Annotated in this window: 49 protein-coding genes and 2 tRNA genes (1 of these 51 running past the window's edge); 5 read left to right on the top strand and 46 right to left on the bottom strand. The window is 43.1% G+C overall.

What is annotated here, in order from left to right; all coding sequences use genetic code 11:
- From RSK81_RS02125 to RSK81_RS02105, 5 genes are all read right to left on the bottom strand, one after another.
- A protein-coding gene (locus RSK81_RS02125) for a DAK2 domain-containing protein (protein WP_125338084.1) crosses the window boundary here: on the bottom strand, positions 1–1067 show its 5' portion. Its footprint begins 598 nt before the window's first position; only the first 1067 of its 1665 coding nucleotides appear in the window; its start codon is at positions 1065–1067; its stop codon lies beyond the left edge, outside the window.
- A 2-nt stretch (positions 1068–1069) separates the two neighbouring features.
- Positions 1070–1435, bottom strand: coding sequence for an Asp23/Gls24 family envelope stress response protein (locus RSK81_RS02120; protein WP_002893676.1), 366 nt, complete (start codon positions 1433–1435; stop codon positions 1070–1072).
- Positions 1436–1578: 143 nt separating this feature from the next.
- Positions 1579–1767, bottom strand: coding sequence for a 50S ribosomal protein L28 (gene rpmB / locus RSK81_RS02115; protein WP_001140948.1), 189 nt, complete (start codon positions 1765–1767; stop codon positions 1579–1581).
- Between the two features lie 126 nt (positions 1768–1893).
- A complete protein-coding gene (locus RSK81_RS02110; protein ID WP_002905297.1) occupies positions 1894–2556 on the bottom strand; it encodes a LiaF transmembrane domain-containing protein in 663 nt (220 codons plus the stop codon).
- A 5-nt stretch (positions 2557–2561) separates the two neighbouring features.
- Positions 2562–3008 carry a LytTR family DNA-binding domain-containing protein gene (locus RSK81_RS02105; protein WP_023917202.1) on the bottom strand — a complete coding sequence of 149 codons (447 nt, stop codon included), beginning with the start codon at positions 3006–3008 and terminating at the stop codon, positions 2562–2564.
- A gap of 272 nt (positions 3009–3280) precedes the next feature.
- Between RSK81_RS02105 and RSK81_RS02100 the strand changes: the two genes are divergently transcribed.
- Entirely contained in the window at positions 3281–3544 is a 264-nt protein-coding gene (locus tag RSK81_RS02100) for a SemiSWEET family transporter (protein ID WP_002902394.1), read from the top strand.
- Positions 3545–3596: 52 nt separating this feature from the next.
- On the opposite strand, the gene RSK81_RS02095 is transcribed toward RSK81_RS02100, so the two are convergent.
- From RSK81_RS02095 to RSK81_RS01920, 36 genes are all read right to left on the bottom strand, one after another.
- Positions 3597–3669 (bottom strand) — tRNA-Thr (locus RSK81_RS02095).
- Positions 3670–3720: 51 nt separating this feature from the next.
- Positions 3721–4179, bottom strand: a complete 459-nt coding sequence (locus RSK81_RS02090; protein ID WP_002902392.1) for a GNAT family N-acetyltransferase — start codon at positions 4177–4179, stop codon at positions 3721–3723.
- 50 nt (positions 4180–4229) lie between these two features.
- Positions 4230–5015: an ABC transporter permease gene (locus RSK81_RS02085; protein WP_002905302.1), complete on the bottom strand. Its 786-nt coding sequence runs from the start codon at positions 5013–5015 to the stop codon at positions 4230–4232.
- Between the two features lies 1 nt (position 5016).
- Positions 5017–5835, bottom strand: a complete 819-nt coding sequence (locus RSK81_RS02080) for an ABC transporter permease (RefSeq protein WP_002905303.1) — start codon at positions 5833–5835, stop codon at positions 5017–5019.
- A gap of 1 nt (position 5836) precedes the next feature.
- Positions 5837–6829, bottom strand: a complete 993-nt coding sequence (locus RSK81_RS02075; RefSeq protein WP_002905304.1) for an ATP-binding cassette domain-containing protein — start codon at positions 6827–6829, stop codon at positions 5837–5839.
- A 220-nt stretch (positions 6830–7049) separates the two neighbouring features.
- Positions 7050–7967: a metal ABC transporter solute-binding protein, Zn/Mn family gene (locus RSK81_RS02070; protein ID WP_315687273.1), complete on the bottom strand. Its 918-nt coding sequence runs from the start codon at positions 7965–7967 to the stop codon at positions 7050–7052.
- A 70-nt stretch (positions 7968–8037) separates the two neighbouring features.
- Entirely contained in the window at positions 8038–10470 is a 2433-nt protein-coding gene (locus RSK81_RS02065) for a pneumococcal-type histidine triad protein (RefSeq protein ID WP_002908775.1), read from the bottom strand.
- A 319-nt stretch (positions 10471–10789) separates the two neighbouring features.
- Positions 10790–11671, bottom strand: a complete 882-nt coding sequence (locus RSK81_RS02060) for a class II fructose-bisphosphate aldolase (protein ID WP_002893690.1) — start codon at positions 11669–11671, stop codon at positions 10790–10792.
- Between the two features lie 177 nt (positions 11672–11848).
- Positions 11849–11934, bottom strand: a tRNA-Leu gene (locus RSK81_RS02055).
- A gap of 144 nt (positions 11935–12078) precedes the next feature.
- A complete protein-coding gene (locus tag RSK81_RS02050; RefSeq protein ID WP_315687271.1) occupies positions 12079–12489 on the bottom strand; it encodes a GyrI-like domain-containing protein in 411 nt (136 codons plus the stop codon).
- 69 nt (positions 12490–12558) lie between these two features.
- Complete coding sequence (locus tag RSK81_RS02045) at positions 12559–14172, bottom strand: CTP synthase (RefSeq protein ID WP_315687269.1); 1614 nt, start codon at positions 14170–14172, stop codon at positions 12559–12561.
- A gap of 324 nt (positions 14173–14496) precedes the next feature.
- A complete protein-coding gene (locus RSK81_RS02040) occupies positions 14497–16203 on the bottom strand; it encodes an FtsX-like permease family protein (RefSeq protein WP_315687266.1) in 1707 nt (568 codons plus the stop codon).
- A gap of 1 nt (position 16204) precedes the next feature.
- On the bottom strand, positions 16205–16906 hold the full coding sequence (locus RSK81_RS02035; RefSeq protein ID WP_315687264.1) for an ABC transporter ATP-binding protein: 702 nt from the start codon (positions 16904–16906) through the stop codon (positions 16205–16207).
- Positions 16907–17094: 188 nt separating this feature from the next.
- The gene (locus RSK81_RS02030; protein WP_315687261.1) at positions 17095–17778 is read right to left on the bottom strand and encodes a B3/4 domain-containing protein; all 684 of its coding nucleotides are present in this window, start codon (positions 17776–17778) and stop codon (positions 17095–17097) included.
- A gap of 120 nt (positions 17779–17898) precedes the next feature.
- Positions 17899–18489: a DNA-directed RNA polymerase subunit delta gene (rpoE, locus tag RSK81_RS02025; RefSeq protein WP_002898937.1), complete on the bottom strand. Its 591-nt coding sequence runs from the start codon at positions 18487–18489 to the stop codon at positions 17899–17901.
- 185 nt (positions 18490–18674) lie between these two features.
- Positions 18675–19958 carry a trigger factor gene (gene tig, locus RSK81_RS02020; protein WP_315687260.1) on the bottom strand — a complete coding sequence of 428 codons (1284 nt, stop codon included), beginning with the start codon at positions 19956–19958 and terminating at the stop codon, positions 18675–18677.
- A gap of 79 nt (positions 19959–20037) precedes the next feature.
- Entirely contained in the window at positions 20038–20601 is a 564-nt protein-coding gene (locus RSK81_RS02015) for a TIGR01440 family protein (RefSeq protein WP_315687258.1), read from the bottom strand.
- A gap of 12 nt (positions 20602–20613) precedes the next feature.
- The gene (locus RSK81_RS02010) at positions 20614–21096 is read right to left on the bottom strand and encodes an ECF transporter S component (protein WP_315687256.1); all 483 of its coding nucleotides are present in this window, start codon (positions 21094–21096) and stop codon (positions 20614–20616) included.
- Complete coding sequence (locus RSK81_RS02005) at positions 21086–21847, bottom strand: bifunctional hydroxymethylpyrimidine kinase/phosphomethylpyrimidine kinase (RefSeq protein WP_315687253.1); 762 nt, start codon at positions 21845–21847, stop codon at positions 21086–21088. Before RSK81_RS02005 ends, RSK81_RS02010 begins: the two co-directional genes overlap by 11 nt.
- The gene (gene truA / locus RSK81_RS02000) at positions 21837–22586 is read right to left on the bottom strand and encodes a tRNA pseudouridine(38-40) synthase TruA (RefSeq protein WP_002920191.1); all 750 of its coding nucleotides are present in this window, start codon (positions 22584–22586) and stop codon (positions 21837–21839) included. The genes RSK81_RS02005 and truA overlap by 11 nt, the downstream gene beginning before the upstream one ends.
- Before the next feature lie 256 nt (positions 22587–22842).
- Positions 22843–28545, bottom strand: coding sequence for a ZmpA/ZmpB/ZmpC family metallo-endopeptidase (locus tag RSK81_RS01995; RefSeq protein ID WP_315687251.1), 5703 nt, complete (start codon positions 28543–28545; stop codon positions 22843–22845).
- A gap of 319 nt (positions 28546–28864) precedes the next feature.
- The gene (gene dnaJ / locus RSK81_RS01990; protein ID WP_125340358.1) at positions 28865–29998 is read right to left on the bottom strand and encodes a molecular chaperone DnaJ; all 1134 of its coding nucleotides are present in this window, start codon (positions 29996–29998) and stop codon (positions 28865–28867) included.
- 137 nt (positions 29999–30135) lie between these two features.
- Complete coding sequence (locus RSK81_RS01985; protein ID WP_002925973.1) at positions 30136–30768, bottom strand: DJ-1/PfpI family protein; 633 nt, start codon at positions 30766–30768, stop codon at positions 30136–30138.
- Positions 30769–30995: 227 nt separating this feature from the next.
- Positions 30996–32825: a molecular chaperone DnaK gene (dnaK, locus tag RSK81_RS01980; protein WP_002905346.1), complete on the bottom strand. Its 1830-nt coding sequence runs from the start codon at positions 32823–32825 to the stop codon at positions 30996–30998.
- Between the two features lie 254 nt (positions 32826–33079).
- Positions 33080–33616: a nucleotide exchange factor GrpE gene (gene grpE / locus RSK81_RS01975; RefSeq protein WP_002905347.1), complete on the bottom strand. Its 537-nt coding sequence runs from the start codon at positions 33614–33616 to the stop codon at positions 33080–33082.
- A 35-nt stretch (positions 33617–33651) separates the two neighbouring features.
- Positions 33652–34686, bottom strand: a complete 1035-nt coding sequence (gene hrcA / locus RSK81_RS01970; RefSeq protein WP_011837494.1) for a heat-inducible transcriptional repressor HrcA — start codon at positions 34684–34686, stop codon at positions 33652–33654.
- A 163-nt stretch (positions 34687–34849) separates the two neighbouring features.
- Positions 34850–35578, bottom strand: a complete 729-nt coding sequence (locus RSK81_RS01965) for an ABC transporter permease (RefSeq protein ID WP_002925979.1) — start codon at positions 35576–35578, stop codon at positions 34850–34852.
- A complete protein-coding gene (locus RSK81_RS01960) occupies positions 35571–36428 on the bottom strand; it encodes an ABC transporter ATP-binding protein (protein ID WP_002925980.1) in 858 nt (285 codons plus the stop codon). The genes RSK81_RS01965 and RSK81_RS01960 overlap by 8 nt, the downstream gene beginning before the upstream one ends.
- A 23-nt stretch (positions 36429–36451) precedes the next feature.
- Positions 36452–37024, bottom strand: coding sequence for a DUF2812 domain-containing protein (locus RSK81_RS01955; protein ID WP_002925981.1), 573 nt, complete (start codon positions 37022–37024; stop codon positions 36452–36454).
- A complete protein-coding gene (locus RSK81_RS01950) occupies positions 37024–37347 on the bottom strand; it encodes a PadR family transcriptional regulator (RefSeq protein WP_002898966.1) in 324 nt (107 codons plus the stop codon). The genes RSK81_RS01955 and RSK81_RS01950 overlap by 1 nt, the downstream gene beginning before the upstream one ends.
- Positions 37348–37566: 219 nt before the next feature.
- Entirely contained in the window at positions 37567–38355 is a 789-nt protein-coding gene (locus RSK81_RS01945; protein WP_002925987.1) for a D-alanyl-D-alanine carboxypeptidase family protein, read from the bottom strand.
- Positions 38342–39040, bottom strand: coding sequence for a histidine phosphatase family protein (locus RSK81_RS01940; protein WP_002925988.1), 699 nt, complete (start codon positions 39038–39040; stop codon positions 38342–38344). Before RSK81_RS01940 ends, RSK81_RS01945 begins: the two co-directional genes overlap by 14 nt.
- A gap of 99 nt (positions 39041–39139) precedes the next feature.
- Positions 39140–39841, bottom strand: a complete 702-nt coding sequence (locus tag RSK81_RS01935) for a histidine phosphatase family protein (RefSeq protein ID WP_002925991.1) — start codon at positions 39839–39841, stop codon at positions 39140–39142.
- A 141-nt stretch (positions 39842–39982) separates the two neighbouring features.
- Positions 39983–40879 carry a hypothetical protein gene (locus tag RSK81_RS01930; RefSeq protein ID WP_002925993.1) on the bottom strand — a complete coding sequence of 299 codons (897 nt, stop codon included), beginning with the start codon at positions 40877–40879 and terminating at the stop codon, positions 39983–39985.
- Between the two features lie 132 nt (positions 40880–41011).
- A complete protein-coding gene (locus tag RSK81_RS01925; RefSeq protein WP_315687243.1) occupies positions 41012–42349 on the bottom strand; it encodes a PFL family protein in 1338 nt (445 codons plus the stop codon).
- Positions 42350–42359: 10 nt separating this feature from the next.
- The gene (locus tag RSK81_RS01920) at positions 42360–42626 is read right to left on the bottom strand and encodes an ACT domain-containing protein (RefSeq protein WP_002911697.1); all 267 of its coding nucleotides are present in this window, start codon (positions 42624–42626) and stop codon (positions 42360–42362) included.
- A gap of 255 nt (positions 42627–42881) precedes the next feature.
- Here RSK81_RS01920 and RSK81_RS01915 point away from each other — a divergent pair, with 255 nt between their 5' ends.
- Complete coding sequence (locus tag RSK81_RS01915; protein WP_002911696.1) at positions 42882–45980, top strand: LPXTG-anchored zinc carboxypeptidase; 3099 nt, start codon at positions 42882–42884, stop codon at positions 45978–45980.
- A gap of 57 nt (positions 45981–46037) precedes the next feature.
- Here the strand turns inward: RSK81_RS01915 and RSK81_RS01910 are convergent, their stop codons facing one another.
- Entirely contained in the window at positions 46038–47072 is a 1035-nt protein-coding gene (locus RSK81_RS01910; protein ID WP_032913358.1) for a dihydrodipicolinate reductase, read from the bottom strand.
- Between the two features lie 86 nt (positions 47073–47158).
- On the opposite strand from RSK81_RS01910, the gene RSK81_RS01905 reads away from it, so the two are divergent.
- Positions 47159–47995, top strand: coding sequence for a MerR family transcriptional regulator (locus RSK81_RS01905; protein ID WP_002911695.1), 837 nt, complete (start codon positions 47159–47161; stop codon positions 47993–47995).
- Positions 47996–48143: 148 nt separating this feature from the next.
- Here RSK81_RS01905 and RSK81_RS01900 read toward each other — a convergent pair whose 3' ends face one another.
- The 4 genes from RSK81_RS01900 to RSK81_RS01885 form a co-directional block, all read right to left on the bottom strand.
- Positions 48144–52370, bottom strand: coding sequence for a GH32 C-terminal domain-containing protein (locus tag RSK81_RS01900; protein ID WP_315687240.1), 4227 nt, complete (start codon positions 52368–52370; stop codon positions 48144–48146).
- A gap of 277 nt (positions 52371–52647) precedes the next feature.
- The gene (locus RSK81_RS01895) at positions 52648–53586 is read right to left on the bottom strand and encodes a RimK family alpha-L-glutamate ligase (protein WP_004192329.1); all 939 of its coding nucleotides are present in this window, start codon (positions 53584–53586) and stop codon (positions 52648–52650) included.
- 14 nt (positions 53587–53600) lie between these two features.
- The gene (locus RSK81_RS01890; RefSeq protein WP_002911691.1) at positions 53601–54851 is read right to left on the bottom strand and encodes a dicarboxylate/amino acid:cation symporter; all 1251 of its coding nucleotides are present in this window, start codon (positions 54849–54851) and stop codon (positions 53601–53603) included.
- A 216-nt stretch (positions 54852–55067) separates the two neighbouring features.
- The gene (locus RSK81_RS01885; RefSeq protein ID WP_002911690.1) at positions 55068–55511 is read right to left on the bottom strand and encodes a hypothetical protein; all 444 of its coding nucleotides are present in this window, start codon (positions 55509–55511) and stop codon (positions 55068–55070) included.
- Between the two features lie 462 nt (positions 55512–55973).
- Here RSK81_RS01885 and RSK81_RS01880 point away from each other — a divergent pair, with 462 nt between their 5' ends.
- Both RSK81_RS01880 and RSK81_RS01875 read left to right on the top strand, forming a co-directional pair.
- On the top strand, positions 55974–56210 hold the full coding sequence (locus RSK81_RS01880; RefSeq protein ID WP_002911689.1) for a hypothetical protein: 237 nt from the start codon (positions 55974–55976) through the stop codon (positions 56208–56210).
- A complete protein-coding gene (locus RSK81_RS01875; protein WP_002911688.1) occupies positions 56200–57336 on the top strand; it encodes a YcjF family protein in 1137 nt (378 codons plus the stop codon). Before RSK81_RS01880 ends, RSK81_RS01875 begins: the two co-directional genes overlap by 11 nt.
- The last annotated feature ends 335 nt before the right edge of the window (positions 57337–57671 follow it).

Genomic DNA, 57671 nt, shown 5'->3' with positions numbered 1-57671 from the left:
GCCTTAAAGATTTCAGCCAGACCATCACCAGCCACTACAGCAATAATCGCAAATTCTTTTTCTTGAGCCGGCTTAGCTGAGCGCTCTTCCTTTTCAACCTGTGCTTCGTGCTGGTTGCGCATATTGTCAACCTTGACCTTGACCAAACTACCATACTTGAGACCTTCCTGCATAACCAGTCCTGGATCTTCGGTATGGACATGGACTTTGACGATTTCATCATCGTTGACTACCAACAGGGAATCTCCCAAATCATTGAGGTAGTTGCGAAATTCATCATAATCAAAGTCTTTTACATAGGTTGGACCTGTCTTGAGAGCCACCATGATTTCTGTACAGTAGCCGTAAGTGATGTCCTCTGTTGCCACATGGCCAGCTACAGACTTATGATGCTCAGCATTGATCATCTCAGACATGGTCGCAGGTGTCGCCACAAAGTCCTCAGATGCGATATATTCGCCTGTAAGTGCAGACAAGAAGCCTTCGTAGATAAAGACCAACCCTTGACCGCCAGAGTCCACAACGCCGACTTCTTTCAGAACCGGCAGCATATCCGGTGTCTTAGCCAAAGCAGCCTTTGCTCCTTCAAGAGCTGCTTTCATAACTTCTACAGCATCATTAGTGACTTCAGCTTTCTTCTTGGCTCCGATAGCCGCACCGCGGGAAACAGTCAAAATCGTTCCCTCAACCGGCTTCATAACTGCCTTGTAAGCCACTTCTACACCAGACTGAAAGGCCAGAGCTAGATCTTCACCAGTCAGCTCTTCATGCTCTTTCACACTTTGAGAAAAACCGCGGAAAAGCTGGGAAGTGATAACTCCTGAGTTACCACGCGCGCCCATCAAAAGGCCTTTCGCAAAGATACCCGCCGCTTCGCCAACTGTTGAAGCAGACTTATCTGACACTTCCTTGGCACCATTTTCAATGGTCATGCCCATGTTGGTCCCTGTATCGCCATCTGGAACCGGGAAGACATTCAAAGAGTTTACATATTCAGCCTGTTTATTTAAGCGAGTAGATGCCGCCTGCACCATTTCTTGAAATAAACTAGTAGTAATATTTGCCACGATTATTCTCCTACGACTTTAATATTTTGGATATAAACATTCACTGCATGGGCAGTAATTCCGAGCTTGTTTTCCAAACTGAATTTAACACGCTCTTGGATGTTTTTGGAAACTTCGCTGATTTTGACTCCATAGCTTAACACAGTGTAGACATCAACTGCGATATCACCTTCATCAGTCGCTTTCACAACCACGCCCTTAGCATAGTTTTCTTTTCCTAAAAGGGCTTGAAAATTATCCTTGATTGCATTTTTGCTGGCCATGCCAACTACACCAAAAATTTCAGTCGCTGCACCGCCGACGATTGTCGCAATCACATCATCAGTCAGCTCAATTTGACCATCTTTTGTATTAATTTTCACAGTCATAATTTGTACCTCAAAAGTATTTTATAGTTTATTCTACCATATTTTATACAGGGTGTAAAAGAGGAAGGGTCTAAATCAACTGTCTAGGCGGAAATTCCCAAGCAAAAAAAGGACGGAAATTTTCCATCCTTTTTAAATAGAGATTAAACGCGTTCAACTTTACCTGATTTAAGGGCACGAGCTGAAGCCCAAACTTTTTTAGGTTTACCGTCAATCAAAACAGTAACTTTTTGAAGATTTGGTTTAACAGCGCGTTTTGTTTGGTTCATCGCGTGAGAGCGGTTGTTTCCTGATACAGTCTTACGACCAGTAAAGTAACATACTTTAGCCATTATCGTGTTTCCTCCTATTAGATCTAATATTACGGATGTGCTAGCACCACATACCTTCCTATATTACCAAAAAACTTGACGTTTGACAAGTACATTTGTCCAAAGTTTCGAAATTAATCCGTTTTCCTAAACATAGCTAATCTTCAAAGAACCGAAAGCTACGTTGCCTTTGACATAGAGAGTTTTTCTCTTTTCATTGACATTGCGGGGATTGTAGACAGAGCCAAAGGCATTATCTACATCCAGCTCTACACGCCAGTCGCTGGGCACATAAAGCATCACACTGCCAAAAGACAGATCCACTTCAAAAGTTGCTGAGTCCCCTTCGATAGTCGCATTATCAAAATAAACCGATGCACTGCCAAAAGCACAGTCTAACTTTTCATAGGTGAAGTTATCTGAGTTGATATAGCGCGTGCCGCTGCCAAAAGCAATATCATCTTTTGAGGAAGAAGAGGCAGTTGAGAAGATACGCCCCTTAAAAATGCGCCGGGGCTTGAAAATCATATTGAGACCGATGCAAGCCAGAATACCACCCAAAACCAAGGTTCCTGTTGAAATAGCTAAAAAGTGGTAAACGGCATTGGCAATAATCAGCGCAATAACTGCCATGATCAGCCCAGTGCCAAAGTCTCTTTCTAAGAAATTTTCCAAGGCGAAATAGGCAAACATTGCAACTACTAGCATGGGCCAAATATTAAAATTGAAGGCAGGAATCCCAAAATTCCCCTGCAGCAGAACCCAAGCTGCCAAGACTAAAAAGCCGATTCCAAAAATTGTTTTTTTCATGAAAATTACCTCGTTTCGTTTAACTTTTCTTTTAAAATTTGATAGTAGTGTCGGGAAACGTGCACTTGTTTATGTGTGTCATAAAATTGGATAGTACTGGTTCCCGAAAATGATTTATCCAAAGCGTAAATAGCCTTGGCATTGGCAATAGTAGACTTTGAAATGCGACAGAAATATGCCGGAAGTCTCTCTTCTAATTCGTATAGCTTCAATTTGACTTCATAAGCATCATCCCTGCTATGAGCATAAATTTTGGTAGCATCCGTTTCAAAAAATAAAATATTCTTCAAATCGACAAAATATTCACTTGTATCCTTATAGAAAGCTATCGGTTGACGGTTGGCTTGTTCAAGAGCTGCTTGAATCCGAGCCACCTCTTCACCATATTGAGCCGTTCGGATAACGACTTCAGTTTCTGCCATATCTGTATCAAGCTCAATCCTAATCTTCATAGCCACTCCTTTCCTTGCTTCTGACTTCATTATAACAATTTTCAAAAAAGAAACAAGGCATTTTCAGTAAGTGGTTATTTTTGATAACTAAGTGGTAGCTTACCCTTCTCAAAAAATGTTAAGCAAATTTGATTTCTCATCCTAGACTCTCCAATAGATTCGTTTAGTATAAAAGCACGACTTACACATATTGAATATCTGTCTTATTTTATGATCAAACAAATTTGAAAACTTTTTTCCTTCTGATATAATAGTACCTCAGGAGGTACTATATGTCTAAACAAAAAATTAATCGCTTTGTCGGATCTATTGGAGCTTTTATTGGGATTCTTGTCTTTATTGCATATATTCCACAAATTATCGCTAACTTGCAAGGAGAAAAAGCTCAACCATTCCAACCACTATTCGCAGCAGTTTCTTGTTTAATTTGGGTAATCTATGGTTGGACCAAAGAACCTAAAAAAGACTGGATCCTTATCATTCCCAATGCGGCAGGAGTGATATTAGGCGGTCTAACTTTTCTTACTTCTTTATAAGAATTAGATAAACAAAACCAGCAACCCATGAAAAAGTTGCTGGTTTTCTTTCTGCCGATTGCAGGGATCGAACCTGTGACCTACGCGTTACGAGTGCGTTGCTCTACCAACTGAGCTAAATCGGCGTCTTTTCCCCTTTATTTTAGCATCTTGAGTTTTTTTGTCAAGTTAGAATTTCACAATTTCTTAACCCAAATCAAACAAGGGTTGCTTTTATCCCAAAGTTCAGGAAAAATTTCTAACTTTTTAAAGCCCTGAGCCTGATAAAAAGCGTTAGTTCTGTCATAGGTAGGATAATAACCTGGTGCTACCGTTTTTACTTGCAGATAGGATGCTTTTTGACGAGCAGATTTTTCTAAAACTTCTAGAAGTTGACTACCAATTCCCGCTCTATGATAGAATTTCTTAACAGCTAAGCAGTCAATCTCTGCACAATCTTCACTAGAATAAGATAAGCTTACAAAGCCAGCCAATTTACTCTCCTGATAAGCAACCCAAACTTGTAAATCCCTAGCTCCTTCAATGTAAGCTTGTGTACTTTCAGGTATTCCAAACCATTCTGGTAGATCCTTTAAAACTTCACTGACTGCTATCATCTTTTGTTTTTCTTCCTTCACTTCTTCAATCGCTACCATCTTTAAATCCTTTCATGTTTTAAGCTTTAGGACTAAACATATTTTCCATCTTACGAACCCGCACTTTCGTAGGCATCCAATCCCCTATCCCAGAGTTTGAGCGAAATGAAAAAGAAAACAAGGGAAATCAGAATCAAACCACCAATGTTAAAGAGCCCATTTTTGTCCTGCAAGAAATAGCTAGCAGGATAGTAGGCTGTAAAAGCAAAAGGAACGATAAAACTAATCAACCAACGAAGGAGCGAATTGTAAATGGAAATCGGGTACTTGGCAAAATCATTAAACATATAGAAAATGTAAATCATAGCACCTGACTGCTTGGTCCAAAAAGCGATACTGGCTGTCGCGATTTTCAAAGAAGTATAAATCAGGGTCGCAAAAGGAATGCAGACTAGGAAAAGCAAGAACTTGGGAATAGTCCAAGTAATGCTAGAGAACGTTGTCGCTAGTAAAATTCCACCGACCAAGAGCTCACCCAAGGCATCAATCTGAAAAGTCTCGACTAGGATGTGAAAGAGAGGATTGATAGGACGAGTCAGATACTTGTCAAACTCTCCCTTTCTCACCAATCGTTGCCCCAGTGCCCAGAGATTGTCAAAAAAGAGATGGTCCAGTCCCTTGGGAATCAAGGAAAAACCATAGATAAAGGCAATCTCTTGAAAGGTCCAGCCTTCTAGCGAGGGGATGTGTTGAAAGATGACATTGAGAAACAAGAGGTTCAAGCCTTGGGTCAGGAAGACACCTAAAACACCAACCACAAAATCAACCTTGTATTCCATGATTTGCTTGATGTACTGTCTGATAAAAATCAGATGCATGCGCTGATATTTTTTCATACTAACCTCCTTGAATGGTGATAAATGACTGGACTCTTTTCCAAATCAACTGAGACAAGCCCACCATCACTAAGAGCCAGAAAAACTGTAGCAAAAGCGCTTGATGAATCTGACTGGCATCGTATTTCCCAACGATAATCATAACCGGAGTGTAAATCAAGGATGAAAAAGGCAAAAAGGAAAGAATATTTGAAACAATTTTAGGAAAGAAAGCCAAGGGAATCAAACTCCCCGACATAAAGGCCACTATAGAAGTCTTGAGTAGATTAGAACCCCATAGATTTTTAAATACAAAGGCTGAAAATCCAAAGCAGATATTAAAGAAAAAGTTAATCAGGTAGGCCAGCGTTAAGCTAAAGAGATAAAGGACAGTTAATCCCAGCACTTCTACAATCCCTTGCCCAGAAAGGATTTTTACCAATACAATGACACATAGAAATGGAACTCCAACAGAAATAAAAATCAACCACTTGGAACCAAGTTCGGTGAAGAGATAGGAGGCCGCAAAATGAACTGGTCTCAGCAAGCGCATGATAATGGAGCCATCCTTAACCTCCTCCCCAATCATAAAGGAAGAATCCGACTTGGTCAAAAGATTGGTCACAAAACTCATGATGATGTAGAGGGTGATATCTGCCATGCTGAAACCCTGAATCAAGGACTCTTGCGAGGAATCAAAGACTGCCTTCCAGAGATAAAAGGCCACAAAAGCTCCCATGACATCGCCAATTCGATAGAGAAGAAAGTTGACTCGATAGGTAATCAACTCCTGAACCCCTGCATTGATAAAGGGTTTGTAACGTCTCCACAATTTGACCATCTTAGAGCTCCTTTCGATAGAAGCGACGGATAATATCCTCAATATCCGTATCTAGCATCTTCAAATCACGAATTTCAAAATCAGACAGGGTTTGCTTGATAATATCAGCCGACTGGTAGCGGGAACTATCGAATTCAATATTGAGACTGTTTCCTTGTCTATCAATGGTCATATCCGAAAAATCTTCATAGTGAGAAACGAGGTGACTTTGACCTGGTAGTAGTTCAAAGGAGAGAGTCTTCATCTTGCCAAAGGTTTCCTTGAGCTGGTTAACCGTTCCATCAAAAATCTCCTGCCCCTTGTCAATCATAAAAATCCGATCACAGAGTTGCTCAATGTCGCTCAGGTCATGAGTGGTCAAGAGAATGGTTGTTTCTTCCTCCTGATTAATCTGGGTGATAGCCCGACGAATATTGTCCTTGACCGAAACGTCCAACCCAATGGTTGGTTCATCTAAAAAGAGAACCTTGGGATTATGAAGTAAGGAAGCCGCAATGTCCGCCCGCATCCGTTGACCAAGTGAAAGAGTCCGCACGGGATCTTTGATAAATTCCTTCAAATCCAAGACTTCATTCAAAAAGTCCATGCGCTTATGGAAAAGCGAGTCTGGCACATCATAAATTTCCTTCAAGACTGTATAGGTCTCTTGCAGTGCCAAATCCCACCATAGCTGGGTTCGTTGTCCGAAGACCACTCCAATATCCTTGACATAGTCTTGACGATTATCCTGCGGAATTTTGCCGTTGATTCGACAAAAACCAGATGTCGGTTTCAGAATTCCTGTCAGCATTTTGATGGTTGTCGACTTCCCAGCACCGTTGGCCCCGATAAAGCCTAAAATCTGCCCTTTTGGAACCTCAAAGGTTAAATCCTTGACCGCTTCAAAGGTCTGCTTTTCAGGATGAATAAAGGAGCGCAAAGCCCCCTTCAATCCCGGTTCCTTGACAGCCTTCACAAAATTTTTCTGAAGATGCTCTACTTCTATCATTGCCATACGTTTCTCAATATCCCATCATTCAATTCATGTTACAGATCATTTCCCTACTTAACTCAGGAAAATAGAATCTTATCTCCTCACTATACTACCACTTTTACTTTCAAACGAACATAGGTAATTTAAAAATAATTATCATATTTTGTCACACACCAAAAAAACCCACCTTTACAGGCAGGTTTCTGTTTTGTATTGTTCAGCTAGATTAAGCTTTACCTTCTCATTTCAATTCTTTAGCCAAGATACTCATGTTTTCTTCTAGATTCTCTAGGTAGTTTTTATCATTTTGGGGATCGGCTTCTAAAGGATTGAGAGTTTTCAGTCTGACTCCCGTTGACTTGACGAGCGTTTCTGCCACTTTCGACGATGCATTGCTTTCGGTAAAAATCGTTTTAACTTTATATGTTTTCACAAATTCTTGAATTTCAGTAAGCTGCCTTGCATTTGGCTCTTGTTCAGGAGAAATCCCTGCAATACCTAGCTGCTGCAAACCAAACCGCTTTGCTAAATACGAGAACGCAGTATGTTGAGTTACGAAAGTCTTTTGCTTAGCCTTTTCAAAGATTGGTTGGTATTTTTTGGTCAATTCTTGAGCTTTAGAAATGAATTTCTTAGCATTTTTTTGATATATTTCCTTGTGTTCTTTATCGAGTTCAGATAGCTTATCCGCAATAATCTGCGCTTCTTCACCAGCTTTTTCAGGATCTAGCCATGTATGAGGATCGTAGAGAGTTTTTTCATCGATTCCTTCGCCAGCTTCCACGTCTTCCAAACCCGGTACACGCTCCAAGGTCATTCCTTCGGATGCTTCCAGCACTTTCACCTTAGATTTTTGCAAATTTGGATCTAGGCTCCCCGCCCATGACTCTAAGGTATGTGAATGATAGACAAAAACATCCGCATCATAGATAGACGCTATATCATTAGCTGATGGTTCAAAAGAATGGATCCCTGTACTAGATTGAATCATGCGAACATCATTCAAATCACCAGATACTTCTTTAACCATGGCATAAACCGGATAAAAACTGGTCACAATCTTCAAACCTTTAGCTTGTTGTTCTTCTTTCTGAGTACACGCTCCCAGCATCAGAGCTAGTATACTCAGCGTTATTAATACTGCAGTTCTTTTCTTCATATTAACTCCAAAATTGTTGGTTCATCTTTTATTTATCAATAAAACATTCATATCTAAAAACAGATAAAAATCAAGGTGTTGTTTCTGTATTAGTAGCAGGTGTTGAAACAGCTGATTTCAACAAGGTTAACAGTTTTTCTACTTCTGCCATGATGTTATTATTATCCATAGTCCCTAAATTAAGATTATTTCGCAATCCTGTTAAGGTCTCAGTTGCATTGGATTTCAAACTTGGATCCGTCGTCTTTTCAAGTAAGTCTTCCGCCTCTTGCAACTTAGCTTCTACTTTAGCAGTTTCAACTTGAGGTACTTCTGGCTCAGTTGGTGTTTCCTCTTCAACTTCTTCTTGAGGTTTCTCTGGGCTAACAGCATCCTCCTTGTCATCTTTTTTACCTAAAACATGATCACTTGCATTCCCCCATCCATCGCTAGACTGTGGTCGCTCATCTGGATGTTCAACATAATACTTGATAGTTGCAAATAAATCCTCTAATGTATAGCCATTAGGAGCTCGGTAAGTCTTATCATCGAACCAAGCAAATTTGATGTTGTGGTAGTGATCCTTATGAGGGATAATCAGATTACCATTTTTTACTGCTACAGTATGCTCAACATTGTAAGGCAGACGAACGAGCGGTATCCGTTTCTCTCCTTGAACACGTTCGTAGATAGCAGACGCACTTTCTCCACTTGGATTGGCTTTGGAATCATCTGTTGGTGCAGGTGGAAGCAGACCTTTTTCTTTAGTATAGGTCTGAGCAGCTGCTTTTTCTTTAGCTGAAAGACTATCTTTTCCTATCCAGTGACTGTGTCCCATATGAGGGGTTACATAAGCATCTCCTTCGTCGCTGATAATATCGCGCGCATCAAAGATATATCCATCAGATGTCGTATATTTGTCAGCTAGCTGGGCTACTCGAACTTCGGTTTCAGTATACTCAATCTGTGAATTTGCTTTGCCTAGACGTTCTGGATGATTGATAGGCGCAAGAAATGCTAATAAGTCATCAATTAATTGCACCTTATCACTTGTTTCATCATTCAAACGCTTCACTAAATCATCCAAGGCTTGAAAATCTGACAAACGTCCCTTATTTTCTAGCAATTGCTGATGGGTCTGAGTCAGAAGACCATATACCTTATCATAAAACTCTTGATCTTTCGGTTCAACTGATTCTTTCTTAGCTTGCAGGACATGAGGTATGCTTTTCTGCTTCGCCAATTTATTTTCAATCGCTGTAATAATCTCTTTAGGCAAGTCTTTAGCTAAAAGATAGCGGGACACTCCTTTATCCTCTAGCACATAACCGTCAGCTATTTTCCTAACAACCTGCTGGATTAAATCCTTATCCAATGAATCCGCATGTTCCAAATTTAACTTTGGAGGAAGAATCGGTTTTAAAGCTGGTTGAGATGGAGTTAGTATCGGAGTTGGTATAGGTCTATAAGGTGTCAATCCTAACATAGGTTTATTAGGCTGACTTATAAGAGGAATTGTCCGAGCAAGCTTTTCTTCCAATGCCGACATTTGTGTATAAGGAATAAAGTGATAATGATTACCATGTGGCACTGCTACTCCATTTTGTGTTCGACTAGTAATTTGTGCTGGATCAAAGATCAAGCCATCTGATTCAACATGACGCTGACTAAGTGGAAGATTATAAAGTTGCTGAAGGAGACCCTTAACATCTTCTCCTTGACTCGGTTGATAGTTGTTTGAAATTTGAGTAAAAGTAGGTTGTGTCTGTATCCAGCCACCGTTTCCATTATTATACGAACGGCTGACTACAGTACTAGCTACTTTTCCTCTACCTGATAGGTAAGCTTGAGCTGCAGCTAGCTCACTAGGCGACAAATCACTCTTTGGGATATAGTGAAAATGATTACCATGAGGTACGATATAGGCATCTCCCGTATCCTCAATAATGTCTGAAGCATTAAAAACATAGCCATCATCTGTTGTATAACGGCCTTGAGCTCTAGCTGCTGCTACTTCATTGCTTATTTTCGTAACATTATGACCATGTTCCTGCTTTTGACGATTAATCTCTTCCTTACTGCGAATATTATCCGCACGAGCTATATCTTTCAGATAAACATAATATTGCCCATTAACCTTGATAACATATCCACCCTTGACTTCATTGACAATATCCTCAGTCCTAAGTTGATAGTTGGGATCTTTCATCAAAAGATCTTCGCTGAAAATAGCATCATATGGAACTTTCCCATTATAATAATGATAGTGATCACCATGAGAAGTGACATAACCCTGATCAGTAATCTTGATAACAATCTGCTCCGCGTTAATCCCCTCTTTTTTGCTTACTTCGTCAGGCGTTAACTCCTCAGACTTTTGAACAGCTTGCTTACCATCAATATAGCTAACTCGATTGGATTTTTTAATCGAACTGTTTGCCTGATAATAACCTAGCTGATGAGCAAAAAGACCCACAGTAGCAATGACAACAATTCCTGTTAAGTATTTCTTATTTTTTTCCATTGAATATCACTTTCTTTTTTGATTATACAGAATTCGCTAAAACTTATCACAATTTACAATTAACTCATAATATACCCCCAAAGAAATCATCTAAATATTTTTTCTATAAAATATAGCAGAAACTCAATTTTTAACAACTTATTAAACTCATTAACTAGTTAATTAACTGGTTAATATTTTACTCCTCATCATCTAGTCTGTCAAGATTTTTTTATTAGATTGTAAGAAAAATATTATTTGTTCTTTATTTGTCCAATTGTCATAATACAAAAAAAGCTTATCCTTTCGGATAAACTTTTTTAAAAATATATCAAGCTTCTTAAGCTTTACCTTCTGAACCGAATACGTCGATACGTTCTTCAACTGATGCTTGGATAGCTTTTACACCGTCAGCCAAGAATTTACGTGGGTCGAAGAGTTTCTTCTTGTCGTATTCTGCTTCGTTTGCTTCGTAGTCGCGAGCAAATTTACGAGTTGCGTTAGCGAATGCGATTTGGCATTCAGTGTTAACGTTAACTTTCGCAACACCAAGTTTGATAGCTGCTTGGATTTGGTCATCAGGAATACCTGAACCACCGTGCAATACGATTGGGAAGCCTGGAAGAGCTTCTGTCAATTTCTTCAAGTGGTCAAGGTCAAGACCTTCCCAGTTTGCTGGGTATGGGCCGTGGATGTTACCGATACCTGCTGCCAAGAAGTCGATGCCAGTTTCAACCATTGCTTTAGCATCTTCGATTGGAGCCAATTCACCTTTACCGATGATACCGTCTTCTTCACCACCGATAGTACCAACTTCAGCTTCTACTGAGATACCTTTAGCGTGTGCTTTTTCAACAACGTCTTTAGCCAATTTAAGGTTTTCTTCTACTGGAAGGTGTGAACCATCAAACATGATAGAAGTGTAACCAACTTCAATACACTCAAGTGCATCTTCGTAGTGACCATGGTCCAAGTGAATCGCAACTGGTACAGTGATGCCCATTGATTCTACAAGGTTAGCGATCAAGTTACGAGCAACTTTGTAGCCACCCATGTATTTAGCAGCACCCATTGAAGTTTGGATAAGCACTGGTGCTTTCTTTGCTTCTGCCGCACGCAGGATAGCTTGAGTCCACTCAAGGTTGTTTGTGTTGAATCCACCAACTGCGTAACCATTGTCACGAGCTGCTTGGACAAATTTTTCTGCTGAAACGATTGCCATTCTTATCAGGCCTCCTCTTATTTTTTGTGGTTAAACCACTTACATTGTTTATTTTATCACTTTTTCACTAAAATTGCTAGTTTTTCCTGAAATTTTAAAGAATTACAGGGAGACACTCAGCCTTTTTAAGCGTCTCTATTGCAAAAAGAAAAAGCTGACCGAAGCCAGCTTACTTGATGCGGAGAGAGGGACTTGAACCCTCACGACCTAAAGCGGTCACAGGATCCTTAGTCCTGCGCGTCTGCCAATTCCGCCATCCCCGCGATTGAGTACCTTACTAGTATAACAGGACAGCTAAGGCTTGTCAAGAAAATTTTTTAGTTTATTTCAAAAAATCAACTTTCTACTCAATCAGTAAAATTGGAAAATCTAAGCGAAAATGAAGCTACGGAAGGAACACAGAAAACTCAAGGTTGCTGAGTCGCAATAAAGACAGCCACAGTTTGGTCGGGATCGTATTTTTCAAAGTCAATAGTATAGTCCCGATGAAGCTCACCTGTTTCTTCTGCCTGCCAAATCCTCTGCCAAGCATGAAGAATCGCTTGAGGATCCTCCTTATCAGCCTCAAATACTTGATAGGTCTGCTCGGATGTATCAAAATCATAGACTTCCCCATCTGTCAAACGGCAGATAGAGAGACTGTAGTCTCCTTTGTAATCACTGGCATAGTCATGATAGACAGCATAGACCGGTTCCCCTTCAGCAAAAGCTTCTTTCACAGCCCCCTCTTGTTCCTGCCAGAGAGCTTGGATTTTTTCTACACAATGCTCATCTTGGAAATTATTAGTACGAATACTAGCTAAAATGTTTAGAAACATCTTCTTCCCTCCTTTTGCTTTCATTATAACATTTCTCTAGAAAAATCGCTTATCCTAGAAAAAGCAGGTCTATCTCTCCGAGCTCTTTTCTACCGCTGCTGTGACAAAGGCTGTATAAAGACCTTCAGGTCGGTTCGGGCGGCTGGAAAGCTCTGGGTGATACTGACAGGCTACGAAGAATTTATTTTCTGGGATTTCCACTATTTCGACCAAGCGATTGTCTGGTGAAACTCCAGAAAATACAAATCCTGCCGCCTCAAACTGCTCGCGGAAAGCATTGTTAAACTCATAGCGATGACGGTGACGGCGCTGCACGACTTCTTGATGGTCGTAAGCTGCTGCTGCTTTAGAATTATGCTTAAGTTTAGAAGGATAGAGCCCCAGCCTCAGCGTCCCACCCAAGTCTTCGACATCAATCTGATCACGCATGAGGTCAATAATCGGATACGGTGTGTCTGGATTGAGCTCTGCTGAGTTGGCATCTGCCAGCCCTAGGACATGACGGGCGAATTCGACACAGGTTAACTGCATGCCCAAGCAAATCCCCAACATAGGTACATCCTGCTCACGCGCATAGCGAATTGCCTGAATCTTACCCTCAGTTCCTCTCTGACCAAAGCCACCCGGAACGATAATCCCATCCGCATTTCCAAGAAGCTCTGTGGCGTTTTCGGCCGTTACCTGATTCGCATCAATCCAGTCAATCTTAACCTCCGCATCATTGGCATAACCTGCATGCTTGAGCGCTTCAACAACTGAAATATAGGCATCTGGCAACTCGACATACTTACCCACAAGAGCAATTCGGACCTGCTTTTCCAGACTCATCACTTTCTCTACCATAGCTGACCATTCAGTCATATCCGCTGCCGGCACATCTAGCTTCAGATGATCACAGACGATTTGGTCCATCTTTTGGGCCTGCAAATTGAGAGGAATTTGGTAAAGATGCTCCACATCCAACGACTCAATGACCGCCTCCGGCGCCACATCACAGAATTGAGCCAGTTTGTTTTTGATATTTTGTCCAGCCGGCTTCTCTGTGCGGATGACCAGCATATTAGGCTGAATCCCCAGACCTCGCAGCTCTTTGACAGAATGCTGAGTCGGCTTGGTCTTCATTTCACCGGCTGCCTTGAGATAGGGCAGGAGGGTCGTATGGATATACATGACATTGTCTGCTCCGACATCCGCCTTCATCTGGCGCAAAGCTTCTAAAAAAGGAAGAGACTCGATGTCGCCCACTGTGCCACCGACCTCTGTGATAATCACATCCGAGTCCGTCGTCCGTGCTGCCCGCTTGATCTTGTCCTTGAGAGCATCTGTAATATGTGGAATGACTTGGACCGTCGCTCCCAGATACTCGCCTTTACGCTCCTTGCGTAGGACTTCGCTATAGATTTTACCAGTGGTGACATTGGAGTATTTATTGAGATTGATGTCAATAAAACGCTCATAATGCCCCAAATCCAGATCCGTCTCAGCTCCATCATCTGTCACAAACACTTCCCCATGCTGGTAAGGGCTCATGGTTCCGGGATCAATATTGATATATGGGTCAAATTTCTGAATCGTAACCTTGAGACCGCGATTCTTCAAAAGCCGGCCCAAGCTAGCTGCCACAATCCCTTTCCCGATAGAAGAAATTACACCGCCGGTGACAAAAATATATTTAGTTGACATACGTGCTCCTTTTCATAAAACTATTCACTCCAGCAACCACGTCGTTTCTGGAATCTTATCTAGAGGAGGATTTTCCATAATCTGTCTGAAAAAGAAAAATAGCTCCCTGAACACAGGAAGCTCTGACCTCTAAAAGAGGTGCCCGAACAGTATAATATCGCAAACCTAAAAAATTGTCAAATGATTTCATTCGGTTTTCATCCATTTTCACCAATACTAATAACATGTGTTTCAAATTCTACATCGGGCATGCACTCTGCTAAATCGTGTCGGATTCCTTTTAAGCTTTCCGACTTCTTATCTTAAGAATCTTCATGCTGTTTCTCACCATTCTGATAAGAATTCTGCCTGCCGATTATCATCCCTGATTTTTTTAACCTTTTGAATAAATAAAAATCTAATAATAAAACACAGGGCATTCAAGATAACAAACATATAAACAAAGGTAATCCAGTTGAGCTGGAATGGCATATAGTCCCCTGTCTGAAGAGAAGTCATAATCTGGATATTCCTTGCAGCATAGATGGCCACAGGCAGAGTGAGCAAGAAAAGTAGATTGCTGATCACAATGTAGGGGTTAAGCAGGATACGATAAACCTCTCTCTCCTCATATCCTAGTAAATCAAACATCAATAGAGTCTTCATATTACCATTCAAGCCAATAAACACTGCTAGGTAAATCAATAAACATCCCGTTATGACACCGATACTTTGGTTGATAATAGCGCTTGCTTTGTTGGCGGTCTGACTTCTTTGTACAGCTGATAATTTTTCCTCTAGGGAGCGAACTTTTCCTTCACCTTTTTCTTGAGGCTTATTGGTCAATCTGCCATTAAAACGATTGTCAGCTTCATTTACCATAGCGGATGCTTGGTCTCTTGGAATATATATCGTCTTTAAATCAGCATTCTCCGCAAATCCAGCTATCTTTATCTGATGCCGCTTTCCCTTTACTCTTAACTCTAGAGTATCCCCAACTTTAAGGCCGTAATTCTCCCGCAATTCAGGGTTTACGAAGACACCTTGTGTGGGATCTAGAATTTCTCCCTTACTGCCAATCAGCTGAAACAAGTCATTTTGGCTTGTAAGTGAAAGGGCCTGATAGGCTATAATTTCGCCTTTTATCATTAGATCAACATCGTATCTCAGATAGGTTACAGAATCTGAAGCTGACTCAGCCTCCTCCTTTCGGTAGTTATCATAGCTGATCTCATAAGAATAGTGCCGACCGGCCTTCTGAGATTCAAGGATTTTAGAGGAGCTAAAAGTAAGAGACAGGCTTAAGACGAACATGATGCTAAACGTAACGATAGCAATCAACAAGAGACCTAAGGTGCTAAAATGACTTAGAGTTAGCTTAAATTTGAATTTATGCTTCATAGGCAGCTTTTGAATCAGCTTCTCTATCAAACCAGGACGGATGCTTTTCCCGTCAGTCTGTTTCATCATTAGAGCCAGATCTGTCTTTCTCACCGTCAGTCCTGCCAGATAAGTAAGAGCTCCTAGTAAAAGACTTAGGAAGAGGGTTCCCGTCATAACCGACTGTAGAGAAACTCCTTTACTCAATCCTTGAACGAGATAGGTCTGGCTATTCGCAGAAAGGAGGATATCAGATCCCCAGAAGCCTAAGGCTAAGCCAATCAAGGAACTGACCACGGATAACCCGCAGATTAATAGCGCATAGCTTGCCAGCACACTGGAGAAAGAAAAGCCAAGGGACATCAGCTGGGCCAGCTGTACTCTATTTCTTTGGAGCGTTCCTCTGATGAATAAGGATAAAATGAGGGAGAAGATGACGACCATGGCGACAGTAATGTTTCTGATTAAGAGTTGATTACTTTTCAAAGCTGTGAAATAATTAGCCTCATTGCCTGATAATTGCTCTCCACCTAAATGAAGTAAATTGGCATCAATCGCGAAATGAACGAAGAAGTACATAAAGGAAATGAATATTAAAATCAGAGATAGAATAGACACTATGGTCTTCTTAGCAAAAAAGTCTTTGGATAGATATTTAAACAGCAAATCCATATTAAATCTCCCAACTCATTTGATCCGGCGATAGCTTCTCCATATTCATGTCGTCCCTAACAATACGGCCATCTTCTAAGAGCAGTATTCGGTCAGCTGTTCTCGCAATTTCTCGATTATGTGTCGTAAAAAGGATACTGGTTCCGTAGGTTTGCTTGATAGCATGCAATAAAACGATAATGTTCTTACTGTTTTCGCTGTCCAGAGCACCCGTCGCCTCATCACAAAACAAAATAGTTGGTTTCTTTATAACAGCTCTGGCAATGCAGACCCTCTGCTGCTCACCACCCGACAGCTGATGAGGATATTTGTTCAAAAGTTTCTCAATCCCCAATAGCGAAGCCAATTCTTCTAGGTCCGCTGCCTCTGCGGCATACTTGCTGCCCAGCTGAATATTCTCCTCCACTGTCAGATTAGGAATTAGCATGTAGTGCTGAAAGACCAAACCAATGTCTTCTCTCCTAAACTTGGCCACTGCTGATTTGCTCAGCTGACCTATCTCCTTTCCTTTGTATAAGACCTGTCCAGAACTTGGTTTCAGTAGAGAAGATAGGATATTAAGCATCGTTGACTTTCCTGAGCCGCTGTGACCCAAGATTGCTACAAACTGCCCCTGATCAATTTTTAGAACCGTATTCTGCAGGACATACTCATCCTCATATTTTTTGCTGATTGATTTAGCTTCTAATAGTGTTTCTGTCATAGCACGCTCCTTTTCTTTGTTTATTATACCATTTTTTATTGAGTAATGTCTCCTATTCTCAGAAAAGCTAACTGTACTCATTTTCAACCATAACTCTGACAGAAGAAAGAGAACAGCATGCAAAAAAAGCTCCCTGAAAACAGGAAGCAGCTAGTCAGTGAAAATCAAAATTGGAAAACCTCTTCCAGTTAATTTTCCTCAATACTAATGACATGTGTTTCGAATTCTACATCGGGCATGCACTCTGCTAAATCGTGTCGGATTCGCTCCAAGGCTTCCAGACGCATTTCGACAGAGGTATTGGCATTCCCCTGAATGATGAAAATGGCATCCTTGGTCTCCTCATCAAACTTATAATACTCGCTGTCACGTACATCCAGCCAAGCCAAAATGCCTTTAGCATCCCGATAGACATAGTCCGTCTCAGCAACATGCTTCTCCTTGGACAAAATAGGCAGAAAAACATCTTCCTTTTGGCTTACGGTGAATTCTATCTGACCTTCAATCTTATCAAAATCATGCCCACCAATAGCCAGTAGAGAATGCAGGGCTTCGACATTATAAATATCAATAATGCTATTAATATGAGGGAGCGATCCGCGGTGCTGGATATTGCGAATCAGAGCGGGAACAGTCGGAGGATTTTTCTTAACACTGCGACCTACACGCTGCAGTATTTCTATATAACCTTGAACCACTGGCGACTCAAGCACCTCATCCAAGTCGCAGGCCAGAGCCCAGTCTTCCATTTCCTTTTTCTTTTTTAGAAATGAGGCAGACGGTTCTGCATGCGGATTAACATTCTTGGCAATCCCGATAACGACACTTTTTATGCCTAGTTCACCCAGACTCTTATCAATGACAAATTTCATAGCAGCATACCTCCATCTTTTCTTTATTAAATTTTATTAGTATTCTACACCTTCCGAACTTATATTTCAAGGAATATTAAAAGAAACAAGGGATTTCGTCCCTTGTTTCTTTTGGTTGATTTATTCTTCCTCTTCGGTCTCCGTGTCTTCGTCAGAGTAGTCGTCATCTTCTTCGTTGAGTTCGACTTCTTCACCTAGGTCATCTGGAGCGATTTCGTTGATTTCAGCATCGTAAGCTTCCACTTCATTCTTCTCATCATCTGGATTTTCCTCGTCGTACGAGAGAGCCGGATCTGCTTCGTAGCCGTCCTCATCTTCTGGATCGTCATCGCTGTAGTCAATGGCATCCTCATCGCCATCCATAAAGGCATTGACGCGTTTCTTCTTACGTTTCTTAGGTGCGTCGTCCTCATCAGTCTCTTCCAAGGCGATGATTTCTTCATCCACTTCGTCGATTGCATACCATGAACGCAGGCCCCATTTATTATCTCCCAGCGGAATAAAGCTGCCGTCTACATTGAGTTCTGTGTAGAATAAAGGTAGAGCATCACGAATCTCACTGTTTGATTTTTCCAGATAGTTTTGAATTTCATTGACCAGATCATTAAAATACATCTCATGGTCGCGGCCGCGGGCTTCCAAAATGGCACGCGCCACTTCAATCATAGAAAGCTCACTTTTTTCCTGTCCAGCAAATACTTCTAATTCCAAAGTTGATCTCCTTTAAGATTAAGTAAAGGCTTGTCGCCCTCTTGCAATTTTTCGCTACTTTCTATTGTACGATAAATTTCTATTTTCGTCAAAAGAAAATCCAGGAAAAATCACGGAACAAGTACAAAAAGAAACTAGTGCATTTAAACACTAGTTTCAAATGATTTCATTTTGAATGATGAAGCTTATTTCACTTTCGCAGTGCTTGTAATCACTTCAACAGCTTTCTTGATAGCAATGTCGTGTTTCAGCATGTCTTCTGACAGCAATTGACGAACACGTTCTACTTCCATGTTGTAGTCTGTAGCCAATGAAGTTACTTCTGCTTCGATTTCTTCTGCGCTAGCTTCAAAACCTTCTGCCTTAGCAACTGCTTCTACGACAAGGTTTGTCTTAGTGCGTGACTCAGCATCTGCTTCGTATTGCTTGTGCAGGTCTTCCTGAGTAGTTCCAGTGATTTGGAAGTACATGTCAGGTGAGATTCCTTGGCGTTGCATGTTGCCCAAGAATTCATTAACAGCACGGTGCACTTCTTCGTGGACCATTTCTGCTGGCAAGTCAACGATTTCAGCATTTGCTACTGCTTGATCAATAGCTGCTGCTTCTACCGCATCCTTATATGCTGTTTCCTTAGCTTCTGACAATTCTTTGCGGTACTTTTCTTTCAGCTCGTCAAGAGTTTCAACTTCTTCGTCGATATCTTTTGCAAGTTCGTCGTCCAATGCTGGAACTTCTTTTTCTTTAACTTCGTGAATAGTTGTCACAAACTTAGCTTCCTTGCCTGCCAAGTCTTCTGCTTGATAGTCTTCTGGGAAAGTTACGACAACATCCACTGTTTCACCTGCACTGTGGCCAACCAACTGCTCTTCAAATCCTGGGATGAATTGGCCGCTGCCCAGTCCAAGTGAGAAGTTGTCACCCTTGCCGCCGTCAAATTCAACGCCGTCAACAGATCCAACAAAGTCAATCACAACTGTATCACCGTCAGCTGCTGGACCTTCTTTGAGAACCAACTCAGCCAAGTTGTTACGCTCACGCTCAATGCGCTCATCTACTTCAGCGTCAGTCACTTCTTTAGTAGCTTCAACAGTTACTTCCAAGTCTTTGTAAGCACCCAGCTTAACTTCTGGCTTAGTGACTACTTCAGCTTTGATGACCCAGTCTTGGCCTTTTTCCATAGACTCGACATCAAACTGAGGCTGAGCAACTACTTCGATACCTGCTTCTTTGACAGCCGCTTCGTATGCTTCTGGAAGAAGAGCGTTCAACGCATCTTGGTAGAGGGCTTCTTCACCAAAACGTTGGTTGAAGATAGCACGTGGAAGGTGACCTTTACGGAAACCTGGTACAGCAATATCTTTTTTTACTGAGTTAAATACACGGTCCAAGGCAGGCTTGATTTTCTCTTGACTGATACTAAAAGTCAAAAGACCGCGATTTGTTTCTTTGTTTTCAAATGATACAGACATTCTGTCATTTCTCCTTAAAATTTATTGAATACAACCCATTATAGCATAATTAGAGTTTTTTTCAAAATTATTTTTCCTTTTATCCCTTCCTGATCTTATCCTCTGTATAGGCCGCTCTAGCGCCGCCAATTAGCTTGGGACGACTGGCTAAAGCTGTGACATGGGCAGCTCCCAATTCCTTGAGAATCGGTCGGATAGGAATCTGCACATGCTTGACATGCATGCCGATAGCCGTATCGCCAATATCCAGCCCCGCCTGAGCAACGATAAACTCCACCTCAACAGGATCCTTCATGTATTGAAAAGCCGCTAGCTGACCGCTGCCTCCAGCATGAAGAGTAGGCAGAACATTGACAATTTCCAAATCCTTCTTGTTCGCCAAGGCTCTTTCGACTACGAGGGCGCGATTGAGATGCTCACATCCCTGAACTGCTAGAAAGATACCCTTCTCTTCTAAGATATCCAGTATGGTTTTGACAATGACCTGTCCGACTTCCAGACTGGAATTCTGACCGATATGGCCTCCGACAACCTCGCTGGAGGATAGACCCAGAACAAAAATATCTCCCTCGACCAAGGCAGCTTTGTCCAAAACATCTAGAACAATCTGACGAGTTCCCGCTCCAATCTTAGCTAAGTCCATGTCTCACCTCGTTTATTTCACTGCGACCGTCTTTTTCAAACTCTCTGGGAAGGCTTTGTAGAGGGCAAAACCGACTGCTAAACCAAATGCATTCTGCATAAAATTACTTGAGATTTCGGCTAGGGCAGCCCCGACACCATTCATGATACTACCAAAGAGGGCATAGCCACCGACCATAGCCGCTGCGGCCAAGACCAGACCAAGATAGCGACTCTTGCCCTCAAAGCCAGCAAAGAACCCCTGAAGTCCGTGGCAAATCAGGCTGAAAATCATCCACTGAGGATAGCCGGCAATCATATCAATCAAAAAGCCTGAAAGGCCTCCGACAATAGCCGCTTCCTTGCGGCCAAAGTAGAAGGCTGTAAAATAAATCCCTGCATCCAACAAGGTCAAAAAGCCAGTCGCCGTTGGGATTTTCACAAAATTCCCCAAAAGCACAGACAGTGCTGTGATGAAAGCTAAGATAACTAATTTTTTAACTTGATTATTTCTCATACTGAACTACCCCATATTGATCTGAGCGCTGAATCGCTCGGTAAACAAAATCTTTAGACAATTGAACTGCTGCAAGTGGAGACTTGCCTAGAAGCAGCTGACTGGCAATGCTGGAAGCAAATGTGCAGCCCGCTCCGGTATTGTTGCTGGCCAGCACTGGCGATTCAATGACCTCAAACTCTCGGCCGTCATAGTAAACATCCACCGCCCGCTCCTTGCTCAAGCGATTGCCACCCTTTATCACTACATGCTTGGCTCCCAAATCATAGAGCTCCTTGGCTGCAGCCTGCATATCCTTCAGACTTTTGATTTCTTTTTGGGTCAATAGCTGAGCTTCTGCCAGATTTGGCGTAATGATGCTGACATGAGGGAAAAACTTGATGATTTCTTCTCTCAGCGCACTGACTTCCAAGTCATGATTTTCCTTGCAGACCAGAACAGGATCCAGCACTACTGGTAAATCTGCATGTTGCTTGGCAAAAGCCAATGCCTGCTCTGCTATTTCCAGATTGGGTAAAAGTCCTATCTTAATAGCAGAAAAAGGAACAGCCTTGAGACTGGCTAACTGCTGGGCAAAAACCTCTTCCTCAACTGGAATGACCTCAAATCCCTTATCAGTCATAGCCGTCAGGCAAGTCACAGCTACGAAACCATGCAGACCATTGACCGTATAGGTAGCCAAATCAGCATGGAGCCCGCCGCTGCTGAAAATATCATTGCCCGAAAGAGCTAAAATCAACTTATTCTTCATAACGAATCTCCTTTAGATAAAGGCCATTTGGACCGGCTGTTGGTCCTGCCAGATGGCGGTCTTTCTCCGCTAAAATCCTCTGAATCTGCTCCACCGGCATGCGCTTATTGCCAATCTTGAGCAGGGTGCCGACCATATTGCGGATCTGCTTGTAGAGAAAGCCATTGCCCGAAAAAGTAAAGACCAGAAATTTACGCTCTGCATCATAGCGAACCTTGGCCTCGGTAATGGTCCGAACCTTGTCTTCCACGCTGGTCCCAGAAGCTGTAAAGCCTGTAAAATCATGCGTCCCCTCTAACTGAGCAATCGCTTCTTCTATCAGACTCAGCTCCAACGGATAAGGATAATGCGTGGCATAATGGCGCATCATAGGATTTTTAGGCCGGCCGATATCCACCAAAAATTCATAGGTCTTGCTGTGCTTATTGTAGCGAGAATGAAAATCGTTCGACACCTGCTCCACACTAATAAAATCAATATCTTCCGGCGTCTGGGTATCCAAGGCAAAACGCAATTTCTCTTCATCCCGCTCTTCTGGTAAATCAAAATGCAGCACCTGGCCCAGAGCATGGACACCGCTGTCGGTCCGGCCCGCTCCATGAATCACCACAGGCTGGCCTTTATTGATACGGGTCAGGGTCTTTTCAATCTCTTCCTGAACACTTCTGGCATGAGGCTGTCGCTGAAAACCAGCAAAGTTATAACCATCATAGGAAATAATAGCTTTATAACGTGTCATGTGTTTATTTTAGCAGGAAAAAAAGCCCCCAGCAAGCCCTAAAAGCAGGAACTGTCTGGGGACAGATTTTTTTGAAAAATATCGTTTAAGAATCAGGTTTTTTTCTGTTCCGGCTTGCCATCATGCAACAAAATAACCCATCTGAATCAGACTGTCAGTGACGACACAAACAGAACAAATTCAAATGGGTTATTTATCGCATATTTCTAAAGGTCATTATTTGCAGTTACACGTGCAGCAAATCTAACACTTTTTCTTAGGAACCCCAAATGGAGTTTTCATCCATAAAGCTGTTGGTGTTCTTCAGCAATTGTGTAAAGACAGCATACTTGAAGTCCTTGGTTGCCCGTTCATCGACACGAGACTTCTTCAGATCCTTGTCAACAGCTTCTGCAAAGCCAGCTTTCAACTCTTCATAAGTCGTATAGACTTTTCCGTTGACAGTCACCGGCTTAATACCTGAGCTTTGTGCTTTATCCACAACTTTTCTGAAGTAAGCTTTCTTGAAGGCTTCCATGGTTTCAAATTCGCCTTCAGAAATTTGCTTGATGATAAAGTTATCGCTCAAACCAGTCACACCTTGCTCATTGGCTGTCTTACGGTGTTTATTGGAAGCATAGCTTACAAAGCCTTTTTCATAGCCATAGTAACCCCAGATTCTGAAGGTATTATGCTTGAACATCAAGGCGCCTGGCGCTCCAGTATTGTTTTGGCCGCCGCCATAGATACCCGTCATAAAGTCGATCGCAATGTAACTAGAGTCATAGTCAGCAGGATTATAGGTTCGATTGTCAACCGCACGGTTAGACAGCAAGCCTTGGTCAACCAAGTCATCTACAGATGAGACAGACATATTCGCTTTCTCCTCAGCCGTCAACTCTCTTACGACGTCGTATTGGGTTCGAGGATCCACAACTTTCGGTTCAACCTTCTTGAACCATTTGGCTGCTGCTTCATTTCCTTTATCTACAACCGCTTGGCCTTCAAGGTAATCCAGCAGCATGAGGGTATCATTATATCCCTTCATGTAATGGTCGATGTCTGCTCGGTTCTTGAAGAGACTTGGCGAGCTATTGAAAATGAGGCTGCCATTATTTGGACGATCAAAGGCCATATTGAGACCCAAAGCACCCCAGCCCGGCTGATCAGGAACAGGTGACTGGAGCATACCTTGGGCATACCCTTCTGGTCCGATACCTTGTCGTCTGCCGTGACCGCCCAGATAAATATCTCTGTCATTGACGTGGGTGAGTTCGTGAGTGAAGACGGACACACCATATTCCGTCAAGAGGTCAAAGGCCTCGAAGTTCACACGGATTGAACCAGCAGCATGGGCACCGTAGCCATTTGACTTGTACCAGCCACCAGCTCTGCCGCCAACTAGGTTAAAGAACTCGCGGGATGGTGCATAAGGATTGCCCTTATTATCATTTCCGTTGACATCAATCCAGCCACGCCCTTCTACATCGAAACCATCCCATACAGCCGTTACATTTTCCTTGACCATTCTTGGCTTGATATTATCTGAGAGCAGTTTGTACCAAGTGTCTACGTGATTTCGATGCTGGGTCGCTACTTCCTTGATGCGCGCATTAAATCGTTCATCAGACCATGACCGGCGCTTGTCTCTGTTGACAAAGGCCATGGTGCTATAGTTTGACAGAATGGCTAAGCGCGTATTCTTCAAGGTTAGCAGAGGAAGGATATAGTTGCTGAAGTACTCTGAGTTGAGGTTGTCAAAGACGCGATACTTAGCCGTCTTAATCTCCTCGACTTCTGACTGGCGTTCTTCAAACTGAATAAATCCTCGGGTTGCATCCTTGAACCAAGAATCCATATCCGCAAAGTCAGTCAGCAGGCGTCGGTTGTAATCCAAGTAAGCCACCAAATCACTAGATTTGGACTCAGCCTTCAACTGGCGCGCAAACATATTGACATTGTCTGCCCCTTTCAGTTGATTTTCTGTCGAACGACCAATCTTAATCAAGCGATCCAGCAATGGCACTTTTTCACCATAGAAGTCTGGTTTGAAGAGCACCAGCTCCTTGAGGTTGTAGTCGCCAAACTTGAGATCGTAATAACGGTTGAGATAGGTCAGACCGAGCATGATAGCGGTCTTGTTCTCTTCGATTTTAGCTTTCAGAGCTTCGTTGGCTGCTGGATTGTCAGCATGGAACCTTGTCCATTCATTGGCCAGGAGCTTACCAAGCATATCCTGCAAGTTGGCTTTCACCTCAGCCAGAGATTCATCCAAGAAGAGGCGCTTCACTTTATTGACCTTATCATTATCATTAGGCAGACCAACAGAACGATAGACTTCATCACTGTATAGTTCAAAGCTCTTCAAGCGCTCAGTCAGCTGAGTCAGCAAGTCTTCTTTGACCGCCGTTGAGTGATTTGGAGTATAGACTGTACCAAGCTCTGCAATCTGATATTCCGGCAGAGCCGTCTGTTCAAATCGCGCTTGATTTTGAAGATTGTAGATAGTCTTGCTTCCGTCTGCAAAATGGACTAAGATCTTATCTGCATCCGTTCCTCCAGCAACAAACTGATTGCCCTTCAGGGCTTGAACCGCTAGAACTTTCTTGGTCAACAGGTCGCCCGCCTTACCAGCATCCACCAGCTTATTGGCCTCATGAATCAAGAATTCTTGATTGTAGAAAGGCATAAAGCGTTCTAGGTTTTGATAAAGCTGTTCATTTTCTGCCTTGTAACCTGGCTTATCTTGATAAGTACTTGTTCTCAGGATAGCAGCATTTAGCTTCTCAGTTGTCACTTCATTTGCGCTGGCTTGCTCAAGAGCCGTGATCTGATAGCTCTTGACTTTTTGCTCAGCTTCTGCTTCTGTCAAGCGACGGAACTTGGCATCTTTACCTGTCTTGGTCCCAGAGCTGTGTCCCTGAACACCAAAGAGGTTTTGGAGTTTTTGTCCCATCCAAGCATCGGTAATCTCATTATCTGAGCTAAAGAGCTCTTTACCGTTCACTACCGTTGCATAGCTGACTGTGTCATTGATGGTTCCATACGGCCAAATGGAAGCAGCGATACCAGCCGCATTTCTTGAGCCCGCATCCTCTAACTTACCTTTGGCAACTGATTGCATCAATCTGCCCCAGTTACCCCAGCCTGAACCTGAATAGTCAGTGAAGTTTTGAGCGACCAGCATACCTGCATTTTGACCACTTTTGACCCAAATATCGGCTTCGACATAAGCGCGTTTCACCAAGGACATAGCATTAGTTCCCGCGATACCGGCTGTAACAGAGTTTCCACCCTTGGACTTAATACGACCCTTAAAGGAAACATTTTCAACGCGAGATTGGCCTTCTATATTGTTAACCAGACCAGCAATATGGTCTCTTCCTTCCAAGTATCCTTGGACATTGACGTTTTCGATTACTCCTTTATTCTTCAAGCGAGCAGCAATTGTGGCAATTGTATCGCCCGCTTGCGAATCTGGATAAACCATATTGACTCGCTTAAAGTCAATATCCTTGACCGTTCCGCCAGTAATCGTATCAAATAGAGGATGCGCCAAGTCTAAAATGGCATGGCGCTCACCATTTTGCCCACCAATCAGCTGGCCTTTGAACTCACCTTGCAGGTAAGACTTGCTGTTGACTGGTTTGTCAATCAGCTTAGCACTGATACTGCGGCCCAGAATAAAGGTTCCAGAAGGATCTTCCTTGATGCCGTCCAAAAGGTCTTGGAAGTCATAGTAGACATTTCCTTCACGCTTCTTGGCCTTTTCCAGATAGAAATCAAAGCTGTTTTGAAGACCAGTTGCGCTTCTTTGCAGCAAGTCTGGCAGCTGAGCCTGGATCTTAAAGACAGGCTGGTTATTAACGACCACTTCCTCAATAGAGGTAACCGGCAGGACAGTATCCTTGAACTGGTCTGATGTAAAGTGCAGGTAATATTGGTCCAGATTTGCTGGTTTTTCAGCCAAAGTAGGCATCAATTTTGTCTGACCATTCTCAACCTTCATCAAGGAGACATTAGTGATGGACTTGAGCTCCACCTTCTTCAGGTCAAGCTGGACTGTCTCTTGAGCTAATTCCTGACTTTCAGAACCATTTCCTAAGTCATAGGACAGAGTCGTCTCAATATTATACGGTGTATAGTAGTCCAAACTACTGAAGCTAGCAGTCAACTGGCCGGCCGTCAAATTCTGCTCTGCTATCAGCTGCCCATCTTTCTTCAGACGAACTTGAGCACTACTAAAGGATTGATCTCTGTCCGTCAGCTGGTATTGAATCTGAACCGATTTCTGCAATTCATCCTTCTTAACCGCTGAAACAGTCAGATTTGGTGCTGCTTTAAGGGCCAATAAGTCGGCCAAAGCCTGCTTAAGTTGGTTAACACCCGCATCTACTTCATCTTGACTTGACGAAGTTTGATAAACCGTCGTAGCCATATTCTTAATTGCTTGTAGCTGCTGATAGGATTGATTGGTGTAAACTGCTGGATCCACAGCTGCTGCTAAAGCCAGCTGCTTGCTCAATTCTTCTTTATTGATTCGAGCCTTGCTACCCCGAGTGACCACTGTATCAACTGCTTCATGCAAGATTCTTTCAGTTGTTTGTGGCTCCGATATGCGATTACCGTCCAAGACTTCATAGCTGGTTACAATTTCTTTTCGTCCTGGAGTTCCATCGACAGTGGTCTCCTCATCAAGATACTTGCTATCATCTGTCTTGTTGACAACTTGAGGTTCAATCGTTTCTAGCTTGATGTCTGTATGTAGACTAGGCTGTTCTGGCTGAACTGTTGACTCACCATTAACGCCGCCAGTGTACTCTGGCAAAGCTGGCTCAACTGGGGCTATGTCACCAACTGTACCAATTGGCGCATCATAGACTGGATTGTCCGCTTGAACTGTCGATTCGCCGTTAACACCACCAGTATATTCTGGTAGAGTTGGCTCAACTGGAGCTGTATCTCCTGCTGTGCCTACTGGGGCAGTGTAGTCTGGATTCTCCACTTGAACTAGTGATTCACCATTAACACTGCCCGTGTATTCTGGGAGGGCCGGCTCAACCGGGGCTGTATCTCCTGCCGTGCCTTCCGAAATTGTATAGCTAGGATTGTCCGCTTGAACTAGCGATTCGCCATTAACGCCGCCCGTGTACTCTGGCAAAGCTGGCTCTTGTAAGCTTTCCCCTTTTGCCGTCTCTATAGTTGGATTGGATGGCTGAGGAGCTGGAAGCTTCCCTGACTGTCCTGAATCATTTGCAGCAGGGTTCAGCTGATACAGCAACCCTCCCTGAGCAGCTCGATCAATAGAATCAGAATCCTCTTTTGCAGCTTCTGATAATTCTGCTTGTCCTCGAGCTTCTTGGCCAGCTGATAAGGAGGCCGGCTTGGTTCCTGTCAAAGCCAGCAAATCAGAAGCGGTAAAGTAACCGATATAGTTATAGCCAGCAATGGTCACATCCGCTTCAGAAACTGTTGACGAAACCGCAACTTGACGGTTATATGAAAGCAATGCCCGATTTTCTAGCGCAAACGCTTGAGGAGACTGTAATACAGTCTGTCCCAAGCTGCCTAGCAAAAGCACTCCTAGTAATTTGCCAGATTTCTTTCGTGAGAATACCAAGACAGCCAAAATAGCCGTTCCCGCAAATAAGCCGAGAAGCGGCTGTCCATTATTTCCTGTACGCGGCAAGACAGTTTGCCCATCTTGCTTCCGATAAATCAGGTAATAGTTTTCCCCCGTTTGCAGATTTTCAGGCAGACCTTTCTTAATCAGCCCTTTTTCCTGATCTGTTAGCTCTTGCTCTTCAACATAAGTATAGTGAGCAGTCGCACCGCCTCCTACTTCATCTGCAGCAACTGTCGAACTGGACAAAGAGCTCCCAAAAATCAGAGCTGCAATGGCAACTGAACCCACACCGACAGACAATTTGCGAATCGAATATTTCTGAATTCGCTCCTGCACTTTTTCAAAACGTTTCACTTTATAAATCCCCTTTTTCCTAAAATGTATAAAGCTAATCTCCCAATACCTCCCTAGCCAACTCCCCAGCAGGCTAAAAAGATGCGTTTTATACATATAGTATTATCATATATCTTTTAGGAAATTTTTACAATAGATTTTGCTTAAAAAAAACAATTAATTTTTGTAAAAGTAAATAGAGAAAATCACTTTGCTCTTTATAGCGAATTTCTTTTAATTAAAAGGCTGGTCAAAGCGGCTCTCTTTTTTGACTACATTTGCCCAATGGCCTTCTAAAAAACATAAAAAGAGCAGCATTAGGCTGCTCCTTTTTATCTGATTACAAATCTTCCAAGGCATCTTTCATTTTGTCGAAGAAGCCTTTTTTCTTAGGATTGACCGAGATATTGCCAGCTTCCGCAAATTCTTTGAGGGCCGCTTTTTGACGGTCGTTGAGGCCAGTCGGTGTCACAACATTGACAGTAACATACTGGTCACCCATGCTTCCACCACGCAGACTCGGTGCTCCCTTGCCACGCAGGCGGAAACGCTTGCCAGTCTGTGTTCCTTCTGGGATATTCAGCTCCACATCCCCGTGAACAGTTGGAATATCTACACTGTCACCAAGAGCTGCTTGGACAAAGTTGAGATTGAGCTTGTAGTAAATGGTAGAGCCATCTCGCTCAAACTTGTCACTCGACTCAACTTGGACCACGACATAAAGGTCTCCATAAGGACCGCCATTAAAGCCTGCTTCACCTTGGCCAGACAGACGAACCTGCTGACCAGTTTCCACACCAGCAGGGATTTTCACCTTGACGCTGTGGGCCTGCTTTTCATGACCCGTTCCGTGACAGGTTTCACACGGACTTTTGATTTCTTTTCCTCGGCCGTGACAGACATCACAGGTCACTTGCCGGCGCATCATGCCAAGCGGTGTCTGGGTATCGACATTAATGACACCTGAGCCATGACAGCGGCCACAGGTAACAGGACTAGTCCCTGGCTTGGCACCAGACCCTGCACAGGTATGACAAGTCGCTTCACGGTTATACTTGATTTCCTTCTCAGCCCCGAAAATGGCTTCTTCAAAGCGGAGATTTACACGATACTGAAGATCGTCCCCTTGGCGCGGAGCATTAGGATTACGCGAAGCACCGCCACCAAAGAAGCTAGAGAAGATGTCTTCGAAGCCGCCAAAGCCGGAGCCATCAAAACCACCGAAGCCGCCTGCACCGCCGCCAAAGCCACCATTAGCTCCCGCTGCGCCGTATTGATCATAGGCTGCCCGCTTTTGCTCGTCGCTCAGCGTTTCATAAGCCTCTTGGACTTCTTTATATTTGTCCTCCGCCCCAGCTTCCTTATTAATGTCGGGGTGGTACTTTTTAGATAATTTCCGATAGGCTCTCTTGATCTCATCCTGAGAAGCATTCTTAGAGACACCTAGACGGTCATAATATTCTGTATTGTTCATATAAGATACCAAGACCGTAAAATTCGACTGAAAAATAGGAAATCAGGCGACGGAGCAATGCTCCTAGACTGATTTTTCTTTTTTCTGAGAATTTAGGTCGGGTTCAGTTCCTTTCTTTAAATTTTAGAAAATATCGATCAGAAGGTATTTTCAAATCCATGCTTCATTTCAGCAAACTCTTCATCGGATAAAGTGAATATCAAGTCATCTTCCGAATACTGATTCCGTTCTTTAAAATAATTGTCAGCATTATCTACCAAACCTAGACTAAGAAGAACTTTTCTTGCAAACGATTGATGTGCAAAGCCAACAGCTGTAATGATATTCTTATCTTGCAGAACAGCTTGAGCTTTGAAATTCTCCCGTGGAAGAAATTCAAAATAGTCAAAGAAGTTTTGCCAAATCCCACCAGTAAATTTATTGTCCTTCAATAAACCTGCTTTCGCCAATAAAATGGGCGCTGAGGAAATAGCTGCAATTAAAACTTCTTGCTGCTTCAAACTTCTTAGGAAAGAAATCAATTTTTTATCATGCAGAGCAGGAACAATATCTATCATTCCTGGCAAAATGACACAAGAATAGTCTTCGATGTCTACTTCATCCAGTGTTCCAGTAGGTTGACAGGGAAGTCCATCTTCCGATCTTATAACATTTCTATCTGTACCAACATAATCAACCTCAACACCAAAAGATAGAGCTAAAGTACTGGTCAGACTAACTACTTCATAAAGTGAAAAATTAGGATAAATTAAACAGAGCACTTTCTTCATAAGCGTCACCCTCTAGTTTAGCGAAAAACAGAGGCTGGGTTGCAACCTCTGGATTTCTTCCTATCATTACGACGTGAAATTTTCAAAACAATATTTTTTGAAAAATTTTTGACGCGGTAGCTGATTGGATTTTAGGTTCGTCTTTCAGACTCCCAAAAATCCTAATCATCCTCGCGGGGGTTCGACTACGAACTAAAAACTTTCAATTTTTAGTTCTGTCTCACCGCCTATTTCTCAGTAAACTCTCCGTCTACAACATCGTCGTCTGCTTTAGTTGAGCCTGCGTTTTCAGCTCCTTCCGCTCCTGCTTGGGCTTGTTGAGCCGCAGCAGCTTGCTCGTAGAGTTTCACTGCCAGTGCTTGAGCTTTTTCGTTAAGAGCTTCCAATTTCGCTTTCATGTCGTCCAAGTTATTGTCTTCTTGCGCTTTCTTAAGTTCATCAAGAGCAGCTTGGGCAGCGTCACGTTCTGCGTCGAAGCCTTTGCCTTCAGTCTCCTTGATAGTCTTTTCAGTCGCAAAGATAGCTTGGTCAACTTCGTTACGAAGGTCAACTTCTTCCTTACGTTTCTTATCTGCTTCAGCATTCGCTTCTGCATCCTTCATCATACGGTCGATTTCTTCGTCAGTCAGGCCGCTGTTAGATTGAATAACAATGTGTTGTTCTTTTTGAGTTCCAAGGTCTTTAGCTTTAACAGATACGATACCGTTCTTGTCAATGTCAAATGTTACTTCGATTTGAGGGATTCCACGAGGAGCAGCTGGGATATCTGTCAATTGGAAACGTCCAAGAGTCTTGTTGTCTGCTGCCATTGGGCGTTCACCTTGAAGAACATGGATATCAACGGCTGGTTGGTTGTCCGCTGCTGTAGAGAAGACTTGTGATTTAGAAGTTGGAATTGTTGTGTTGCGGTCAATCAGCTTAGTGAAGACACCACCCATTGTTTCAATACCAAGTGACAATGGTGTTACGTCAAGAAGGACAACGTCTTTGACATCACCAGTGATAACACCACCTTGGATAGCTGCACCCATAGCAACAACTTCATCAGGATTCACAGATTTGTTTGGCTCTTTACCAGTTTCAGCCTTAACAGCTTCTACAACAGCCGGGATACGAGTTGAACCACCAACTAAGATTACTTCGTCGATTTCTGACAAGCTCAAGCCCGCGTCAGAAAGAGCACGGCGAACTGGTTCTTTAGTGCGCTCTACCAAGTCACGAGTCAAATCGTCGAATTTGGCACGAGTCAAAGTCATTTCCAAGTGGAGAGGTCCAGCGTCGCCAGCTGTGATAAACGGCAAGCTGATTTGAGTAGAAGTCACACCTGAAAGGTCTTTCTTAGCCTTTTCAGCTGCATCTTTCAAGCGTTGAAGCGCCATCTTATCATTTGACAAGTCGATGCCGTTCTCTTTCTTGAACTCAGCCACCATGTGGTCGATAATCTTTTGGTCAAAGTCATCACCACCGAGTTTGTTATCACCAGCAGTTGCCAATACATCAAAGACACCATCACCCAACTCAAGGATTGAAACGTCAAAGGTACCGCCACCTAAGTCAAAGACCAAGATCTTTTCTTCTTTATCTTGTTTGTCAAGACCGTAAGCAAGGGCTGCTGCAGTTGGTTCGTTGACGATACGTTCTACTTCAAGACCAGCGATTTTACCAGCGTCTTTAGTCGCCTGACGTTGCGCATCGTTAAAGTAGGCTGGAACTGTGATAACCGCTTTGCTGACTTTCTCACCAAGATATTCTTCTGCATAGCCTTTCAAGTATTGCAGAATCATAGCTGAGATTTCTTGTGGAGTGTATTCTTTGCCGTTAGCAGCTACTTTTTCAGATGTTCCCATTTTTGATTTGATGGAAATGATTGTATCTGGATTTGTTACTGCTTGACGTTTTGCCGCATCACCAACGATGATTTCACCATTTTTGAATGACACTACAGATGGGGTTGTACGATTTCCTTCTGGATTTGCAATGATTTTGCTTTCAGTTCCTTCAAGAACTGCAACTGCTGAGTTTGTTGTACCTAAGTCAATACCAATAATTTTAGACATGTGTTTTTCTCCTTAAATTTTATATTCTATTTTCTTTTTGATACTCTTATTAGGCTGCGCCACCGTCAGAGTTTGACTTTATCAATCTCTTTGACTAAACTTTGAGCCTAAGGTCTCAAAGTTTGCGCGAATAGCGCCACGGCGAAGAGTATCGTCTTTGGTTCGCTTCGCTCGTTAAAAGCAAAGCTGAACAATTTTTTATCTTTCTTCATAGTTTATTGTCGTCTCGGACAAGATTTTTCGAGTTTTCTAGCCTAGTTATAGACCACTACCATTGCTGGGCGCAGGATACGGTCATGAAGTTTGTAGCCTTTTTGGAAGACCTGCGCGATAGTGTCAGCTGGGTGCTCATCGTCAGCTGGAACGGTTTGAATGGCCATGTGATAGTTATGGTCAAAAGCTCCGTCAGCTGGGATTTCTTCGATACCCTCTTCTTTGAGAGCATGAATCAAACTTTCCTGCACCATTTCCAGCCCCTTTTTGACATCATCTGTCAGCCCTTCAACGGCAAGTGCGCGCTCCAGATTATCTATCGAAGGCAAGATAGCTTTTGCCAGATCCTGACTACGGTATCTTTGCAGCTGCTGACGTTCTTCATTTGCTCGTCGCTGGATGTTTTGCATTTCTGCATGAGCACGGAGATATTTGTTTTCAAAATCTTCTGCTCGCTCATTAGCTAGTTCTAATTCTGATTTTTCAGGGCTTGCTGATTCAGCTTGTTCAGCTGTTTCTACAGCTTCCTCTTTTACTTCCACATCTTCTGGATGTTCTTCTTGTTTATGTTTTGCCACAAGGCACCTCCTTTTTAGGAATATTTATACTATATTTAATGGACTTCATAGTGATTGCTGCTCAGATAGCGATAGAAGTCGGTCAGCTTCATGGTCAGCACGCGATTGACAACATTCATCTGACTGACGAGCCGTTGGTAGTCAAGATTAACCGGACCGACAACTGCCAACACCCCAAATCCTCGATAAGGAATCAAGAATTTGCTGGAAATCAGTGTCAAATCAGCTAAACAGCTTTCTCTACTGTCTGCAACGCGCACGCTTTGCATCTGATCTTCAGCCAAACTGTCGCGAATCTCAAAGGCTACTTTCTGCGGGTCATCAAAAAACTGATAGGCCGTCAGGTCTGAGAATTCCAAGAGCTGAACCTTGCCAGACAGAATCACATTTTCCTTGAAAATATCACCAAAGATATGCTCAAAAAGCTGAATGACATTGTCCGTCGTAGTGAAATAGCGCTGGATAATCTGCGGAATTTCCGTCCGAATCTTGTAATGGATGTCCAGCACTGTCTGTCCCAAGAACCGCTCCCTTACTAGGCCTTTAAGCCTATCCAGGTCTTCTTTTAAGAAGTTACGCGGAATCATAAACTGACTGGTAATGGTATTGGACTCATCCAAGGTGAAGACCGCCAGAGCCGTGTGCTGACTGAGCACAACGATGTCAAAAGCTGTCAAACGCTGCCGACTGGGTTCTACATCCAGTGCAACAACCGTGCATCCACTGAGCTTGGTCAAAAGGTCTGCTGCCTGTTGAAGAATGTCCTCCAAGTTGAAAAACTCATGGTCAAAGGCTTTGATAACCTCATAAAGTTCATTCTCAGCGAGACGATCAAAGGACAGAGAATGCTTGACAAAGTACTGAAAACCAGCCACGCTCGGCTTACGGCCGCTGGACGTATGCGCCTTTTCCAGAAGCCCCTGCTTTTCCAAAGCTGCCATATCGTTGCGGATAGTGGCGCTGCTGGAATTGATAGAATCCTGCAGGGCTTTGGAGCCGACCGGCTCGTGAGTCTTGGTAAAGATATCAATAATCAAATTCAAAATCTCATTTTGACGCTCCGTGACCACGGCATCACCTCCAATCAAGATTCTGCTGTCAATTAGCACTCAACCACCTCGAGTGCTAACTCATGATTCTATTATACACTCTTCCACACCAAAGTCAAGACAAAAACTCAAAAAATTAGCACTCTTTTTTCAAGAGTGCTAAAAATCAGTCTAGCGACCTAGATTAGTCGTCCAAGATTTGCAAACGGCGCATCAAATAGAAAGAAATTCCTGAAAAAAGAAGCAGCCAAACTAGTAGAGCCAAAAATTCTCCGCTCCATAAATGGAAATGAGACCAATCTTTCATATAGCTAGTAAATAGGCCCATAAAACTATAACGCAGCACCTTAAATAAATCCTCGCTCATATTTGAAAACATAGGAATAAATGCCGCCAAGAGCATGGCTGGAACACTAAGAGATTGTGCCATGACCTGATTTTTACAAAACAGACCAACCATTAAAAAGAAGAAAATTAAGACCAGCATGGTCAATAAGAGAACCAAACTATAGCTGAATACCTGATTAGAAAGCTTGGCTCCCACCAAAATTGGGGTAATAACGATATAAAAAATCCCAATAATCGCTGGCCAGATTAAAGCAGAGAGAATGTATTGACCCGCTGTCACACCAGCCAAGCGCAAACTTTGCAAATTACGTTTTTCCCTTTCCTCAGCTAAGATTATAATAATGGGTGTTCCAACAGACATGGCTAGAGAGAAAGGCAGAGAGATCGTAAGCAACATAATAGCTAGTTTATCCGCTCCAATTTCCTTACCCGCTCCATTCAAAGAAAAAATAAATTTATAGAGAAAAATAAGGAAAATCGGCATGAAAACCTGCAATAGAATACTTTTATTAGCTAGCGTCACTTGACCTCTCAGCCAAATCATACCTTTTAATTTATTAGACATTTAAGGTACCTCCTGTCAACGTGATGAAAACATCTTCTAAAGTTGGTTCGCAGGAATGAATACTGATAACATTGGACAAATCCAAGCCTCCTTGCAGTTCATCAAAGGTAACTGTCTTCGTCGTCAAATCTTCATATTCTAAACGAACCTTCTTATCTGTATTATACTTTTGGATTATCTCATGCGGACTGCCCACTTCGACTAATTTTCCTTTACTTAGCAAGGCCAAGCGATTACACAAGAGGGTAGCTTCCTGCATATCATGGGTTGTCAGAAAAATAGTTGTCCCCTGAGCTTTTAGTTCCAGCAGTAGTTCATGAATGGTGCGAGAGGTTGACGGATCCAAACCACTGGTTGGCTCATCCAAGAAGAGCAGTTTAGGTCGATTAATCAAGGCTCGGACCAGCAACATGCGCTGCTTCATACCCGTAGATAGTTTTTCAGCCACCTTGTTGCGGCTATCATAAAGCCCCACTTTTCGGAGAAGTTCATCAACTTCTGCCATCTTAACACCAAAGAGCAAAGCATAGGCCTTGAGATTCTTATAAAGTGACATCTTTTCATAAAAACCGCTGCCATCGCTGACAATCCCAATCTGCTCCAGCACTTCTGCCTTTAAATCCTCAACCGGTGCAGACAGCACATGAGCTGTCCCAGCATCTGCAGACAACTGTCCAGTCAAGATATTGATAGTCGTCGTTTTACCAGATCCAGAAGGTCCTAGGAAGCCAAAAATTTCTCCCTCTTGGATGGAAAAATCGATTCCTGCCAAGGCTTCTTGTTCCTTGAATTTCTTTTTCAAGCCTTGCACTTCAATAATCGTCTTTTTCATTGTTTTCCTCGCTTTCATAACAGTATTTAACAAAACTGTAATCAATCTTTCAGTTCCTGCCTCATTTTCCAAAAACGCAAGGCAATATGGACCAGTTGGCAAAACAGAATGAACAATATAACACAGTCTATTGCTAAGATTGATTTGAATAATAGACTTGCTTTCAAACTCTTCTGGAAAATATCTAGAATGAGATAGGTAGTGACACACAAAACCATGATGGCTGGCAAAAAACGCCATATAAGCAAACGCTTGACCATTTCTAGCTTAGACCAAGCATCATTATAGATTTCAAGATCGCTCTCCGCATCAAGCTGAGAAACCGGCTTGCGGAAATAAGAGAACTGATTAAAGTTTGTAATATGCTCCCAGCCACAATCCTCAAACAGTTGATAATAGGATTCTTGCTCCGCCTTTTTTATAGGGCGAAAATCTAATTGATAGGCCACTTCCTGAGGCGGACAGGCTTCAAATGTATAACGAACTGCAACAAGAAAGGGAGAATAACTTACTTTCTTCAATTTCCAGCCTTGACTGTGCATTTTTTTAAAATAAGCTGCTTCTCTGTCATAGTCTGCAATGGTAAAGATTTTATAGACAATTTTCTTTTCCATCAAACTTCCTCCTTACTATTGCGGTAAAGGCGCTCAATCCGCTGGATTTCCAACTCTAAAATCTGGCTTCCAAGCTCCGTGATAGAATAGAGCTTTCTCTTTTCTTCCTCACGAACAAAGGCAATCAGACCATCTTTTTCCATCTTTGCCAAGGTTCCATACATGGTTCCAGGGCTGATAGATAGCTGTCCTTCTGTCAGATCCTTGACTTTTTGAGTAATACTGTAGCCATGCCTTTCTTTCTGAAGACAGAAGAGGATATAAAAACCTGTCTCTGTCATTGGCACATAGACTCTCCTAAGCTTTTCTGTCAATCCACTCATCTTCTCATCTCACTTTCACCTCGATATATCGAACCTTGATATAAAAAATTATATCGCAGTTCGATATAGTTGTCAAGGATTTATAAATTTTTTTTACAAAAAGTAATTCATTTTTATCTATCAATACTTGCAGCTGATTTGATCAGAAGCTAAAAGGATTAGAGACCTGCATCCTGATAAATCAGCATAAAAAAAGCCAGGAACACCTGACTTACTTTTTTATTTTCCTGCTTCCTTGAGCAGGGCGATGTATTCTTCCAGAACCAGATTGTGCTTCTGCATATAATGGGCATTCTCCACACCGACATAGCGGTAATGCCAATTCTCAAAATCAACTCCAGTAACGTCACTCTTACCATCCGGATAGCGAAGGACAAAGCCATATTGGGGAGCTAGCTCAGCAATCTTGGCTGCCACTTCATCCTCCTGGCCTTCTGGAGCACTCATATCAATAGCCAAGCCCGTTTGATGCTCACTGGCTCCTGGAAGCTGCACCTGCTTCAGCACGATGCTGACTGCTTCTTCATTTGACAAGCCTTTGGCGACTTCCCCAGCAACTTTTTCGTTATAGAGTTCCTCCTGCTCAGCTCGGCTGCGATAGCCAGAGATTAAAGTTTCTTCAGGAGCTATCGCCTGGGCTGCAGCTAGGAATTGCCGAGTATTTTCAGCAATACGGCTGTCGACCTGCACCTCTCCAATCTGAGTCAGATCAGGTGTTTTTTCTTCTTGCTGGTTGTCTCGATTGACCAAAATCAAATTCCAGTCAGTAGAAGAAACCTTGGGCAAATCAGACTGCGAGCTCTCTGAGCCAGAAGAGCCTTTCGTAGCAGAACTACTAGACGAACCCGAAAACTGAATCTTTGCAAGCAGATCTTGTAACAAGGACGGACGGAAATAAATCGCCGTTCCTCCAGCTGCCAGACACAAGACGATTAACAACAAAAGTGTCAACCCAATCTTCTTAGACTTCGATTTTCTCTTTTCTTTGCGATGTTTAGCGCGCTTCAACTTCTTCCTCCATTACTTTGGCACCGGCCTCTCGATAAGACATGTCTCCGACGCAAGCTACTGTGAATTTACCGTCTTCATAGTCTACAACCGTTACACTACCATTGTCCAAACCATGAGGCCGAGTTCGATTGATTAGATAGACAAAGGTTCCGATGGTCATGCCGTGGCTGACGACCAGAGCATTGCCACCACCAGCAGCTTCCAGCTCCTCAGCTATGGCTGAAAAGCCTTCCCAGATTCGGCCGCTGAGCTTTTCCCAGTTTTCCGCCCAGCCAGCTGTATCGACTTCTACAAGACCTTCTGCCAACTCAGCATAGCTAAGCTGATGAACATGCTCAATATTGAAAACCCGGGGCATCACACCCATAAAGAGCTCTCCATCATAACCACCATCAAAACTGCCAAAGCACCATTCGCGAATCCGTTTGTCAAAGGTATAAGGAATCTGACCAATCAGCCCCAGCTCCTCTAGAATAATGCCCATGGTCTGAATAGTCCGGCCGCTGTCGCTGGAACGGGCCAATTTGAAATCAAGCCCAGCTTCTCTCAAGCCAATGCCCAACTCATGAATGCCACGTTCCCCAACTTCAGTCAATGGGGTATCAGACCAGCCTTGAGCCCGGCCGATAGTATTAAACATGGTTTTGCCATGACGAACCAAGTATAATCTTGTTTTTGCCATTTCATTTCCTCCGTTGTTCTTTTCATATTATACCATTTTATGAAGAAATTGGCGCCATCTGGCTTTCAAAGCAAAAAGCAGGAGTTTCAAAACTCCTGCTCATTCTTGGTTTTCTCGGTCTAATATGGCTGCGCCGACCTGACGGTAAGACACATCGCCCAGAGCTTGAATGCTAAAGCGACCATTTTCATACTCCAGCACTGTGACACTGCCATTGTCGACATTAGGATTTTTCGTGATATTCTCATCAACCAGATAAGCCAGGGTACCAATGGTCATGCTGTGGCTGACGACCAGAGCATTTCCGCCACCAGAGGACTCCACCTCTCTAGCAATGGCTTCAAATCCTTCTAAAATCCGACCGCTTAGCTTGTCCCAAGGCTCAGCCCAACCTGCCGAATCCACTTCTACCAGGCCATTCGCCAAATCGGGCCAACTGAGTTCTTTGTAATTATCCGTCTTAAGAACTCGTGGGATAACACCATGAAAGAGCTCACCCCCATAAGCACCATCAAAACTGCCGAAACACCACTCCCGGATGCGCTTGTCATAGCGATAGGGAATCTGGCCAGTCAGGCCCAGCTCCTCTAGGATAATCCCCATAGTCTGAATAGTCCGGCCGCTATCACTGGAAAAAGCCCTGACAAAAGGCAAACCCGACTCTCGCAATCCGATACCCAGCTCACGAATACCGCACTCACCTTTGGCAGTCAGCGGGGTATCAGACCAGCCCTGAGCTCGGCCGATAGTATTGAACATGGTCTTGCCATGACGGATAACATAGAGTCTTGTTTTTGACATACTTCACCTCTTTTATTTTTCCTTTGTTTATTATGGTATATTTTGAAAAATGCCTTTGGCCTCTTTTAGATTGAGAAGAGGGAGAACTCGGTTTCCCACTATGATAGACAGTGGCTCACTATGGAGTCAGCATCTAATCAACTATAGAGACTTAATATGAACTTTTACGGCACTGACACACCCAAGAATAATGTACAGATAATGGAGCCAATAATTAAGACCAAACTGTCCGGATAAAGCGGCTTCATTGATAGCAATAATGGCTTGCAAAATATTGCCTTCCCCTTGGTAAAAAGAATTGGCATAACCGATTTGAACAGCTAAAAAGCTCATCGCTAAAGTAAAAAAGAAACTCACTACAATTCCCAAAACAGAAATACCTTTGACAATTTTTTCATAGCAAGCAATGCTAAATAGCAGTGTAAAACCTGATATGAAGCCCATGGCCAAGGATGCACCTGTCAAAAAGAAGACAAGACATGCACCAAGTAAGCTCGTCAAGAATGCTCCGAGAACACCCAGAAAATAATGTATTTTCTGCGGATTTTGATGAGGAAGGGAGCGCTTTGTCGCCTTATCCAGCGAGATGGAAACCATCCGCTCATAGCTAGATGGCGTGAGAAAGAGCCAATCTCCTTTGAACTGATACAGGGCCACATCTCCGGTTTCACCGGTTTTCTCACAGGCGCTAACCAGCCCTTGCTCCTCAAAGTAGCGGGTGCAGTCCTCGATAGCCTCCTCCAAAATATCCGGCAGCAAATCCCGATCCTGATCAGCCAAAATCTGACAGGCTAGGCTGTAGCCAGCTCTCTCAAAATCAATCAAAACCTCGGAATCGTTAATCAGAGCTTCCAAGGTATCTCGACCGATATAACCTTGCTCACATCTGACCGAGAAAAAAATCGCAAATTCGTCGCCATCTGTTATGGTCTCTAGATAAAAAGCATAATCCCTTCTACGGCCATATATAATGCCGCTCTCCTTATCAAAATCCAAACCTAAATCAAGGGCCAGCTCAGCTAGCTCTCTTTTATTCATAACCTAAACAATCTCCTTATAATCCCCTACATTTCAAGCATCCAGCTAGATTCAATCCCGCAAACTCCTACTCGGAAACTGAATAACTGTCCTTTACGCTGCTTTCTTAAAAACTGTTTCAAATCTAGCTTTTTAGTTTTTAAAGCTGTGAATAGGAGCTGGAATCTGACCGCCCCGCGCGATAAAGGCAGCAGACGAAGCTTGATTGACCTTCATGACCGGAGCTGTTCCCAAGAGCCCGCCAAATTCAATCATATCGCCTTCCTTGCCTTTCGGAATAATCCGCACAGCTGTTGTCTTCTGATTGATAACTCCAATCGCCGCTTCATCCGCAATCATGGCTGCGATGGTTTCAGCCGGTGTCGCTTCTGGAATGGCAATCATATCCAAACCTACCGAGCAGATAGCTGTCATAGCTTCTAGCTTTTCTAGATTGAGCGAGCCGTTTTGCACAGCCGCAATCATGCCCTCGTCTTCTGACACAGGGATGAAAGCACCAGACAAACCACCAACTTGATTACAGGCCATGACACCGCCTTTTTTGACTTGGTCATTGAGCAGGGCAAGTGCAGCTGTCGTGCCATGAGTGCCGACTGTTTCCAAGCCCATTTCTTCCAAGACACGAGCCACTGAATCCCCAACCGCTGGTGTTGGAGCCAGACTCAAGTCAACAATCCCGAACTTGACGCCCAGACGCTCGCTGGCCATCTGACCGACCAACTGACCGATACGAGTGATTTTGAAGGCCGTTTTCTTGACCGTTTCAGCGACCACGTCAAAGCTCTCACCACGGACCTTTTCCAAGGCCCGCTTGACAACACCTGGCCCAGAAACACCAACGTTGATGACCACATCTGCTTCACCGACACCATGGAAGGCGCCTGCCATGAAAGGATTATCCTCTACCGCATTGGCAAAGACGACCAGCTTGGCCGCCCCCATGTCAGAAAGCTGGGCCGTTTCCTTGATAATCCGCCCCATATCCGCAACTGCCGTCATATTGATGCCAGTCTTAGTTGAGCCGATATTGACAGAGGAGCAGACCTTATCCGTCTCAGCCAAAGCACGTGGAATAGAATTAATGAGGATTTCATCCCCTTTTTGATAGCCCTTTTGAACCAAGGCAGAGAAACCACCGATAAAGTCAACACCGATTTCCTTGGCTGCCTTGTCTAAAGCCTTGGCCAACGGCACATAGTCACTACTGTCTGTCGCTGCCCCAATCAGAGAAATCGGAGTCACGGAGACCCGCTTATTGACGATGGGAATCCCAAGCTCGGCAGCAATTTCGTCCCCAACTACCACCAGATCTTTCGCTTTGGTCGTGATTTTTTGGTAAATCTTCTCTGCCGCCAGATCAATATCTGTGTCGATACAGTCCAAGAGTGAAATGCCCATGGTGATGGTCCGAATATCAAAATTCTGCTCCTCAATCATGGCAATGGTTTCTGTTACTTGTCTAATATCCATCCTTCACTCCTTAGATAGTGTACATGGCATCAAAAATGGCTGCACTTTGAATGTTGATTTTGACGTTGAGCTCTTGGCCAAAAGCTTCAAACTCATTGCGAAGTACCGTAAAATCTTGCTTTTCATCGCTGGACACCAAGGCCATCATGGTAAAATATTCCTCCAAAACGGTTTGGGAAATATCGTCAATATTCAGCCCCAGCTCCGCAATCTTGGTGGAAACTCCGGCTACAATCCCTGTTTTATCTTTTCCGACAACGGTAATAATTGCTTTCATGCTTGGCTCCAATCATTTTTAGTTTGTCTCATTGTAGCATAAATTCGAGGATTTTGTATACTATTTCAGAAAATAAAGGCAGAAGGTTCGGATATTGCAACGAGCACTTGAAACAAGGAAGATTCTCCTACGCTCAGCAATTCATCTGAGAGACCATTTTGGGCAACTTTGTATGTTTTTTCTATTTTCATTTGAAAGCGCTTTCTATATTTGTTATACTAAATATAGAATATTTTACACAAAGGAGATTTCCTAATGAACGATTCATACAAGAAGCGTCTCTATACTCAGGTCTTGAGTTTATCAGCCGCTGTATTGATGGCTGTCTTAGCTCAGGGCAAGGCCGCGGCTGACCAGCAGAACAGTACTGAGTCACAGCCAACCGCCAATCAGGTAGAGGCTGTAACTCCAGCGACAGAAGCTGCTCCAAATCAGACAGGAGAAAAAGAACAGACTCCTGCTCCTGCAGCGGACAATCCAGCTGTCTCTGCAGCAGCTCAAACAAGAACAGCTGCTTCTGAAGAAGCCAAGACCCAGCTGGCCGACAGCACTGTCTATATGTCCGAGCCTGCAGAGGTCAAGGAAACCGTCCAAGGACAGGCTTCTCAGGCGGGCAAGCTGACTTGGACACTGGACAATGAACCAATAGCCTACTGGAAAACCTGGAACATGGACAGCGGCACCTTTACCGGCCAACCCTTTGTCACAATTGAGGAAAAGGCCGACGGGAACGATCTTCATCTGAATCTGCAGTTTCAAAAGCTTTTCGGAGACGATCTCAGCCTGCGCTCTCCCCATAATATCCGCCGGACCTATCGAAAATTCATTGGCAACCATGAACTGGTTGGTAGGAGTCAGGACCTAGGACTGACCATTCGTAAAAATATCATCTTGCGCCCTTACGAAGACTTCCACAGCCATGAGGAGATGCTGGCATCTATTGAAAAGAGCAGACAGGATGCCAAGACCGATCGCTTGGTACAGATTGAGAACATCGGAAAGAGTGCTCAGGGGCGTGATATCAAGCTGGGTATTATCAGTTCTGACCAAAAGAGCATTGACGACTACCTCAGCACAACTAATCCACAGGCCTTGACCAAACCAGCAGAAATGCTGGCAGCTCTCAAAAATGGCAACCTAGACTATAAACTGCCTGTGCTCATTAACAACACTCACGCTGATGAACAGCCTGCTATTGATATTATTACAGGTCTCTTTAAGACCTTTGCCACCAAAGACCAAGTCAGCTTCAAAACAACCGCTGCAGATGGTTCTGAAAAACTTGTCACTCTCAAAATCCAAGATTTACTGAAGAAGTTTATCTTCCTCTTTGACTTTACGGAGAACCCTGACGGCGATGTCCTCAACACTCGGGCTCTGGCCAATGGCCTTGATCCTAACCGAGATACTGGCTACCAAGCCAATCCTGAAACCCGTACCGTTGCTGGATTGATTAACAAATGGAACCCAATTGCCCTCTATGATATTCACGGCTTTGTCAAGGAATTCCTGATTGAGCCGGCAACCCCGCCTCACGATCCTAACTTTGAATATGACCTTTTAGCTGACCTCATGCTAGACAATGCCCATCATATGGGACGGGCCGGCGTTGCCAACTCTGGCTACGACAAATACATCATTCCAAAACTGGACTGGGGAGACGGATGGGACGATTCCTTCTCCGGCTACACAGCGGTTTATTCTATGTACCATGGCATCCTGGGACATACCATCGAAATTCCCGAGGGCAATCAAGAGTCCTACAAGGCTGGATATTATGCAGTTCTAGGAGGCCTTGACTATCTAGCTCAGAACCCAGATAAACTCATGGAGATGCGTCTCAACTTCTACCTGCGCGGCATCAATAAAGTCGAAGATCCTAAGGCAGAAAATGAACTCGTCGGACCAGATGGTCAGGTCGTAGGCCGGATTAAAAAAGGCCGAGAAAAATTCTTCCCAGACTACTATGTCATCCCGATGGGAGTGGACAAGGACAACGATACCCAAGAAGCCTTTAATATGATTGACTATTTCAAGCGCAACGGTGTCCTTGTCAAAGAACTCAAGGAAGACAGCGGCAACTATAAAAAAGGCGATTTGGTTGTCGATATGGCGCAGGCCAAGCGTGGCTATGCCAATCATGTCCTCTACAAAGGCTCAAATGAATCCAAGTGGGCTGCCATGTATGCGGAATTGGTCGTCAATTTCCCTGATATGAAAGGCTTCAAAGCCCAGCCAGTCTTCGGCGACAAGCTCTTTGAAGGCAAGTTAGGCGAGGTGACAGCCCTCCGTGCTGCACGTACCAGTCAGGTTGATCATAAAGCGCCTTATTACGTCATTGCCAATACGTCTGAGAGCGCGGTCAAGGCTGTCAATCAAGCTCTTGCTGAAGGCAAGAAAGTCTATCTGACAGATGACGGCTACATCGTTGATACACCGACCTTTACTAGCCTTTTAGATCGTTATGCTATTTATGGCGACGCCCTCTATAAGATTCCACAAGGACCGACTCTGAAGCCTCTCAAGGTCTATGCACCGCCACATCAGTTTTACTGGGCAGGTGTGGACTCACCCGCTCACACTGCTTTGGCTCTGAAAAATATGGGCTTTGAAATCGTCGACAGCCCAGAAGAAGCGGACGTCATCGTCCTTGAAAGCAACAACTATGACAAGTCGCTTGTCGGACTTAAGCCAACCATCGTCGTCGGAGGCTCTGCTATGCAGCACTTGGAAAAACTAGGTATCCTAGATGGATTTGACGCTGAGCGCTTCAAGAACGGCAGTGACTATGAAGGACTGATGAAGGCCGTTATCCAAGACCAAGACCCGCTGTCCAGCGGCTACAAGAAGGATGGACTCTTTTACTCCAACTCTGGTAACTGGATTGCTAAGATTCCTGCCAACTTTAGGACTCTTGCCAGCATTGCTGGCAGCGACTTCTATATCGCTGGCTGGTGGCCTGGCAATGAACAGCTGGCTAACAAAGTCGTAGCTATTGCCGGCACTTATAAAGAACAGCCGCTCTTTGTCTATGCTGGCAATCCGACCAACCGGCTTCACCCTGTTCACTTCTATCGCTGGATCTCAAATGCTATCTTTGGCAGCCAGTTGGCCAAACTGACAGACCTCCCAAGTCCTGCGACACCTGACCCAACCTATCAAGCGCCAAGTCAGACTGTCCTTGACTGGAAGCCTGCTACAGTGAATCCACCGGCTCAAACGGTGGTCCTGACCTATAAGAGTCAGACCCTTCCGCAGACCGGCAGCCAAGAAAAAACTGCTAGCTTTGCTCTAGCCGGACTCCTAATCGCAGGAGCAGCTGGACTCTTACTTTTAAAGAAAAAGGAAGACTAATACTTAAAAACACACCTCCCAATTGATGCGGGAGGTGTATTTTAGTTATAAGCTCTGCTATTTTTCCACATAGGTATGAAGCGGATAAGTCGGATAGGCCAACTCACGCGCCAACTCTGAAGTTACATAACCTGCCGGTGCGTCTAATACAGAAGGGATTCGATTGACGATAGTGGCACAGGTCAAGGCGACGGTATCAGGCTTGCTGACTGAGAAGACTAGATTTGGCTCACCAGTAATTTCCCAATCACACATATCTCCGTCATTTTCACGATAGACCTTGCCAATACACTCTACTTCTAACTCAATTCCCTGATGGGTATGAATGGTTGTCACAGCTGACATACCCGTTACTTGCCCCGCCGGAACTGTGCGACCCAGCGTTTCAGAATAAACATCTTCATCCAAAATGTAAGGAACACTTTTTTGTGAAATATCCTGAATGGTCCAGTTCATCTTAGAGCAAATAGCTTCAGCAGCATTCCACATATAGGACGGCAGACTCTCAGCACTGGCAATTTCCTTTTCAAATCGCTCTGAATCGTAACCAGCACCATGCGCTTCTGCTAAAGCCAGACCATAATCTTCCACATTATAGCTGACAATCCCTTTCACCTTTTGAATGCGATTAAGGCCAGACATAGCCAAGCAAGGCATATTAATCCAGTAAATATCCTGCATGCCTGAGCCCATTACAGTGACACCATATTTTTTAGCCAGCTTGTCCAAGCGGTTTGTTTCGGATGGCGACGTCGTCCAAGGGTAGATGGCTTCCTCACAGGTCGTGATGATATTAACTCCATGCTTGATAGCTGTTTCAAAAAAATCATACATTTCCGGCATATAGGAAGCAATGGTGACAATGGCAATGTCTGCGTCACACTCTCCAAAGACACGTTCAGCATTATCAGAAATCAGGACACCAGTCTTATAGCCTAGCTCTGCAAAATCACCAACATCCTGTCCTACTACAGCAGGATTGTTATCAATAGCTCCGACAATTTCTACACCGTGATCCAGTAGGTACTTGAAAATCACTTTAGACATCTTGCCGCAGCCATACTGAACAGCACGAATTTTTGTATTTCTCATGGCAAATCCTCCATTAATTGTTATTATTTTCACAAATATAGTATAATATCTCTAGTAACTAGAGAGTCAATAGAGGGTTTTAAAAAATGAAAAAAATTTTGCGTATCGGAGAGTTTTCCCAAATAAATCAGATTTCCATCCAAACTCTACGATTCTATGACCAAATCGGTCTTTTAAAACCCTATAAAGTCGATCCAGAAACCAACTATCGCTACTACCACATCAATCAATCTTCTCTGGTTGACTCCATCCAGTACCTGCGTCAACTGAATTTTTCTCTAGAAGACATCAAAGAAATCCTATCTGATAAGGACCATTTTCAACTGCACCAGCTTATCGAAGAGCGCTATCAGCGCCTTCTAGAGGAAAAAAAGAATTTAGAAAAACAAATCCAAGAAATCGAAATCTTTCGGTCTGGTGCCCGTATCTATGGCGAAAAACAGAGCGAGCAAGAACTGGAAATCCTAACTTTTCCTGAACGGCAGCTGCTTACTTTTGAAATTGATCAAAATATTTATCAAATGAAAAGTGAGGAATACGAACTTGCTCTCCGCTGCTTCAAGCAAGAAATCCTGCGTTACAGTCCTTTTTTCACCCATTTCAGTCGTGTTGGTTCCATTATGAAACAAGAAGATTTCCAAAAAGAAAGATGGATTTCCAAACAACTCTGTCTCTTCCATCATACTCCCAATGAACTCCCTCACTTAAATCGAATGTTGCTGCCAGCAGGAAATTATGCTGTTTCTTACTGCTCTTCCTTTGCAGATGAACTTAAAGCTCTGCCGCATTTTTACCAAGCTCTGACTCAAGCTGGATATACTCCTGTGGGCGATTATATCTGTGAGGTCATTCATGAACAGCCACAACTCCAGGAGCAGCACCGCGATATGTTCATCCGGATGCAAGTTCAGATAGAGAATTAAAAAGCAAGCAGATGGATGTATCGGAATTCTTGCCAGATACTGGAGCAAGCTCAGTCAAAAACGAATCACTTAGCAAGCCGTAATTATATAAAAAAAGGACGGGAAAACACCCATCCTTTTTATGTGCAACTAACCATTGCTTAGCATCTTAGTCTTCTTGCTTCTTTCTTCCAGCTAGAAGACCCATTCCCAGAAAAGCTAAACCAGCCAAAGGCAGAAACTCATCTTCTTGAGTGCCAGTCTTAGGCAGAGCTGAGTCGGGAGCTGGCTGCAATCTTGGCGACGGAATAACTTTTCCCTCCTCACCTTGCTTCAGAGCGTGAGGCTGGGTCCTTGTCAAAGGCTGTTTAGCACTTTCAGCCACCACCTTGCTGCCAACTTCTACTAGTTCGTCAACTGCTAGAGAAAGCACTTCCTGACCGAGTATGGTTCGCTGACCGTTCAAGACTTCTACAAAGACTCGCTTTTGACCTTTTTGGCCGGCTACAAGTATCCGCCGCTCACCTCTTTCCAGTTCTGGATTTTCCTGTTCTCGGGTCTGATATGCAATCTCTTCCATTACGACTTCTAAGAACGGCTTTTCTTCCACTAGGTCCTTTATCCCTTCTTCCGGAGTGACCTGATGACTTGGTTTCAGAGCTAGGGCTGCAAGAGCTGTCTTCAGATCCTGCTCTGCTCTATCTAAATCTGCCTGCTCCGCTTTTTCATCTGCCAAGAGAGACTGGGCTCGAGCCAAGGCTGACTGGTAAGCCTGAACTGTCTCATCTGTGTAAAGGCTTGGATCTAGACTAGCCGTACTGTCTACCACTTTCTGCAGAGAAGCCTTATTAACTGCTGGGGCATGAAGATTGGTCACAAAGAAATTGCGTGCTTCCAAGTCCCCATCCCAGAGTCCTAGACCGACGTAGGCATCATTATAATAAGGCTCAACCGTATCAAATTGGTGGTTCAGGTATTCTACACCGTCCACAGATACACTGACACCATTTTTAGTTTTCACTAGCTTAACATGGTGGAACTGGCCGTCATTAAGATGCTTGCCATTCATGCTACTTTCTGCAATCGTCTCTCCCATAAAGCGGTAAAGTCGAATCTTATCATTATCGCCAAATTGAATAGAATAAGCATTGCGAGGATCAACATTTTCAGACGCATAGAAGATGTTAATCAAGCCTTTTTGATACTTGAGATCCACATCCAAGTTATACTCAGGGAAAGGAATCTTCTGACCTCCCATATAATAATCATTGGCACTGGTATTCTGATTATAGAGACTTTCACCGTCGACATACCACTTACCGGAAACAGCTTTTAGATCTGGAACATTGGTCTTAAAGTCATTACGGCTGATATTGATGGTGAAGACCTTGGAAAGGCTTGGATTTTCCTTAGAGGTTGCCGTTACCTTGACCACACCCCTTTGCAGAGCAGTCACTCGCAGCTTATTGCCATCTTCCGTGACAGAGACCAAGTCTGGCTGATCCACACTCCAGCTGACCGCTTGAGAGACACTTGCTGGCATGACATATGCTTTCAAATCCAAACTATCACCGACATAAATATTATTTGTTACAGGAGAAGCCTGCACTAGTTCCAGTGGTTTGGTCGCTGCCTGCTTGTCTTTCCAGATGCCCTTCAGCGGATAAAGAGCAATGTCAGCCTTAGCAGCACCACCTTCTACAAAAACACTAGCCGCAAGGCTATTTGGCGCAGGGAATATCTGATTGGCACCCGCCACAGTATATCCTTTGGCAAAGACTTCTAGGCTGGAGCGATCTATGTAGAGATGCAGATCTATGCTGCCATCCGCATTGCGCTTGACGGACTGACTATCCACCTGAGCAAATTTATTACTGAGAAGAATACCGGACTGGCTGCGGTCAATAGAAAGAGTTTCCTTTTCTAAATCATAGGTAACTCTAGTCACTTCTCCATCTCCAACCCGCAGGTTAAAACCGACTTTCTTGGTCGTTTCACTTGGCCGGAAAGTAGAGACAATTTCATACTGATCACCGGAAAAATCTTTCAACAGCTCATTCTTCTCACTAACTTCTACATCTTTATACAACACAGCCTTGTCTTCCTGACGCAAAGACTGATAGGCTGCAATTGGCGTCTGAGTCAGCCGATAACTGCCGTCTTGCTTGATAAGGCCTAGTTTGAGGTTAAGGTTGAAGGTGCCGTTAAACTTCTGACCGACGGTATCGGCTACCAGATTGCAGTAGTCTTCCCAGGTATTCATCCAGTTAGACTCAATAATGTCGGGCAGGGTTGGATTAGCCTTGCTGCCAAAGTCCTGAACGTAGTAAGTCATGGCCGCATAAGAGTCTTTACCAAAGTTCATGACCTGATCAGCCTGAGCAAACTCAGCATCTGGGACGAAAGTCCACTTGCCCGCCACCTGTCTAAAATCACCGACCTTATAGGAGCGCCCGCCACGAGACAGGACCCACTTAAGGCTGCCATCGTCTGCCAGTAGAGGATAGAGATCTGGGCACTCCGTATGGAGATCCGCATAAGTTGACTCCACCTTCCAATTACGCAGATTATCAGACGAATAAATTCTCAGCGGTCCGCCTGCAACGACCATAAACCATTTGCCCTCCCAACGGAAGACCTTGGGGTCACGGAAATCCTGAGACTGCAGTGGATCATCCGTCCAGTCAGCTGCAATTTGATCAAGCTTCGTCCAAGTCCGACCCTCATCCTTACTGTAGGCTAACTTGATGCGCTGACCGTTTCCATCGGCAGTAATCAGCGCGATTAAACCGCCCTGGTCATTGTCAAACAAACCAGAGGAATTAGTGGTATCTGCTACGATAGAGCCTGAGAACATAGCCCCATTAGCATCCGGATAAAAGGCAATCGGCTGTTCTTCCCAATGAATCAAATCCTTGCTGGTCGCATGGCCCCAGTGCATAGGCCCCCACTTGGTATCGTCATAAAACTGATAGAAGAAATGATAGACTCCCTTGTAATAAACCAGCCCGTTGGGATCATTGGCCCAACCGTCCTTGACCGAATAGTGATACTGACCGCGATAGAGCTCATTGTAGTAAATCTCATCTGCCTGCCGACGATGGACATTGAGCCGGTAAGTCAGGCTGACCTCCTGCCCATCCGCATCCGTCACAGTACTGGTCACAGTCAGATAGTTTGCCCCCACTGCCAGCGGAACATTCTTCAAATCACTATAAACCCTACCTGCAGCATCGGTCACGCTTACCTTGGCAGCAGGATTTTTCGCTACGGCGGTCAAGTCTACAGTCTCAGCGTCATGTTTGACATACTGGATGGTAATAGGAGCAGTAAACTGACCTTTCTGTTCCACTTTCCCAACCGAAGAAGTCACCCTTATATCCTCCAACTCGGGATTAGACTGAGGAGTGATTTCTTTATAAAAGGTATTTTGAAAAAGCAGCTCGCTATTCCAGTTAAGTAAGCCAAAATAACCTTCTGACAGATAAGTATTCTGCCCCTTATCATCTCTCTGAATCGTGTAATCTCCTGAGCTGGCTACTAGAATATCATTGACATAGTAGGATACCCAAGAGCCAATAGAAACGACCTTGAGTCGATATTTATTATCATCCGTTGGCTCGATATGCTTTTCATTGATAAACTGATAGTCACGCCCGCCTTGCCAACGCCAAAACTTCACATTGTTGCTGCCACCATCAATATTAACTGCATAGCTACTCTTGTCATCCGGATTATTATTACTGCGGAAAATGAGGGCAGCCGCTCCTTCCTTACTGAGAAAAGTTACATCCGTCGAGTAAACAAAATCCTTGCCCTGACTTTGAGAGTAAAGGAAACTATCACCTTTGCCTCTGGCATCACTATAAAGACCTTGTTCCCGGACTTCCCAAACTCCATTTTTGTCTCCCTTGGCTTCTGCCAAATTAGTATTGAAGCCTGACTGCTTATCTACAGTCTCTACGGCAGGGAGTTTTTCCGAAGCAACTTCCTTCGCCGCTGGCTGTTCGTCTTCTTCCTGTTTGGTCTCTTTAGCATTTGCTGTGGCTTGATTTTCCTTATCAGCCTTTTGATTGGCTGACTCTACTGCTGCATCCTGATCATCTGCTTCCGTCGCTGCAGTTGCAGCAGTCTCCCCGGCTACAAGGTTCTCTGTCTTATCGGTATTCCTTGTAGGAGCAGCTGTTTGCCCACTCTCAGCCTCCAAGACAGCTGATGAATCAGCCTGCAAGACCTGAGTAGGAGCTGGATTAGCCTTACCCTCATCCGCATAAACCACACCGCCACCATCTAACAAGAAAGCTCCAAAAGCAAGCAAGGCGCACCCAAACACCCAACGCTTGCCGCTTTTTCTCATAAACCAATTTTTACACACTTTTTCCTGATGATTTTTCATGATGCACCTCAATATTCTAAAAATAAAATCAGACTCCTCACAACTAAATCACTGCTACATAACGCACTCCTTTCACCTTTTCTTGTTCAAAATGAACACCTCGTTTAGCACCTAACTCCTTTATAAAAAAGAGCAATCTCAATAATCTAAATATAACAAATTTTTGTAAGCGCTTCACCTAACGTTTGTCACAAAAACAAAATGACAGATGTCATATTTTAGAAACGAAGAAAAAACAAAAAACCTCCAAAACGGAAAGCTTTTGTTTGTTTTAAATTTATTCTGGATAGGATGCTGCCAGCTCGTTCTTTAGATATTCTGCCAGATGCTGATGAGCAAAAATTCCTGCTTTTTCTTCTGCTGTCGGATTATAGTTGGTATTGGTGTTCACATCATAGACATAGATCTGACCTGCCTCCGACTCTACCCACTCAATAGCCGCCACATCAATACCAGCCTGAGCTAGAAATGTCTCGTAAGCCTGCCTTTGACTAGCAGGCAGCGGCTCCGTGATTTGAAACTTATCCGAGGTCTCTAGCTGAGCAGGCCTTTGTCCAATCTGACACCCATCTGCCGGGCAAAGCTGAAAGCCTTCTGATGAATCGATGGACACTGTATAAAGAAACTTCTGGTTGATAAACTCCGAACGACGAATCCGACCATCCGCAGGCTTGATATAGGCCTGAAGCAGGGTAATCCCATCCACAGAAGGCTCAAAAGCAGGACCGTCTACATAGGCTTCCAACTCTTCCTCACTATTGAAGAGCTGTACTCCCAAACCTTTCCCAGCCCGATTATGCTTGGTAATCAGAGGATAAATATTAAGCTTTCTAGCCGCCTCAAGAATATTCTCCTGTCCCAAAACGGCTACTGTCTCTGGATAAGCAATTCCAACTTCAGAAAGCTTCAAATATTGTTTAATCTTACTTATTTCTAAATTAATAGCCCCGCTGCCGTTGATGACTTTACGACCGTGAGCTTCCAGCCAAGTTAGAACTTGCTCTGTAAATTCAGGTGCATAGCGGTGTCCACGCGTATGAGAAGAAGCAGACATCCGATTGTAGAAAATTCCTGTTGGGGGCGGACTCTGCAAATCTAGAATCCCACTTGACAAATCCCATAGTTCATAGGGCACATCTTTTTCCTCCAGCCACTTGACCAAGTGCTGCGTCCACTCCAAATTTTCATGAATAACGTATACTTTTGCTTGGCTCATAAGTCTCCTCTCCATTATGAATACCGAACAGCCAGCTTGCTGCTTTTCGATTCTTCTACTACATTGCCTTCCGTCTTTTCAATAACACTGACGGCCAAGACCTGGCCTAGAACATTGAGGGCAGTTCGACCAGCATTGACAAAGAAATCAACCGCAAAAATCAGGGCAACGCCTTCCACCGGTAGGCCTAGCTGAGGCGCAGCTGCCAGCAAGACAACAATCGCTCCAGAAGGCACCGTCGCAGCTGTTTTACCAATCAAAGTCAAAAGCAAAACAGTAAAGAAAAGTCCTGATACAGAAAAAGCAATCCCATAAGCATGGGCAATAAAAATAGTTGCTACAGAGAAATAAACAGCAGCCCCTTCAAGATTAAAAGTGTAACCCAAAGGCACAACCAAATCTATGACATGCTCATCATAGCCCTGCTTCTTTAAATCTTTCAACAGCGGCGGCAGGACAACACTGGAACTGCCAGAGACAAAAGCCAAAGTCAAAAGACTCCAAATCCGTTGCAAGCTTGTTAGATAAGGAATTCTGAAAGTAAGAGCAATCAAAGGAAAAATCACTAAAGCTAGAACCCCATAAGCCAGATAAGTCCCTGCTACAAATTGCCCCAAACCGGCCAACTTGTCAACTCCTGTCGTAGCCACATCCTTAGCAATAAAACCAAAAATACCAATCGGAGACAGCTTCACAATCACACCGACAATTTTATAAATAGCCTCAATCCAAATTTGTAATAAATCAATAAACTTCTGTGACTTGTCTTCCTTAAGACTCCCAAGACCATAACCCAAAAATATCGCAAAGACGATGATAGGAAGCAAAGCCCCTTCTGAAAGCGACTTGACGATATTAGAGGGAATGAAGCTAAGCAAAAACTCATCCAACTGAATACTTTTGGCAATCCCGTCAATGCTGGATCCCGCCTGACCGATATTGACTCCCTGACCAAAGCCCAGATAATAAGATGCAAAGACAAAAATAAAAGTAATCGCCGTCGTGACCCCAAAGAAATAGAGCAGACTCTTTGACAAAAGCTTCCCGAAAGATTTCTTGCCGATCACACCAGCCACAGCTACGACCACAACTGGAAAGACCAGTGGAATAATCACCATATTAATCAAACTGATAAAAGCTTGACCCAGAAATTGGTAAAAAGCCGAAAACTGCGGCCAGATAAGAGCAACAAGAACACCCAAAATCAAAGCAATCAAGAGTTGCAAGCCCAGAGAAACCTTTGACCATAAAGAAACTAACTTCATTCCAAACTCCTTTAGTCTATTTTGATAGCTATTTTACTATGATTGCCCCTATCTGGCTAATATATAATTTCTATGAAAGTAATAGAAGAATTTTATGGGAAGTTGAATAATGGAAAAAAGACATCCAAGAAATAGCTCTTGAATGTCTATTAGTTTTATGCCTATAGAATGATTCCTCTAACGAAGCATATATTATTAAAACTTTTCAAATTCTAATTAGTCAATCGGTTCACCTCCGATACTTATGTAATTACCTATAATCATTTCTTCAAGATTTACACTTTCATCATCATTAATCGGTATATCCACTCCCCAACCCGATTCTTCAATATTATTGATTCGCCCAAAAACATTAATATAATACTCGGGATTTGTAAGCCCACCATCACTCCATTGCGTCTCTTCCCAATCAATCTGAACTGATTCGACTTTTGGACTTTGAGCTTTTACCAAATCTATAATTTCTTGCTCATGTTCTTTGAGATAAGCGAGCTGTTTTTGCTTGATAGCTTCTTTATCATCTTTGATAGCCTTTTTTGAAGAAGTAATTTTCTTATCTTGTTTATTACTTTCTTTTTGAGTCATGGCACATCCTCCCAGACTTACGAGCGCAACTATTGTTGCAATTGTTGCAATTATGATTTTCGTTCGTTTCTCCATAACGTCTCCTTAATTTTTTTGATACCACATTAATTCTCTAAAACAACTGGTACGATCCATACTAATTTTTCAGTCACTCAAAACCCAATGCTACACATCTAGTTTACTATATAAATTTTTTAAAATCTATAAATTACTAAATCTTATCAAGCAATTTACTTAGACTTATTTTACAAATCATAGCCACCCATCTAGGGACCACACACGCAAGGCAGGTGGTTTATTTTTCTTGTACCTTGGAGAGCCAGACAGGCTGAAAACCACATAACTACTTCTCTATCTTCAAGATCTTTACATCCTCTTCATTACACCTAATAGAACTCTGCTAACATTACTTCAATTTCTATCGGAGAAGTTGTTCTAAAATCTTTAAAACAAAGAGATAACCAAAATCATTAAATTGACTCTTTTAATTTCTTATATGATATAATTATTTTAAAAATCATATTAGTGAGAAATATTATGTCAAAGACAAAAGGTAACAAAAAAAGAAATTCTTCTAAAGTAAAATATATCTTAGGAAGTGGAGTTTTAATTCTAGCTTCTACAGTGATTCTGCCTAAAGTTTTGAAAAAAACTACAAATTATTTGTATAAAAAGCAAGTAAAAATAACTAATCATCGAAAAGTAACTTTTGATTGCAAGGACAAATTGGTTAAAAAATCTGAATATAAAAAGGTAGAAGAACATGCAAATTAATACTGACAATATTGCGCAACAATGTCTCAATGCGATTAATGATAGAATTCACAATTTAAAAAGATTAAACATCATCGTAATTGGGAAATCAGGTGTCGGTAAAAGCACACTAATCAACAGTTTGTTTAGAGGTAATTTTGCCGATACTGGATTGGGTAGACCAGTAACTCAGGAAATTCGCAAAATTGAAAAAAATGGATATCCTTTGGCTATCTATGATACACCCGGCTTTGAATTATCATATACCCAACAGGAGAGTGTCAAAGATGAAGTGATTAACCTAATTAACAACGGTTACTCTTCTAATGATATCAATGAGGTGATCCACTGCATTTGGTATTGTATTAATGTCGGTTCAAACCGTACTTTCGATAGTTCGGAAGTGGAATGGCTTAGAGAGTTTTCTGAGAAGAATAAAACGTCTAAGGTACCTATCATTGTTGTCCTTACTCAATCTGTACCTAAGAAGAAAGCACTAGAAATGAAAGCTCATGTTGAGCAGGAAAACTTAGATGTTTGTAAAGTTGTGCCAATTTTAGCTCAAGATATGGATTTTGATGAGGAATATGTCGCTAAAGCTTTTGGATTAGATACTTTGATTGATGTAATGTCTGAGGTATTGCCAACTGAACTACAAGATACTCTCCAAAATATCCAAAAAGTATCTCTGGAATCTAAAAAAAAACATGCTAGGGCAGTCATTGCGACTGCAGTAGCAGCAAGTTTTGGTGAAGGTTTCGCTCCAGTTCCATTCGCAGATGCATTCATGCTTGTTCCAACCCAGATAAGCATGATTACTGGCATCACTGTAATATTTGGCCTTGATATAAATAAAACTTTTCTAACCGCCTTTGTATCCTCAACCTTAGGGTCTGGGGGAGCAACATTCCTCGGAAAAACAATTGTCTCTAATATACTCAAATTTATTCCCGGAGTAGGAACAGCAGTTGGCGGAACGATTTCTGGAACCACTGCTGGATTAATTACAACTGCTTTAGGCGAGGCTTACCTATTTTTAATGGAACAAATATTTAAAGGAGAAATAAGCAAAGAAGCACTAGGTACTCCTGCCGGACAAAAACAAATGACAAAACTTTTTAGAGAACAATTATCTAAAAAAAGATAATACACCAAGATTTTGAATCTTGGTGTATTTTTAGGTTAAATTGTTTTTTACATCAAAAAAGACATCCAAGAGAAATTCTTGAATGTCTGTAAATGTTGATAGTATCGTATTGATTAACGTTTTGAGAATTGTGACGCTTTACGAGCTTTCTTAAGACCTGGTTTGGAAAGTATGAATTTCAGTTGGACTAAAAACAGCGTAATATCAAGACTTTTCTCCGCTTTTATAAAAGCTTTTTTCCAATCAAATTCAACTAATTTTATCCGAATGGTGTGGATTTTACCCCCAAAATTACAGAGAATGGAGCTGATAAACACTAAACGTTCACACCATTA

The sequence above is a fragment of the Streptococcus sp. DTU_2020_1000888_1_SI_GRL_NUU_041A genome (genome assembly GCF_032387735.1).
Taxonomy (GTDB): domain Bacteria; phylum Bacillota; class Bacilli; order Lactobacillales; family Streptococcaceae; genus Streptococcus; species Streptococcus sanguinis.
Note: the sequence above shows the minus strand (reverse complement) of the source record. Positions and strands in the feature narration are given on the sequence as shown.

Excerpts from the sequence above, each read along its gene's own strand:
- RSK81_RS02120 (WP_002893676.1), bottom strand. The coding sequence starts at position 1,435 with ATGACTGTGAAAATTAATACAAAAGATGGTCAAATTGAGCTGACTGAT.
- rpmB (WP_001140948.1), bottom strand. The coding sequence starts at position 1,767 with ATGGCTAAAGTATGTTACTTTACTGGTCGTAAGACTGTATCAGGAAAC.
- RSK81_RS02110 (WP_002905297.1), bottom strand. The coding sequence starts at position 2,556 with ATGAAAAAAACAATTTTTGGAATCGGCTTTTTAGTCTTGGCAGCTTGG.
- RSK81_RS02105 (WP_023917202.1), bottom strand. The coding sequence starts at position 3,008 with ATGAAGATTAGGATTGAGCTTGATACAGATATGGCAGAAACTGAAGTC.
- RSK81_RS02100 (WP_002902394.1), top strand. The coding sequence starts at position 3,281 with ATGTCTAAACAAAAAATTAATCGCTTTGTCGGATCTATTGGAGCTTTT.
- RSK81_RS02090 (WP_002902392.1), bottom strand. The coding sequence starts at position 4,179 with ATGGTAGCGATTGAAGAAGTGAAGGAAGAAAAACAAAAGATGATAGCA.
- RSK81_RS02085 (WP_002905302.1), bottom strand. The coding sequence starts at position 5,015 with ATGAAAAAATATCAGCGCATGCATCTGATTTTTATCAGACAGTACATC.
- RSK81_RS02080 (WP_002905303.1), bottom strand. The coding sequence starts at position 5,835 with ATGGTCAAATTGTGGAGACGTTACAAACCCTTTATCAATGCAGGGGTT.
- RSK81_RS02075 (WP_002905304.1), bottom strand. The coding sequence starts at position 6,829 with ATGGCAATGATAGAAGTAGAGCATCTTCAGAAAAATTTTGTGAAGGCT.
- RSK81_RS02070 (WP_315687273.1), bottom strand. The coding sequence starts at position 7,967 with ATGAAGAAAAGAACTGCAGTATTAATAACGCTGAGTATACTAGCTCTG.
- RSK81_RS02065 (WP_002908775.1), bottom strand. The coding sequence starts at position 10,470 with ATGGAAAAAAATAAGAAATACTTAACAGGAATTGTTGTCATTGCTACT.
- RSK81_RS02060 (WP_002893690.1), bottom strand. The coding sequence starts at position 11,671 with ATGGCAATCGTTTCAGCAGAAAAATTTGTCCAAGCAGCTCGTGACAAT.
- RSK81_RS02050 (WP_315687271.1), bottom strand. The coding sequence starts at position 12,489 with ATGTTTCTAAACATTTTAGCTAGTATTCGTACTAATAATTTCCAAGAT.
- RSK81_RS02045 (WP_315687269.1), bottom strand. The coding sequence starts at position 14,172 with ATGTCAACTAAATATATTTTTGTCACCGGCGGTGTAATTTCTTCTATC.
- RSK81_RS02040 (WP_315687266.1), bottom strand. The coding sequence starts at position 16,203 with ATGGATTTGCTGTTTAAATATCTATCCAAAGACTTTTTTGCTAAGAAG.
- RSK81_RS02035 (WP_315687264.1), bottom strand. The coding sequence starts at position 16,906 with ATGACAGAAACACTATTAGAAGCTAAATCAATCAGCAAAAAATATGAG.
- RSK81_RS02030 (WP_315687261.1), bottom strand. The coding sequence starts at position 17,778 with ATGAAATTTGTCATTGATAAGAGTCTGGGTGAACTAGGCATAAAAAGT.
- tig (WP_315687260.1), bottom strand. The coding sequence starts at position 19,958 with ATGTCTGTATCATTTGAAAACAAAGAAACAAATCGCGGTCTTTTGACT.
- RSK81_RS02015 (WP_315687258.1), bottom strand. The coding sequence starts at position 20,601 with ATGGACTTAGCTAAGATTGGAGCGGGAACTCGTCAGATTGTTCTAGAT.
- RSK81_RS02010 (WP_315687256.1), bottom strand. The coding sequence starts at position 21,096 with ATGAGAAATAATCAAGTTAAAAAATTAGTTATCTTAGCTTTCATCACA.
- RSK81_RS02005 (WP_315687253.1), bottom strand. The coding sequence starts at position 21,847 with ATGAAGAATAAGTTGATTTTAGCTCTTTCGGGCAATGATATTTTCAGC.
- truA (WP_002920191.1), bottom strand. The coding sequence starts at position 22,586 with ATGACACGTTATAAAGCTATTATTTCCTATGATGGTTATAACTTTGCT.
- dnaJ (WP_125340358.1), bottom strand. The coding sequence starts at position 29,998 with ATGAACAATACAGAATATTATGACCGTCTAGGTGTCTCTAAGAATGCT.
- RSK81_RS01985 (WP_002925973.1), bottom strand. The coding sequence starts at position 30,768 with ATGAAGAAAGTGCTCTGTTTAATTTATCCTAATTTTTCACTTTATGAA.
- dnaK (WP_002905346.1), bottom strand. The coding sequence starts at position 32,825 with ATGTCTAAAATTATTGGTATTGACTTAGGTACAACAAACTCAGCAGTT.
- RSK81_RS01965 (WP_002925979.1), bottom strand. The coding sequence starts at position 35,578 with ATGTCTAATAAATTAAAAGGTATGATTTGGCTGAGAGGTCAAGTGACG.
- RSK81_RS01960 (WP_002925980.1), bottom strand. The coding sequence starts at position 36,428 with ATGAAAGCGAGGAAAACAATGAAAAAGACGATTATTGAAGTGCAAGGC.
- RSK81_RS01955 (WP_002925981.1), bottom strand. The coding sequence starts at position 37,024 with ATGGAAAAGAAAATTGTCTATAAAATCTTTACCATTGCAGACTATGAC.
- RSK81_RS01950 (WP_002898966.1), bottom strand. The coding sequence starts at position 37,347 with ATGAGTGGATTGACAGAAAAGCTTAGGAGAGTCTATGTGCCAATGACA.
- RSK81_RS01940 (WP_002925988.1), bottom strand. The coding sequence starts at position 39,040 with ATGGCAAAAACAAGATTATACTTGGTTCGTCATGGCAAAACCATGTTT.
- RSK81_RS01935 (WP_002925991.1), bottom strand. The coding sequence starts at position 39,841 with ATGTCAAAAACAAGACTCTATGTTATCCGTCATGGCAAGACCATGTTC.
- RSK81_RS01930 (WP_002925993.1), bottom strand. The coding sequence starts at position 40,879 with ATGAATAAAAGAGAGCTAGCTGAGCTGGCCCTTGATTTAGGTTTGGAT.
- RSK81_RS01925 (WP_315687243.1), bottom strand. The coding sequence starts at position 42,349 with ATGGATATTAGACAAGTAACAGAAACCATTGCCATGATTGAGGAGCAG.
- RSK81_RS01920 (WP_002911697.1), bottom strand. The coding sequence starts at position 42,626 with ATGAAAGCAATTATTACCGTTGTCGGAAAAGATAAAACAGGGATTGTA.
- RSK81_RS01915 (WP_002911696.1), top strand. The coding sequence starts at position 42,882 with ATGAACGATTCATACAAGAAGCGTCTCTATACTCAGGTCTTGAGTTTA.
- RSK81_RS01910 (WP_032913358.1), bottom strand. The coding sequence starts at position 47,072 with ATGAGAAATACAAAAATTCGTGCTGTTCAGTATGGCTGCGGCAAGATG.
- RSK81_RS01905 (WP_002911695.1), top strand. The coding sequence starts at position 47,159 with ATGAAAAAAATTTTGCGTATCGGAGAGTTTTCCCAAATAAATCAGATT.
- RSK81_RS01900 (WP_315687240.1), bottom strand. The coding sequence starts at position 52,370 with ATGAAAAATCATCAGGAAAAAGTGTGTAAAAATTGGTTTATGAGAAAA.
- RSK81_RS01895 (WP_004192329.1), bottom strand. The coding sequence starts at position 53,586 with ATGAGCCAAGCAAAAGTATACGTTATTCATGAAAATTTGGAGTGGACG.
- RSK81_RS01890 (WP_002911691.1), bottom strand. The coding sequence starts at position 54,851 with ATGAAGTTAGTTTCTTTATGGTCAAAGGTTTCTCTGGGCTTGCAACTC.
- RSK81_RS01885 (WP_002911690.1), bottom strand. The coding sequence starts at position 55,511 with ATGGAGAAACGAACGAAAATCATAATTGCAACAATTGCAACAATAGTT.
- RSK81_RS01880 (WP_002911689.1), top strand. The coding sequence starts at position 55,974 with ATGTCAAAGACAAAAGGTAACAAAAAAAGAAATTCTTCTAAAGTAAAA.
- RSK81_RS01875 (WP_002911688.1), top strand. The coding sequence starts at position 56,200 with ATGCAAATTAATACTGACAATATTGCGCAACAATGTCTCAATGCGATT.